Below are 56435 nucleotides of genomic sequence, written 5' to 3'. Positions count from 1 at the left end.
AGGCCCTCGAGGCGTGGGGATCTCAGCCCCCGAACCGCTCCTTCAGCGCGGCGGCCACCGCCGGGGGGACGAAGTCGGAGACGTCGCCGCCGTTGCTGGCCGCCGACCGGATGATCGTGGAGCTGATCGTCCCGAACTCCCGGCCGGCCGGCAGCAGCACCGTCTCGATCCCGCTCATCGCCTTGTTGACGTGGGCCATCTGCAGCTCGTAGTCGAAGTCCCCGCCGAATCGCAGGCCCCGGACGATGGCCTCGGCGCCCTGGGCGGTGCAGAAGTCGACGAGCAGTCCCTCCACGGGGGCGACCTCCACGCCCGGGACGTGGGCGACGGCGTCCCGCACGAAGGCGACTCTCTCGTCCATCGAGAAGATGCCGTTCTTCGCCGAGTTGACCGCGACCCCGACCACCACCACGTCGAAGAGCCTGACAGCGCGGGTGATGATGTCGACGTGTCCACGGGTGATGGGGTCGAAGGATCCCGAGATGACGGCCTTCACGAGTGCTCCCTGGTGGGTTGTGCGAGGTGGACGACGGTCTCACCGTAGCGGTTGGTCCAGCTGTCCAGACCCTCGGGCATCACCGGCGCCCGGCCCCTGGCCGACCTCTCCACCGCGATCAGGCCGTCGGGGGCCAGGAAGGCTCCGACCGCCTCGGCGATCAGCGCGTCGAGCTGGTCGGCGTCGGCCGCGTAGGGCGGGTCGAACCAGATGACGTCGAAGGGGTCTGTCTGGAGCCCGCCGGCCAGGTACCGTTCGGCGCCGGCGGCCACCGCGGTGAGACGGTCGGCCAGGCCGCAGGTCCTCGCGTTGGTCCGGATGAGGGCCGCGGTCCGGGGGTTCTTATCCACCGCGACCACCCGGGCGGCGCCGCGGCTGGCGGCCTCCAGCCCCACCGCCCCGGATCCGGCGAACAGGTCGAGCACGGACTGGCCCTCCAGCTGGGTGTCGGCGGGCTGGTCGGAGGTGCCGTTCCAGGCCGCCAGGCTCGAGAAGAAGGCCTCGCGGACGCGGTCGGAGGTCGGTCGGGTGGAGTCCCCGTCGGGGGTGCGCAGCCGGCGCCCACCGGCTCGTCCCGCGATGATCCTGGTCACCGGTTCAGGGTATCGAAGTCGCCGCGCGATACCCTCGCGAGCAGATCTCGCCCCCGCGCCCGCCGAGGGTCGGCCGCGCTCGCCCGGTGATCTGCCTGGTGCCTGCGCCAGTCCCACCGGGCTGGTAGAAATAGTCCATGAGCAATGAGGAGAGCCCGATGTCCGTTGTCGAGGAGGACTCCTGCTGGGGTTACCTCGACACCGCCCTGGTCGGCCGGCTGGCCACCAGCATCGATGACCAGCCCCAGATCTTCCCGGTCAACTATGTCGTTGACGGGCTGTCGATCGTCTTCCGCACCGCCCCGGGCAGCAAGCTCGACGAGATCGTCCGCAACAGCGCGGTGGCCTTCGAGGCCGACGGCTGGTCGGAGGACGGCGGGTGGAGTGTGGTGCTGCGCGGACGCGCAGAGCTCATCACCGATCCCGACGAGCTGGCGCTGTGCGAGAAGATGCCGCTGCGGCCGTGGGTGCCCACGGTCAAGAAGAACTGGGTGCGCATCCAGCCCGGCCAGATCAGCGGGCGGACCTTCGCCTTCGGCCCCGAGCCGACCGACAAGTAGTCGGGCAGTATCCGGCCCGCAGCGCATGCTGACGGCGTGATGGACGGGGCTGCGTCCCGGGGCCGCGGAAGGCGGGTGCGGCGGGGGCGCAGCGCTCCCGTCAGCCCTGCTCCATGAGGTCGCCCTCGGCGATCCGCTCGGTCGAGGCGACCAGGTCGCGCAGTCGGGGGTCGTCGGGATCCTTGTCGATCCAGCGCTCCGCAAGGGTGCGGGCGGCGCTGACGATCTCGGCGTGGTCCAGGACCTTGAGCAGCCTCAGCGGGCTGCGGCGTCCGGCCTGGGAGGAGCCCAGGACGTTGCCCTCACGGCGCTGGGCCAGATCCAGCTCGGCCAGCTCGAATCCGTCGCGGGTCGCCGCCACGGCGTCGATCCGGGCGCGGGTGTCGGTTCCGGGTTCGGCGCCGGTGACCAGCAGGCACAGCCCGGGCAGCGTGCCGCGTCCGATTCGACCGCGCAGCTGGTGGAGCTGGGAGACGCCGAACCGGTCGGCGTCCATGATGACCATCATGGTGGCGTTGGGGACGTCGACGCCGACCTCGACCACGGTGGTGGAGACCAGCACCTGGCAGGCTCCCCGGGCGAACCGGTCCATCACCTGCTGTTTGTCGGCAGGGTCCATCCGGGAGTGAAGGGCCTCGACGTGCAGGCCCCTCAGCGGTCCGCCGGACAGTGCCGGGGCGAGCTCCTCGACGGTGGCGGAGGGGGGCCGATGGTCCTCGGCCGGGCCTGCCCCGTCGGGCCTCTCGTCGGGTTCGTGGGCGTCGATGCGCGGGCAGACGACGAACACCTGGTGCCCCTTCTCGACCTCCTCGCGGGCCCGCTGCCAGGCCCGGTCCAGCCAGCCGCGGTGCTGCTGCACGTCGACCACGGTGGTCTGGACGTCGGCCCGTCCGGCGGGCAGCTCGCGCAGGCTGGAGACCTCCAGGTCGCCGAAGACCGTCATCGCCACGGTGCGGGGAATGGGGGTGGCGGTGAGCACCAGTTCATGGGGGTGACGCCGGGAGGAGGAGGTCAGCACTCCGCGCTGCTCCACCCCGAAGCGGTGCTGCTCGTCGACGACCACCAGCCCCAGATCGGCGTACTCGACCGTGCCGGTGAGCAGGGCGTGGGTGCCGATGACGATTCCGGCCGACCCATCGGCGATCCGGGACAGCGCATCGCGGCGCTGGGCGGCGTTCATCGAGCCGGTGAGCAGGGCGACGCCGGTGGCGTTCTCGGGTGCCCCCAGCACCCGACCGGCCCCGAGATCTCCCAGCAGCCCGGTGATCGTGGCGTGGTGCTGCTGGGCGAGCACCTCGGTGGGTGCCAGCAGGACGGCCTGGTGGCCGGCGTCGACGACCTGGAGCATCGCCCGCAGCGCGACGAGGGTCTTGCCCGATCCGACCTCCCCCTGGAGCAGCCGCTGCATCGGGGCGGTGCCGGCCAGCTCACCGGAGATCCGCTGTCCGACCTCCTGCTGACCGGCGGTGAGGGTGAAGGGCATCACGGCGTCGAAGGCCGCCAGGATCCCGTCGGGTCGCGGCGGGCAGGCCGGGGCCTCCCGGCCGGCGGCCGTCCGGCGTCTGGAGGCCATCGTCGCCTGGGTGGCGATGGCCTCCTCCCAGATGAGGCGTTCGGCGGCCTGCTCGGCGCTGTGTAGGTCGTGGGGGTGATGGACCTCCTCGAAGGCGTCCCAGATCCGGGGCAGGTCGGCCTCCTCGCGCAGCCAGTCGGGCAGGGTGTCCTGCTGCCGGCCCACCTGGGCCAGCACCAGGGTCGCGCACTCGGCGATCGTCCAGGTGGGCAGTTTCGCGGTGGCCGGGTAGAGGCCGACCAGGCCGTGGCGCATCACCTGGGTGGCCATCGTCTTCTTGTCGGCCTTGCCGACAATCCGGCCGTTCGCGTCGAACATCACGAAGTCGGGATGGGTGATCTGGGGCCGGTCCCGGAAGGTGCCGACCTTGCCCACGAAGATCCCGTGGGTGCTGGCGGTGAACTGCTTCTGCCAGTACTTGACCAGCCAGTCCTTGCCGAAGAAGGTGATCGGCAGGGTGGCCCTGCCGTCGGTCAGGCCGACCTCCAGCCGCTGGCGGTGGCCGGGGCCGGCGATGTTGTGCACCTCCACGGATGCCACATCGGCGACCAGGGCGACCTCGGAGCCGGGCACCAGCTGGGACAGATCGGTGGTCTCGGTGCCGGTGAGGTACCGCCTGGGCACGTGGGAGAGCAGTTCGCCGACCGTGGAGATGTGCAGGGCGGTGAAGGCCTTGGCGGTCCTGGTGCCCAGCACCTCCGCCAGCGGGCGGTGCAGTTCCTGCTGGGCTCCGGTCAACCACGGTGAGACGACGTCATCCACTCTGGCGAGGCTACCGGAGTGCACCGACAGGTCTGTGCACCGGAACGCAGAAGGGCCGACCCTCCACATGGAGGGTCGGCCCTTTCCTGGCCTGCGGGCAGACGCCCGCGCAGTCTCAGCGCTCGACGCGCCCGGCCTTGAGGCAGGACGTGCACACGTTCATCCGCTTGTGGGTGCCGTTCACGACGGCACGAACGCGCTGGATATTGGGATTCCACCGCCGGTTGGTCCGCTTCTTCGACCAGGGGACGTTGTGTCCGAAACCGGGGCGCTTGGCACAGATGTCACACACAGCAGCCACTGGGAGTTCTCCTGTTCAACAGCCGGCGCCATGCGCGCCGACACACTCGTAATTCTGCAAGGGGGTTCCAGGCAGGAACTTGTTCAGACTACATGCCCTGATCCGACGACTCCAAATCGCCGGCCATCAGTCAGACCGCGATGACGACCGGAACGATCATCGGACGGCGACGGTAGGTCTTGGAGACCCATCGGCCGATGGTGCGACGCACCACCTGCTGGAGACGGTGGGGGTCATCGACGCCGTCGTTCATCGCCTTCTCGAGCTCGCTGACGATCTGCTTGCGGATCTTGTCGTAGGACTCCTCGCCCTCGGCGAATCCGCGGGCCTGGATGGCGGGTCCCGAGATGACCGAGGACTCGCGGGTGTTGACCCCGGCGACCACCGAGATGAACCCCTCCTCGCCGAGTCTCTTGCGGTCGGTGAGGGAGTCCTCGGTGACCTCGCCGACACCGGCGCCGTCGACGAAGATGTAGGAGGCGTCGACCTTGCCGACCAGGTGCGGGACGCCGTCGTCCAGATCGACCACCCCGCCGTCCTCGGTGACGATGACGTTCTCCTCGGCCACCCCGGTGGACCTGGCCAGGGCGGCGTTGGCGATCAGGTGACGGATCTCGCCGTGGATCGGCATCACGGCGCGGGGCCGGACGATGTTGTAGGCGAACAGCAGCTCGCCGGCGGCGGCGTGACCCGAGACGTGGACCAGGGCGTTGCCCTTGTGGACCACCACGGCGCCCAGCCGGGTGAGGCCGTTGATGACCCGGTAGACGGCGTTCTCGTTGCCGGGGATCAGCGAGGAGGCCAGCAGGACGGTGTCCCCCTCGCCGACCGAGATGTCACGGTGCTCGCGGTTGGCGATCCGGGCCAGCGCCGACAGCGGCTCCCCCTGGGACCCGGTGGAGACGATGACCACCTGGGAGTCGGAGTACTTGTCCAGCTCGCGCAGTTCGATGAGCGTGTTGCCGGGCACGTGGAGGTAGCCAAGATCGCGGGCCACCGACATGTTGCGGATCATCGACCGACCGACGAAACACACCTTGCGGTGATGCTTGACGGCCATGTTGAGGACCTGCTGGACACGGTGCACGTGGGAGGAGAAGCAGGCCACGATGAGCTTCTTCTGGGCCTTCTCGAAGACCCTCTCGATGGCCGGCTCGATCTCGGTCTCGGACTTGATGAAGCCCGGCACCTCGGCATTGGTGGAGTCGACCATGAACAGGTCGACGCCCTCCTCGCCGAGCCGGCCGAACCCGCGCAGGTCGGTGATCCGGTGGTCCAGGGGGAGCTGGTCCATCTTGAAGTCACCGGTGTTGAGCACGGTGCCGGCGTCGGTGCGCACGCACACCGCCAGGGCGTCGGGGATCGAGTGGTTGACGGCCAGGAACTCCAGGTCGAACTGCTCGCCGATCTCGGCGTTGTCCCCCTCGCGCACCACGTGGAGCTGGTAGCCCTTGATGCGGTGCTCCTTGAGCTTGGCCTCCAGCAGGGCCAGGGTCAGCCGGGAGCCGTACACCGGGATGTCGGGCCGACGCTTGAGCAAGTAGGGCACCGCGCCGATGTGGTCCTCGTGACCATGGGTCAGCGCGAGGGCCTGGATCATGTCCAGCTTGTCGTCGAGGTAGTCGAGGCCCGGGAGCAGGAGATCGACGCCAGGCTGGTCGTCCTCGGGAAAGAGCACTCCACAGTCGATGAGGAGCATCTCGCCGTTGATCTCGTAGCAGGACATGTTGCGTCCCACATCTCCCAGACCGCCGAGCGGGATGACCCGCAGCACGTCAGGTTTGAGGGCAGGGGGGTTCTTCAGTCCATTCTTCGCCACAACGACCAGCTTATCTGTTGACGCCGGTAGATGCAGTTCCGCCGCTCCCGGGACGGGTCGGCACCGCGGGGACCAGCCCCGGCACGGGCTGCTTCGGGCGAACCTCCGCGCAGCCCCTCGGATCGTCCGGCGGCGTCTCCACATAGGGTGTGAGCATGTCCGGGACCACCGCAGGAACCCCTTCCGTCAGGCTCGCCCTGCCCGCCGAGGCCGGCGCCATCGCCGCTCTGCAGCGCCGGGTCTGGCAGGCCGACCCGGATCTGCACGGGCTGCTGGAGTCGATGAGCGTCGAGGAGATGACGCAGACCTGGTGGCGCGCGATCGCCACTCCACCGCTCGCCGAGCTGAGGGTCCTGGTCGCCCTGGATCCCGGGGAGGAGGGGCCCCGGGTGCGCGCCTTCGCCACCATCGGCCCCAGCGAGGACCAGGACGCCGAGCCCACCGATGCGCTGGTCGCCGAGTTCGTCGTCGATCTGGACCATCGGGGCCGGGGGCACGGGTCGCGACTGCTCAATGCCGTCGTCGACACCCTGCGGGCCGACCGGTTCACCCGGGCCACCTGGTGGTTGCGCACCACCGACGACACCCTGCGCTCCTTCCTCAGCGCAGCCGGCTGGCAGGCCGACGGCGCCCACCGCCAGACCGGCACCGAGGACGGCACGGTGCAGATCAGGGAGGTCCGCCTGCACACCTGGATCGGTGAGTAGCAGATCTCCCTGATCTGAGTACCGCCCCCCGGAGCGGCTGTCGTCGGTTCAGCGACGAGGGATGTTGCGCATGTTCGAGGTGGCCATCGACATGATCTCGCCGGCTCCGCGGTTGAGCACCACCTTGCTCATGGCGGTTGCGAAACCGATGAGCATCTCACCCTTGATCTCGGGGGGAAGGGACAGCGCGTTCGGGTCGGTGAGGAACTCCACCAGGGCCGGACCGTCGGCGTCCAGGGCGTCGGTCAGGGCCCGCCGGACATCCTTGGGGTCGTCGACCCGCTCGGCGTGGAATCCCATCGCGGTGGCCACCCCGGCGTAGTTGACGTCGTGGACATCGGTGCCGAAGTCGGGCAGACCGTTGACCAGCTGCTCGAGCTTGACCATGCCCAGGGTGGAGTTGTTGAACACGATGACCTTGATCGGCAGGTTGTGCATCCGCGCGGTCACCAGCTCCCCGAGGAGCATCGACAGTCCGCCGTCGCCGGAGACCGAGATGACCTGGCGGCCGGGATGGGAGGCCTGGGCCCCCAGGGCCATCGGCAGGGCGTCGGCCATCGAGCCGTGCAGGAAGGAGCCGATCAGCCGGCGGGTGCCCAGCGGGTCGATGTAGCGGGCGGTCCACACATTGCACATGCCGGTGTCGGCGGTGAAGATGGCGTCCTTGGCCGCAACCTCGTTGAGGGTGTGGGCGACGAACTCCGGGTGGATCGGCTTGAGGTGCTCGACATTGCGGGTGTACGAGCCGACCGGTGCCTTCATGATCTTGGCGTGACGCTTGATCGTGGCCTTGAGGAACTTGTCGTCGTGCTGCTTCACCAGCGGGGTGAGGGCCTCGGCGAGGGCCTTGACATCGGCCTGGACCGGGAAGGAGACGTCGGTGCGGCGTCCCAGCTTCTCCGCGTGGGTGTCCACCTGGACGGTGAGGGTGTCGGGCAGGAACTGGTTGTACGGGAAGTCGGTACCCAGCAGCAGCAGGACGTCGGCGTCGTTCATCCCCTCGGCGGCCGCGCCGTAGCCCAGCAGGCCGGTCATGCCGACATCGAAGGGGTTGTCGTACTGGATGAAGTCCTTGCCGCGCAGGCTGTGGCCGATCGGGGCCTGGAGCTTGTCGGCCAGCGCGATGACCTCGTCGTGGTCTCCCTCGACGCCGGCGCCGGCGAAGATCGCCACCTTGCGGGAGTCGTTGAGCAGGGTGACCAGCTGCTTGACGTCCTCGGGGTTGGGGGCGAGCACCGGGCGACGGCTCGGCACGTAGACCGGGGTGGGGGCGGTGGCCTTCTGGTCGGAGATGTCACCGGGCAGGGTGATCACCGAGACGCTCTGCATGGCCACCGCGTGGCGGATCGCCGAGTTCACGACCCGGGGCGCCTGATCGGGGCTGGAGACCATCTCGCAGTAGGAGGAGCACTCCACGAAGAGACGGTCGGGGTGGGTCTCCTGGAAGTAGCTGGAGCCGATCTGGACGCTGGGGATGTGCGAGGCCAGGGCCAGCACCGGCGCCTGGGAGCGGTAGGCGTCGTAGAGGCCGTTGATGAGGTGGAGGTTGCCCGGCCCGCAGGATCCGGCGCAGACGGCCAGTTCACCGGTCAACTGGGCCTCGGCGGCGGCGGCGAAGGCGGCGGCCTCCTCGTGGCGCACGTGCACCCAGTCGATCCCGCCCTTGGCGGACCCGCCGGACTTGCGCACGGCGTCGACGATCGGGTTGAGGGAGTCCCCCACGATCCCGTAGATGCGCCGCACCCCCGCGTCCACTAGTTGCTGGACGAGTTGCTCGGCGACATTCATGGGTGACCTCCGGATCGGGGACAAAGAGAACAAAGACAGTGGTCAGGCTGCCTGACCATGGGTACCCTAACTCCGCACCGGAGGAGGGTCTTCGCGACTTCGCGATGGGCTGACATCGGGACCGACGGATCAGCTCGCGAGCAGATCCTTCAACTCGACCTGGCTGCCGGCCATCGAGACCTTCGCCCCCCGGGAGTCCACGGTCAGGGACTGGTACCTCATCGAGCCCAGATCGGGCAGCACCATCTTCTTCGAGATGGACGACATCGCCGGGCCCAGCAGCGAGGCGGGAATGGTGATCCCGTCCACGCTGGCCTTGGGATCGCTGAAGGTGACGGTGCGATCGGCGGGGTTGATGCCCGGGACCGCCGAGACCTGGACGTCGACCTGCGCCCCGAGGACGTCGACCTTCCGCACCACCTGGACCCGCGAGTTCCCGGCCGAGGTGATGGTGGCGCCGCTGAGTTGGGAGAGCTGCGCCCAGTCGAGGCGTGCACTGGCCTCGGCCTGGTCGATGATGCCCCGGTCGAGATGGCGGGCGTTGCGGACTCCGCTGGCGTGAACCGCCACATCGCGGAAGGTCACCCTGCGGTCCTGCCGGGTGACGGTGGCGACGGGGATCGACAGGTCCACCGAGGACAGCCGGTCGGTGGCCAGCACCGCGAGGAAGGGCCAGCCGCCGATGGTGACGTCGACGTCCTCCTGGCGGGTGTCGAGCTGGGTGGCGATCTGCTGGGCGACATGCTGCTCGGTGCGCTGCCGGGCGACGGCGTCGGCCAGCACGGCGGCCACGATCAGCAGGACGACCAGCAGCACGGTGGCCAGTCTGCGGATCACCCTGCGTGCTCCCCCGCCCGATCCCGAGGCGCCGGCCGGGTCCCTGCGTCCCCGGGACCGGGTGGGGACGCCGTCGGGATCGACGAGGGTCCGCGGGTCGGTGGGGTCAAGCGGGTCGGGCGAGCCGAGCGGGTCCGGGAGGACCCGGGTCGGCTCGTCCATCCCGGGCCGGCGGTACGGATCGGCACCGGGACCCTCGGGCTGACTGGTCATCGGGTCCTCACTGGAGCCCGAGGAGACCCTCGATGCCCACGGTCAGACCGGGCCGCGAACCGATCGACCGCACCCCGGCGAGCACCCCGGCCATGAAGGAGGCCCGGTCGAAGGAGTCGTGCTTGATGGTGAGGGTCTCCCCCAGGGAGCCGAGCATCACCTGCTGATGGGCGACCAGGCCGGGCAGTCGGACGCTGTGGACATGGATGCCGTCGACGGTGGCCCCGCGGGCGCCGGCCATCTCCTGGGTGGTGGCGTCCGGCACGGCGGGCAGACCCGCCGCACTGCGCGCAGCGGCGATCTTCTCCGCGGTGGCGACGGCGGTTCCGGAAGGGGCATCGGCCTTGTGTGCGTGGTGCAGCTCGATGATCTCGACCGACTCGAAGAAGCGGGCGGCCTGCTCGGCGAAGTGCATCATGAGCACCGCGCCGATGCCGAAGTTCGGGGCCACCAGGCAGCCGGTGGTGGGGTGGTCGGCCAGCTGGGCGCGCAGCGCGTCGTACTTCTCGGCGGTGAACCCGGAGGTGCCGACCACGGTGTCGATGTCGTGGTCGATGGCCCAGGCCAGGTTGTCCATCACGGCGTCCGGTTGGGTGAAGTCGACGATGACGTCGGCGCCCTCGAGGGCGGAGCGGTCCTGGCCGGGGCCGATCCCGCCGACCAGTTCGAGGTCCTCGGCGGCCTCGACCACCCGGCACACCTCACTGCCCATCCGACCCTTCGCGCCGAACACACCGACCTTGATCATCCTTCGTCCTTCCGTGGGGGCAACTCGGCTCCCACCCTACAGACGACACGGTGGATCGAGAGACTCCCTCGCCCGGCCCGGCTCGCCACCGGCGCGGCCCGCCTGCAAGGAGTCCCCGGGATCAGCCGGCGAGCCAGTCGAGAGCCGCCAGGACGCGCTGGTTGTCGTGGGCGGCGGACTCGATGCCGAGCTTGGCGAAGATGGAGCGCAGGTGGGCGTCGACGGTGCGCCGGGAGATCACCAGGGCGTCGGCGATCCCGGCGTTGCTGCGGCCCGAGGCCACCAGCCGCAGCACCTGCGCCTCGCGATCGGTGAGTCGGCCGACCCGTCCTCGACCGCGACTGAGGTAGTCGTCGACGACCGTCTGGTCGAAGACCGTGCCACCGGCGGCGACCGTCTCGAGCTGGTCGAGGAAGACCTCGGTGTCGAGCACCCGGTCCTTGAGGAGGTAGCCGAAGGACCGCGGGGCCCCATCCCTCATCTGGTCCACCAGCTCCTGGTCGACGACCTGGGAGAGCATCATCACCGCCAGCTGCGGCCAGGCCCGCCGCAGGGTGCTCACGGCTCGCACCCCCTCGTCGGTGTAGCTCGGCGGCATCCGGATGTCGGCCATCACCAGGTCGGGACGGTTCAGGTTGACCTGGCTGATGAGCGCCCGGGCGTCACCGACCGGGGCGACCGCCAGGTGGCCGGCACTCTCCAGCAGCCGTGCGAGTCCGTCCCGCAGCAGCACCTGGTCCTCGGCGATGACTACCCGCATGGCAGGCTCGCCTCCACCACCGTGCCGCGCGGTCGCGCCTCGCGGACCACCAGCAGGCCGCCGAAGGCCGCCACCCGCTCGGTGATGCCGCGCAGTCCGGTTCCCAGCCGGAGATCCGCCCCGCCCACCCCGTCGTCGGTGACGATGACGGTCAGGACACTGCCGGTCTCCTCGACGGCGATCTCGATGTGGTCGGCGCCGGCGTGCTTCACCGCATTGGCGATCGCCTCGCTGGCGACGAAGAAGGCGGTCTCCTCAACCTCCGCGGAGTGTCTGCGCTCGGGCAGCCGGGTCTGGGTGACGACGTCGAGGGGCCGGACGAGGTGCGCCAGGGCCGCCCCCAGCCCATCGGTCACCAGCACCGTGGGCGCACCGCCCTCGGCCAGGGCGCGCACCTGGCTGACGGCGTCCCTCAGCCCCACCACGGTCTCCTCGACGAGCAGCCGGGCGCCGGGCTCCTCCAGACCCCGGCCCGACAGTTGGAGGTTCAGCGCGATGCCGAGAAGGTGGGCCTGGACACCGTCGTGCAGGTCGCGGCTGATCCTGCTGCGCTCCGCGGCGGCCGCCCGGTCCGCCCGGGCCGCCTCCTGCTCGACAACGGCCTCCATCACGGCCGGGTCCAGCAGACTGCCCCAGTCGCCCACCCGGGCGATCCGACCCGACAGCTCCGGCCGCGAACAGATCACCAGTGCGTCCCCGCCGGCCCTGCCGAGGGGCACGGCGTCGGCGGGCGGGGAGATCGGGTTGCCGTCCGCGTCGACCCAGGTGTCGTCGGCGCGCACCGCCAGGCTCAGCGACGGGTCCCCGGTCACCTTGCGCAGCACCTGTTGGAGGGCCATCCGGCGGTGGCCGGAGACCTCCCCCAGGCCGGCCAGCTCCGTCTCGATCTCCGCCGTGGGGTCGATCAGCCGCCCGGCCCAGTGGTGGAGGCGCACCGACACCAGGCCGACCGCCCCGGTGAGGAGCACCCCGACCAGCATGGCGACCGGGGCCCTCACGAACGCCGATGCCACCAGCACCCCGCCGGCTGCGAGGATGAGGGTGACGACGGCCAGCACCCCGGCGAGCATCCACAGGATCGCCGACCGGCGCATCAGCCAGGTCGGTCGCTGCCGGGTGGCCCCCAGGTGAGGCCGGCGATGGCGACGGCGCAGCCGGTCAGACCGAGCATCAGCACCGGCACCACCGAGGCCATCCCGCACACGATGGCCCGCCGTCTCATGTCGGCGGCGGTGTTCCTGACCAGCGGCCAGGTCGCCGCGATCGGCAGCACGAATCCGGACATCCGGACGACAGAGGCCAGCACGATCAGGACCCGGACACCGGTGATGTCGACGACCGTGGTCACCGCGGTCACCAGGAGAATCGCCGCGATCCAGCCCCGGTGACTCCTGGCGGTGACCACGGAGACGGCCAGCACCGGAGTCACACTGACCATGGTCAGCGGGATCAGGTGGCCCGCGAATGCGGCGCCCGCCACCAGCGGACCGCCCCGTGAGGCGGCCGACATCGCCAGCAGGCAGGGGTAGCCCAGCAGGGTCAGGCCGAGGATCGCCATGGTGGCACGCAGCCCGGCCGAGCTCTGGCCCCCGGCCAGCAGCAGAATTCCCGCTCCCGACAGGGCCATCACCGCCAGGACCGGAACGGGAAGGACGAACCCCAGGTCGCTGTCGGCCGGCCAGGGCAGCGCGATCGCCCAGATGGCGGCGGGAGTCACCACCGCCGCGACGCACCAGATGGCAGTCCGCCATGACCTGTTCGACATGCTCAATGGTCTCCCGAGCGGGGTCGAGAGGAAATAGGTCAGATCGCCGATGTGTGACGCCCGGGCCCGATCGTAGGGTCGAGCCACCTCAAGCCCACAGAGGAGGAGCCATGACATCCCTGTCAGCACCCCGGACGGTGGCACCCACCGGCACTGCCACCTCCGGAACCGGTCCGAGAACGGCCGCGCTGGCCGCCGTCCTCATCGTCTCTGCCGCTCTGCCCTTCATCTTCCTGCCCATGGAGCAGAGTTGGGGCCACCTGGCCTTCCACCTGGTGGGAGCCCCCGTCTGCGTCGTAGCCATCATCCTGCTGGCCGGGATCCGGCGCATCTCCACATCGAAGGCGGTTCGCGTCCTCACCTGGATCCCCACGGTGACCTTCGCCGGATGGTGCATCGGCCATCTGGGCGAGATGGCGGTGGTCCTCAGCCACGGCGGCGCGCACGCCGACGAGCACGTCTTCGAGCACCCGGTCCACTCCTTCTTCGCCACCATCGCGATCCCGTCGTGGCTCGGGTCCGTGGCCACCACCCTGGTGCTGCTCGTCACCATCGGGATCCTCGCCCTGGTCCGGGCGCGGGTCCGGGCGTGGGCCCGGCGCTGACCGTCGATCCGTGAGGTCCTGGGAGGGGCACGCAGCGGCCCCCGGGTCCGGAAGATCTTCCGGACCCGGGGGCCGCTGTGAACTGTGCTCGGGGAGGTCCTCCCTGGTGCGCTCAGTGCTGAGGGACGACGTCCCCGGTGCACTCAGTGCTGAGGGACGACGTCCCCCAGTGAGTCAGTCCTCGTCATCCTTGTCGTCGGAGGCCAGGATCAGGGACAGCTTGCCGCGGTCGTCGATCTCGGCGATCTCGACCTGGATTGTCTGTCCCACGCTGAGGACGTCCTCGACCGCCTCGACGCGCTTGCCGTCGTTGAGGTCGCGCATCTTGGAGATGTGCAGCAGTCCGTCCTTGCCGGGCAGCAGGGAGACGAAGGCGCCGAAGCTCGTGGTCTTCACCACGGTGCCCAGGAACCGCTCCCCCACCTCGGGCATCTGCGGGTTGGCGATGGCATTGACCAGGTCGCGGGCGGCCTCGGCAGATGCGCCGTCGGCGGCACCGATGAAGATCGTGCCGTCGTCCTGCACCGAGATGTTGGCCCCGGTGTCCTCCTGCATCTGGTTGATCATCTTGCCCTTCGGCCCGATGACCTCGCCGATCTTGTCGACCGGAATGTGCACGGTGAGGATGCGCGGCGCGGTCGGAGCCATCTCGTCGGGCTCGTCGATGGCGTCGTTCATCACCTCGAGGATCGCGGTGCGAGCCTCCTTGGCCTGGGTCAGCGCGGCAGCCAGCACATCGGCGGGGATGCCGTCGAGCTTGGTGTCGAGCTGCAGGGCGGTGACGAACTCGCTGGTGCCGGCGACCTTGAAGTCCATGTCGCCCAGGGCGTCCTCGGCTCCCAGGATGTCGGTGAGGGCCAGGTACTTGGTCGAGCCGTCGTCATTGGGCTCGCTCATCAGGCCCATGGCGATGCCTGCCACCGAGGCGCGCAGCGGCACACCGGCGTTGAGCAGGGCCATCGTCGAGGCGCACACCGAACCCATCGAGGTGGACCCGTTCGAGCCGATCGCCTCGGAGACCTGGCGGATGGCGTAGGGGAACTCGTCACGATCCGGCAGCACCGGGATGAGGGCGCGCTCGGCAAGGTTGCCGTGGCCGACCTCGCGGCGCTTCGGGGAGCCGACCCGGCCGGTCTCACCGGTGGAGTAGGGCGGCATGTTGTAGTTGTGCATGTAGCGCCGGGTCTTGTCCGGGGACAAGGTGTCCAGCTTCTGCTCCATGTCGAGCATGTTGAGGGTGGTGACTCCCAGGATCTGGGTCTCACCGCGCTGGAACAGGGCCGAGCCGTGCACCCGGGGGATGATGCCGACCTCGGCCGACAGGGTCCGGATGTCGCGGGGACCGCGACCGTCGATGCGGACTCCCTCGTCGAGCACGCGCTTGCGCACGATCTTCTTCATCATGGCCTTGAAGGCGCCGGACACCTCGGCCTCACGGCCGGGGAACTGGGCGGCCAGGTCGGCCTTGATGCGGCTCTTGAGGTCGGACTCGGCGTCCTGACGCTCCAGCTTCGCGGCGATCTGCTCGATCCGCGAGAGCTCGTCGTGGCCCTTGGCCTCGACGGCGTCGTAGACGTCCTGCTCGTAGTCCTTGAAGACCGGGAAGTCGTAGGTCTCCTTGGGCAGCTTGGCGGCCAGCGCCACCTGGGCGTCGCACAGCACCTTGATGAAGGGCTTGGCGGCCTCCAGACCGGTGGCGACGACCTCCTCGGTGGGGGCGGTGCGTCCGGAGCGGACCAGGTTCCAGGTGGCGGGGGTCGACTCGGCCTCCACCATCATGATGGCGACGTCGCCGTCGGCCAGCACGCGGCCGGCGACCACCATGTCGAAGGTCGACTCCTTGCGCTGCTCGACGTCGGGGAAGCACACCCACTGGTCGTCGATGAGGGCCATCCGGACTCCGCCGATGGGCCCGGAGAAGGGCAGCCCGGCGAGCTGGGTGGACATCGAGGCCGCGTTGATGGCGACGACGTCGTAGTAGACGGACGGGTTGAGGGCCGGCACGGTCACCACGACCTGGACCTCGTTGCGCAGACCCTTGACGAAGGTCGGACGCAGCGGGCGGTCGATGAGCCGGCAGGCCAGGATGGCGTTCTCCGAGGGGCGGCCCTCGCGGCGGAAGAAGGAGCCGGGGATCCGCCCGGCGGCGTACATGCGCTCCTCGACATCGACCGTCAGCGGGAAGAAGTCGATGGAGTCGCGGGGGGTCTTGGCGGCGGTGGTGGTGGACAGCAGCATGGTGTCGCCGTCCAGGTAGACGGCCGACGAGCCGTCCGCCTGCTGGGCCAGCAGGCCCGCCTCGAACCGGACGACATGCTTGCCGAACGATCCGTTGTCGATGACTGCCTCGGTGAATTCGAGACCGGGTCCCTCCATATGGGGATTCCTTTCATGTGAGGCCGCCGCCTCCGCGGGCGCTCTTCTGCGCCTCCGGCACTCGCGCCGGTCTTCGATCGAAGCCATCGGGGGAGTTCTCACCCGCTGGCCACTACCGAGGACCGAGACGTGCACTCCGGACCAGGCGGCGGTCTGCTTCTCTAGATATTCGCAATAGTTGCCCTTCGATCCTATGTCAGGGCACCTTGTTTTCCCGAAATCTCGCTGTGAGCAGGGATGACCCGGCAATTCCCCGGGGTTGGGACCGGCTCAGTCCCTGCGCCGCAGCACCGGGGAGACGGCGGGGACGAGGACCCGCACGGCCGCCGCGACGATCACCGGGACACCGAGGACCAGCGCCGCCAGGTAGCCCCACGGGACTCCCCAGGACCCGGCGGGTCCCTGCGCCCACATGGCTAGCGCGATCGGCCCGACTCCGACCAGGGCTCCCGCCACCCCGCCGATCCCCACCGTGACCAGGGACTGCACGGCGGTGATGCGTTTGAGGTCGCGACGGGAGGCGCCCACCGCGGCCACGCTCTGGCGGGCCGTCCTGGAGTCCGACAGGGACAGCGCCAGGACGACCACCGCGACGGCCACCAGCAGCACGGCGGCGACCAGCGTCCCCCACCGGAGCACCGCGCGGTAGCTGTGCGCGGGTCCCGACTCATGCTCGAAGGCCTGCTGGACGGTGGTCCGGCGGGCGATGGCGGCATTGATCCGGTCGATCTGGGAGGAGGTGGGTGCCACCGGCAGACGCAGCCAGGTGTCCCCCGGGACGAGTGGCAGCTTCTCCGGTGGCATGCCGGCCAGCCGGGCGGCCATCGCCCTGGTGGTGAGAGCCGGGACCCGGTTCCCGCCGACGGTCGCGGCGGCGGTGAACACCGCAACCCTCCTGTCGATGGGGTCCTCCCCCTGGTTCCGGGTGATCTCCGCGGTGGCACGGCCGCCGGTGGCCAGGGCCGGATTGAGAATGACGACACCGCGGTCCATCGCCCTGAGCACCTCCGGGGTGGCCCGATGACCGGTCAGCAGGTGGTAGAGGGATCCGTCATCGACCACCACCTCGGCCCGCAGGGTGTAGCTGCGGTGACCGTCCGGATCCTGGATGACGCCCTGGTCCGGGGAGACCCGGGTGGCGGTCGTGCTGACGACCGAGACCATCGCGGAGCACCAGGTCAGTCCGGAATCGGAGAGGTCGGTGTCACAGGTCCTCAGCTGCTGGGACCGGACCCGTTGCGGGACCGGGCCCAGCTCTGCCTCGACGGCGGCAATCTGGTCGGCTGCCCTCTCGGCGGTCAGGGGCTTGCCCTGGGCGTCGGTCGATGCCAGCACCGCCGTGCCGGGGGGAAGCTGCGGCAGGTATCTGCGGGTCTCGGCGATGTCCTGCGACCCGGCCACTGTCAGGATGCTGGCCATCAGTGCCATCACCGCCATCGAGGCGGCCACGCAGGCCGCACCGCGTCCCCTGTTGCGGGCCAGGTCGCGCAGCGCGAAGCGCACCCCGAGGGGGCCGCCCCTGCCGCGGGCGGCCCGATCGACGCACCAGGACAGACTGGCCACCATTCCGATGAAGATCACCACCTGGCCGACGATCACGGGGATGAACAGCGTCTGGGTGTGCTCCTGGGCATCCGTCGCCGAGGAGCCGAGATGGAATATCACCGCCGCGGCCACCACGAGGACGACTCCGCTCAGCACCAGTCCCAGACCGAGTCTGGGGAGACGGGCGGGACCTGACGGCGTCTCGGCATGGCGCACCCCGGCCAGGACGTCCTGCCTGGCCACCGCGCGAGCCGGCACCCAGGCCGCGACCAGGGCCGAGACCACGCCGACCACCAGCGCCGCGGCGGTGATTCCCACCGAGATCTGGGCGGACGGCGGGTAGTAGGGGTTGTGGGCGCCGATCCAGGCGAGGTAACCGTTCCCACCGGCGAGCCCCAGGCCGGCCCCCAGCACCGATCCGACCACACCGAGGACCAGCCCCTGCCGCGTGACGAGCTGCTGCATGACTCGACGGTCGGCACCGGTGGCCCCGAGAAGGGCCAGGGTGCGGCGCTGCTGGCGGGCCCCGATGGCGAAGGCGGCGCCGGCCACGGTGGCCGTCACCAGTGCCGCCAGCACCCCCACCGACAGAGTCAGCATGGTGACCGTCGCGCCGTCGCCGGCCGGTCCATCCGACTGGAGGTCGAGGTAGGCCTGCCGGTCCATCACTGCCAACCCGTGGGAGTTGAGCAGATCGGCCTGGGCCCGGCTGACCGGAGCACCGGTCCCGAACCAGCTGAGTTCGCCCGTGGCCACCAGAGGGTGACCGGGGCCGACCCACACCGATGGTCCGGACAGCGGTTCGACCCGGGTGAGACCGGTGACCCGGTAGCTCGCCGTGCCGATCTGCATGGTGTGGCCGACCGTCCAGCCGTACCGCTCGGCGGTGTCCTTGCCGACCCAGACCTCGCCGGGTCCGGGCATCGTGGTGGCGCCGGCGGGAAGCCTCACCTTGGCGGTGCGCAACCGGATCTGATCGGCGCCGACGACGGTCACCGCGACGTCCAGTCCCTGCCAGTCCGCTGTGACATGGGCGGTCCGGACCGGGATCACGGGATGCCCGGGCAGCAGCGGGCTGGTCGACGTCGTGCTCGCCGCCGAGTCTCCGATCGAGCGCAGAGCCTGCTGCTGACGGGAGAGGTTGCTCGCCGAGACGGTGTCGACCGAACCGGCGCCGCAGGCCGTGTCGGCGAGGCTCTCCTGGGTGCACCGACCGCTCCAGCCGGCCATCGCCTCGATGATGAGATCGGCGTCGCCGAAGGCGCTCAGGGCATGGTCCTGGGGACCCGGGACCTCGTAGCGCTGCAGCACACCCAGGCCGCAGAGCATTGCCACCGGCAGGGCGATCAGCACCGCGATGAGGGCCGCCCGGGCCTTGTGGCGGGCCAACTCACGTCCTGCCAGCCGGGCGATGAGGCGACCCGAGGGCCGGCCCTGGCCACCCCTTCGGACCCGGTCGCCGGGTGTCTGCGGTGCGCCCGGGTCACCGGCGGGGACCGGTCGGGTCGGCCGGCCGCCGTGCGGCGGGACGTGGCGGTGCATCACCAGTCCCCCCGTCGGGGCCCGTCGGCCAGCAGCGCCATCGGGTCGCCGACCACCGACGACTCATCGACCAGGGTGCCGTCGCGCAGGAAGACCACCCGGTCTGCCCAGGCGGCGTGACGGGCCTCGTGGGTGACCAGCACCACCGCCACGCCGTCATCGGCGAGCTGGCGGATCAGGGCCATCACCTCGTCACCGGTGGCCGAGTCGAGGGCTCCGGTGGGCTCGTCGGCCAGCAGCAGACGGCGATCGCCCACGATCGCCCGGCCGATCACGACGCGCTGCTGCTGGCCGCCGGACATCTCCTCGATGAAGCGGTCCCCCAGGCCCGACAGACCGATCCTCTCCAGAGCCTCGCAGGCCGCGGCCCGGGCCGCCCTGGCGCCCACCCCGTCCAGTTCCAGGGGGAGGGCGACGTTCTCCAGGGCGGTCAGCGTGGAGACCAGGTTGAAGTCCTGGAAGACGAAGCCGAGCTGACGGCGTCGCACCCGTGCCAGGTCGTCGCGGGACATCCCGCTGAGCGGCTGACCGCAGACCGACACGGTGCCCTCGGTGGGCTGGTCGAGTCCGCCGGCCAGGCCGAGCAGAGTCGACTTGCCGGATCCCGAGGGGCCCATCACGGAGACGAAGTGGCCGGTCTGGACGTCGAGGGTGACGTCGCGCAGGGCATGGACGGCCTGCTCGCCGCAGCCGTAGACCCGGCTGACATGGTCCAGTCCCAGAACGGTGCGCGAGGCGGGGACGGCGGGGGCGTCGATGGCGCGTCCGGGGGCACTCATCGCGGGCTCCTGGCCGAGGATGCCGACCGGGTCTCGGGGGTGGGCCCGGCCGCCCGGCGGTCCGGTGATGCAGAGCCCGGCGGGGTGTGCGGGCCGGTACTTCCCCGGCTCGCGTTGCGGGAGGCTCGCAGGACCGCGGACTCGCAGTTGTCCAGCCACCTGATCTGGGCCTCGGCGGCGAAGACGAAGCTGTCCAGCACGAGCTGTCCGGCCAGGTCGTCCTCGTCGACTCCGCGCCGGGCGCGCCGATGGTCCTGCAGCAGGTGCATGGTTTCGCGTCGCTGGATCTGGATCATCGCCTCGACGTCGAGACCCGGCGTGGTGGCCGCGAAGGCGATCTTGATCGCCAGTTCGTCGCGTTGCGGGGAGGCCGCCACTGGGGTGGTGAACCACGACCTCACACGCTCGCGGCCGAGGCCGGTGATGGAGTAGGCGACGCGGCCCTCGGCGTCCTCGTCCCCCCGCAGCACCAGCTGATCGCGCTCCAGCCGGTCCAGGGTGGTGTACACCTGTCCGACGTTGAGTGGCCAGGTGGAATTGGTCCTCCGGTCGAACTCCGACTTCAGCTCGTACCCGTGACGCGGCCTCTCGGCGAGCATCGCCAGTATCGCGAACTTGATGGACATCGTTGTGCCTCCCTGAGCCGATCCCCGACGGTGCACCCCAGATGTGGCATGCACTCCCGCCCACCGATAAATACTCGGTATGCGTCACCCTGACATACTGAGTATGCCTTGGTCAAGATCAGGATTCCCGGAGCCCGGGGTCATACGGGCCAGAGTCCGAACAGACGACATCGGGGCCGCTCCCCGATGGGAGCGGCCCCGATGGACTCAGGTCGTGGAGTTACAGCCTCACCGGCGCAAGCCGAGGCGCGCGATCAGCTCGCGGTAGTGCTCGATGTCGCTCTTGGCGACGTAGTTGAGCAGACGGCGACGCTGGCCGACCATGAGCATCAGGCCACGACGAGAGTGGTGATCACCCTTGTGGACCTTGAGGTGCTCGGTGAGGTCGGCGATCCGAGCGCTCAGCAGCGCGATCTGGACATCGGGGGAACCGGTGTCACCGGGATGGGTTGCGTAATCCTCGACGATCTTCTTCTTCTCTGCAGCATCCATGTGGTGCTCCTCCCTGTCCGTTGCGCGGCGCCTCCGGTGCCCCTACTGGCTGGAAGCTCTTACAAGGCCGCGGCCGATCTGACGGCAACTTGTGAAGGATATCAGGGACTGCCCCGGCTCGACGAATCCCGTTCCAGGGCCGGACGGACGGCTAATCGCCGTCGGCCAGATCGAGCACCCGGCGAGTGGCCTCGACGTCAGTGCTCATCTGGGCGATGAGCGGATCGATGCCGGAGAACTTCACCTGACCGCGCAGCCGGTCGACGAATTCGACGGTGATGTCGACTCCGTACAGGTCCAGGTCGGTGCGATCCAGGACATAGGTCTCGACCCGCTGCTCGACCCCGTCGAAGGTGGGGTTGCTGCCCACCGAGATCGCGGCGGGCAGGTGCCGGCCGGCCTCCGGCCCGGTGGCCGGGACGAGCCATCCGGCGTAGACCCCGTCGGCGGGAACGGCGTAGGCGGCCGTCAGCACGAGGTTGGCGGTGGGGAACCCGAGCTCGCGGCCGCGCTGGTCCCCCATCACCACCACACCCTGGACCTCGAAGTTGCGGCCCAGGTGCCGGGCGGCCTGGCGGACCTTCCCCTCGGCGACGGCGGCGCGGATCAGGGTGGAGGAGGTGGAGCTGCCCTCCACGTGCACCAGATCCAGGGAGTTGACGTCGAACCGTCCGGCGCCGATCTGGGCGAGGGTCTGGGGGGTGCCGGCGGCGCGGTGGCCGAAGCGGAAGTTCCGCCCCACCACGACGTGGCGCGGATTGAGCGGGTTGAGCACCCTCTCCACGAAGAGTTCGGGACTCCACCCGGCAAGATCCCGGGTGAACCGCACCACTCTCACCTGGCTGGCACCGGCCTGCTCCAGAAGCTCGATGCGCCGCTCCAGGGAGCACAGCAGAAGGGGCTCACGGCCAGGGGTGAGAACCGAGACGGGGTGCGGCCAGAAGGTCACCACCACCAGCGGAAGATCGGGATCCAGCGCCCGGGCTCTCTCCAGAACGGCTCGATGCCCTCGATGGACGCCGTCGAAGTTGCCGATGACGACCGTCGACTGGACAGGGTTCGGGGCAGGGTTGCGCATCGGTGACACGGGGGGATTCTAGGCTCCCGGGAGCTGAGGGCCCGAATCAGACGAGTACCGCGAGGGCGCGCGACCACCCGGGACGCTCCGGATCGGGCCGGTAGAGGGCCAGCAGATCACCTGAGCCGCCGGAGATCATCGCCGTCGGATCGGCCGGCACCACCATCTCCAACCGGCGCCCGACCCTGAGGTCCGCCTCCTGCGCGGCATCGAGCTCGACCACCGGGAAACTGAGCCGGGCAGCCTGCGCCATCGTCATCATCTCTGGCCGGGGCGCCTCATCGGACAGGTCGACCGCGACATCCGGCAGCCGGTAGGGGCCGATCCGGGTGCGACGCAGGGCCGTGAGATGGCCACCGACCCCCAGCGCCGCCCCGAGATCGCGGGCCAGGGCCCGCACATAGGTGCCGGTGGAGCAGCTGACCTCGGCGTCCAGATCGACGACAGTGCCCTCCTGCCCGACAGTGCGCCGCAGCGCCGTGCACTCGAACCGCGAGACGGTGACCGGCCGTGCCGCCAGCTCGACCTGCTCCCCGGCGCGCACCCGGGCGTAGGACCGTCTGCCGTTGACCTTGATCGCGCTGACCGCCGTCGGCACCTGCATGATGTCGCCGCGCAGTGGGCCCATCGCCGCCTCGATCTGCCCATCGGTCAGCGCGGAGGCGTCGGCGGTCGAGACGATCTCGCCCTCAGCGTCATCGGTGAGAGTGGCAACCCCGAGCCGGATGGTCGCCGTGTAGTCCTTGTCGTGGTGGGCGAGATGGCCCAGCAGCCGGGTGGCCCGGCCGACTCCCACCACCAGCACTCCGGTGGCCATCGGGTCGAGGGTGCCGGCATGGCCGACCTTCCGGGTGCCCATCAACCGGCGCACCCTGCCCACCACCTGGTGGGAGGTCCATCCCGAGGGCTTGTCGATGATCAGCAGACCGGAGTCCATGGCGACCTCTCTGCCGGACTCGCGGTCCCGGCTGTCACTGCTCAGTCCCGCTCGTCGGCCTCATCGGGCTCGTCGGGATCCTCCTCGTCACGGCGCCGGTAGGGATCGGGTTCGCCGGCATGGGCGGCGCCGGTGGCCAGTTTGGCCACCTCGGCGTCGGAGGCCGCGGCACGGGCCAGCAGATTCTCGATCGACTTGGCGGTCTCGAAACTGGCGTCGCGGACGAAGGTGAGGGTCGGCGCGTAGCGCAGCCCCAGTCGCTTGCCCACCGTGGAGCGCAGCAGTCCCTTGGCAGACTCGAGTGCGGCCGCGGTGGCGTCCTGCTCCTGGTCGGTGCCCAGCACCGTGTAGAACAGGGTGGCGTCGCGGGAGTCCCCGGTGAGACGGACCTCGGTGATCGTGACGAATCCCAGCCGGGGGTCCTTGATCCTGCGTTCCAGCATGCCGGCGACGACCACCTTGATCTGGTCCGCCAGCTTGGCCACACGTGGATTGGTCATAGCGCTCTCCTCGCTCCTCCATGCGCACGGTTCCCGAGGATCCCTCGGATCGGCGCTCCCGACAGCAGATGTCCCGACCGCTCGGGCATCGGCGCTTCAGACTACCCCGGTTTCCCGGGAGCCGACCCTCCACGCGGCTCGCCGAGGCGGCCGCCACGGGCCCCCGTCAGCAGGGACACAAGACCATGGAACCGAGAACGCCAGAGCCAACACCGCCACAGATGAGACCGCGAGAACCGAGACCGCCCCGTCCTCCGATCGGAGGACGGGGCGGTCTGGTGGTTCAGCCGGCGATCACTCGCGCGGCTTCTCGACCATCTCGTAGCACTGCAGCTCGTCGCCGATGCGGACGTCGGAGTAGTTCGTGAGTGTGAGGCCACACTCGAACCCCTCGCGCACCTCGGTGACCGAGTCCTTCTCCCTCTGCAGGGTGTTGATCTCGGTCTCGGTGACCACCACTCCGTCGCGGACCAGACGGGTCTTGGCGTGCCGACGGATGGTTCCGTTGGTGACCATGCAACCCGCGATGGTGCCGACCTTGGAGGAGCGGAAGATCTGACGGATCTCCGCGCTGCCCAGAGCCTTCTCCTCGTAGATCGGCTTGAGCATCCCCTTCAGTGCCGCCTCGATGTCGTCGATCGCGTCGTAGATCACCGAGTAGTAGCGGATGTCGACATTCTCCTCGTCGGCCATCTTGGCGGCGTGCGCGGTCGGGCGCACGTTGAAGCCGAGGATGACCGCGTTGGAGGCCGATGCCAGGTCGACGTTGGTCTCGGTGATGGCACCGACACCGCGGTCGATGACCCGCAGATCCACCTCGTCGCCGACGTCAATCTTGGCCAGGGCATCCTCCATGGCCTCCACCGAACCGGCGCCGTCGCCCTTGAGGATGAGCAGCAGTTCCTGCGTCTCGCCCTTCTCCAGCTGATCGAACAGCTCGTCGAGGGTCTTGCGACGCGACGACTTCGCCTGGCGGGCGGCGCGCATCCGCGCCTCTCGCTTGGAGGCGATCTGCCGGGCCATCCGGTCGTCCTCGACAACCAGGAAGTTGTCTCCTGCACCGGGCACGGAGGTGAGTCCGAGCACCTGCACCGGATCCGAGGGCAGCGCCTTCTCGACGGTCTCGCCCTTGTCGTTGATGAGGGCACGGACACGGCCGTAGGCCGAACCGGCCACGATCGAGTCGCCGATGTTGAGCGTTCCGCGCTGGATGAGGGCGGTGGCCACGGGGCCACGACCCTTGTCCAGGTGAGCCTCGATGGCCACACCCTGGGCGGGCATGTCCGGGTTGGCGCGCAGATCCAGGGCGGCGTCGGCGGTCAGGATGATCGCCTCGAGCAGCTTGTCCAGGCCCTCGCCGGTCTTGGCGGAGACGTTGACGAACATCGTGTCGCCGCCGTACTCCTCGGTGACCAGCCCGTACTCGGTGAGCTGACCGCGCACCTTCTCGGGATCGGCTCCCGGCTTGTCGATCTTGTTGACCGCCACCACGATCGGCACACCGGCCGCCTTGGCGTGGTTCAACGCCTCGACGGTCTGAGGCATCACGCCGTCATCGGCCGCAACGACCAGCACCGCGATATCGGTGGACTGGGCGCCACGGGCACGCATGGCGGTGAAGGCCTCGTGACCGGGGGTGTCGATGAAGGTGATCTTGCGATCATGTCCGTCGACATCGGTCTCGACCTGGTAGGCGCCGATCGCCTGGGTGATGCCACCGGCCTCGCCCTCCACCACATGGGAGTGGCGCAGGGTGTCCAGCAGCTTGGTCTTGCCGTGATCGACATGGCCCATCACGGTGACGACCGGGGGACGCGGAGCAAGATCGTCCTCGTCTCCCTCGTTCTCGCCGAACTCCAGGTCGAAGGACTCCAGCAGCTCGCGGTCCTCGTCCTCCGGGGACACGACCTGGATCTTGTAGTCCAGCTCGGTACCCAGGATCTCCAGGGTCTCGTCGGAGACCGACTGGGTGGCGGTGACCATCTCACCGAGGTTGAACAACACCTGCACCAGCTGAGCCGGCTCGACATTGATCTTCTCGGCCAGATCGGTCAGCGAGGCACCACGGCGAAGCCGCAGGGTCTGCCCGTTGCCCTTGTGGACGCGCACGCCGCCGACCAGCGGCGCCTGCATCTCGTCGAACTCTTGCCTGCGCTGCTTACGCGACTTGCGTCCCCGACGACCGCCGGACCCGCCGCGCCCGAAGGCTCCCTGGGTGCCACGACCGCCACGGCCACCACGGCCGCCGCCGACCGGTCCGCGAGGACCGCCGCCGAAACCGCCACGACTCTGGCCGCCACGACCACCGCCGCGGCCACCACGACCACCTCGACCGCCACCGGAGGTGTGGCCGATCTGGTTCGACTGGTGCTTGGGCATCATCGCGGGATTCGGATGCGGGATTCCCGAGGTGCCGCCCGGACGGGGCATCCGCTCGCCACCGGGACGCGAGGCGCCCTCATGACGCTGGCCGGGACGGCCACCGCCCTGCTCGGAGCGACGTCGATTCTGACCCATTCCCTGGCTGGACGCGAAGGGGTTGTTGCCCGGGCGGGGCCCGGAGCTGCGACGGGCACCGGGCTTGGGGCCCGGACGACCGGAGGTGGGGAGACCGCCGGTGCCACCGGCTCGCGAACCACCGGGACGCGGTCCCGGATGCGGGTGCGGGGCACCCTTGAGCGGCGCGGTGCGCGGGGTCGGATGAGTTCCCGAGGAGGGGGTCCTGCGACCGGATCCGGGACGCGGCGCCTCCGAACCGGAGTGCGCACCCCCCTGACCGTGGTGGCCGGCCTCCTTGGCGGAGGGCCGCCCCTGGGAGGTGCCGCCGTGAGCGGCCTCACCCTGGTGACTCTGCGAGTGCGGACCGGGCTTGATGAGGCCGGGACGCGGGGTGACGCTGGTGCGCGCCGCAGACGAACCGCCGGGAGCGGTGTTGAACCCGCCGCGCGGTGTGGGGTGCGGGACCGGATGGGGCCCCACGTGGTGCTTCTCGGCAGAACCGTGCGACTCGCCACCGGCGTCCTTGTCGGACGTGCCGTGCTCGTCATGCCCCTGCTCGGCGACATGCTTGCGCCCGGGGCCGGGCTTGACGCCGGAGCGGGGGCGAGGGGTCTGCTTGTTCTCACCGGCGTCGCCGCCGTGTGAGCCGTTCTTGAACTGGTCGCGCACGCGTCGCACGACCGGCGCCTCAATCGTTGAGGAAGCAGACCGGACGAACTCTCCCATATCGCCCAGCTTCCCCAGAAGCTGTTTACTTGTCAGTCCGAGCTCTTTCGCGAGCTCATAGACACGGACCTTGGCCACTACTCTCCTTCGGACCCGGCCGTGTTGGCTCGGGCCAACTAGATGGTGCGATTGCTCATTGATGCGTACTCATCGAGTCGTCATGAGCGTCTGCTCACTTTCTTGTCAGTCCTTCCCCGTCAGGGGCAGGGCATAGTTCGGTGAGGTCGCCGGCGGTTTCCGGCAGACGCGCGTGGTCGAGTGTACCGAAAACCCAAGCGGGGGCCAATTCCCACCCGGGACGGCCCCCGCTCCGGCGGAGGCCGCCGTCGGCCCGCAGCCGGGGTGCCCCGGTGTCGCGCGCCGGCTGCGGGCCGGTGCTCAGTCGCCGGCCGCCCAGGGGCGGTCCGGGGCCTCAACCCTCACTCTGCGGCGGAATGACCGTGCGAAGCCTCCCCGAGCCGCCGCCTGCCAGCACCCCCGGTCCGGGTGCAGATGGGCACCCCGGCCCGGGGCTGCGGAGGTCGGGTCCAGGCGGACCAGCCACCCGGTGCCGGCGTCTCCGCTGAGAACGAACCTCACCATCGTCGCCGGGTCGCCGGTGAGCCGGCACCCCACGCAGGTGCGCTGCGTCGGGCGGCCCCCCGACCGACTCACTGCTGGGCGGGGGCGGTGGTGGCCGGTCCGGCGGTGTCGACGGGATTGTCCGGCACGATGTCGATCCGCCAGCCCGTCAGCCGGTTGGCAAGCCGGGCGTTCTGGCCCTCCCGCCCGATCGCCAGGGAGAGCTGGTAGTCGGGCACCACGACGCGGGTGGCGCGGGTGGCCGGGTCGACCACCGTGACGCTCTTGACCTTGGCCGGGGACAGCGCGGCCCCGACGAAGGTGGCCGGATCCTCCGACCAGTCGATGATGTCGATCTTCTCGTCGTCCAGTTCGTGCATCACCGCGCGGACCCGCTGGCCCATCGGCCCGATGCAGGCCCCCTTGGCCGAGACATCGGGATTGTGCGAGGTGACCGCGATCTTCGAGCGGTGGCCGGCCTCCCGGGCCAGGGCCTTGATCTCGACGACCCCCTGCTCGATCTCGGGGACCTCCAGGGCGAAGAGCTTGCGCACCAAGTTCGGGTGGGTCCGGGAGACGACCACCTGGGGGCCGCGCAGCTCCTTGCGGACCGCGACCACGTAGACCCGCAGGCGGCGCCCGTGGGTGTACTTCTCGCCGGGCACCTGCTCGGCGGGCGGCATGATGGCCTCGATGGCGCCCAGGTCGACGTGCACCGTGCGGGTGTCGCGGAAGGACTGCTGGACGACGCCGGTGACGACGTCCCCCTCGACGGCCTGGAACTGTCCGTACTTCTGCTCGTCCTCGGCCTCGCGCAGACGCTGGAAGATCACCTGCCGGGCGGTGGATGCCGCCACCCTGCCGAAGTCGGAGGGGGTGCCGTCGTACCAGCCGACGATCTCCTCCTCCTCATTGCGCTCGGGGACCATCACCGCGACGTTGCCGGTCTTGCGGTCGAGCTCGACACGGGCGTCCTTGACGGGGTGCTCGGTCTTCGCGTAGGCGTTGAGCAGGGCGTCCTCGAGAGTCTCGACGAGGTAGTCGAGCGGGATCTCCTTCTCGCGTTCGATCATGCGCAACGCGGCCAGATCGATGTCCATCTCAGTTCTCCTCAGCATTCTCTGACTTGCGGTTGAGCTCGACCTGGACGACAGCGCGCCGGATCTGGTCGAGCGGGATCTCACGACTGACGGTGAGTGGCTTGTGCGGCTTGGAGCCGGGGGCCGGCACCTCGAGGGTGACGGTGGTCCCGGTGGCGGCGGTGATCCGTCCGGTGATCTTCTCGGGCCTGGCGCCCTCGGCCGCGTCGAGGGTGACCGCCAGCAGCCGGCCGATGTTGCGGCGGTAGTGCCTGGGCAGGGTCAGCGGGGTCCCGACCCCCCGGGAGGTGACCTCCAGGGTGTACGGAGCCTCCCCCGGCACCTCGGAGGCGTCGAGCGCCTTCGACAGGGCCGAGGTGGCCTCTCCGATGTCGTCGAGGCCGGGTCCGTGTCCGTCGGCACCGTCCCCGTCGACGGTCACCCGGACCAGACGGCGTCTCCCGGCGGCGACGACATCCAGCTTGTCCAGCTCCATCCCGAACTGTGCGAGCAACGGCTCGATGAGCTCACTGAGCTGATTCGCGTTCATCCCTGGCCTCGTTCTGTTGTCCCTGCTGTTGTGGGGGCCAGTCTACGAGACGACCGATACCCTTGTGCCCATGAGTTCGGCCACCCCCAGCAGACGCACCGTGATGATGGCGACTCTCGGACTGGCTGCGGCCTCCCTGTCGGGCTGCTACCGGGTCTCGCCGCTGGTCGGCAGCGGTGAGGACCGACGCGCCTCGGCCACGCCGCCGGTGACCGCCGAACGGCGCTCCGCGGTGTCCACCGAAGCGACCCTGGCGCAACTGGCCCGGGCCGCCGGACAGGCCGGGATCGCCGCCGTGCACACCGGCCACGCCACCGTGCTGGCACAGATCGACCCACTGGCCGGACGCAGTGCCGACACCACCCCGGTCATCCCGGTGACCCCCTCGAGCCCCGCCTCCCCCTCGACCGTGTCCCCGCAGCTGCAGCTGATCACGGCCGAGCGTGTCGCCGGCCGAGACTATCTGGAGATCGCAGGCCGGTCCGATGACCCGTCCTGGACGCTCATCTGGGCGAGCCTGACCGTCTTCTCCAACTCGGTCAGGTTCACCGGCCCGGCCCCCGAACTCGGTGACGCCTACCCGGTGACGGTCCCCTCCGAACCGCTGACAGCGGCGCGGCAGGTGCTGCTGAGCCGACTCAACGCCCTGTCCACCGGACTGGAGTGGGGAGTCGGAAGGCTCTCCTCGACCGATCCGCTGCACGCCACGGGTGTGGACCGGCTGCAGCGCGTCGAGCATCAGAAGACCTCCCTCCGGGCCTCCCTGCGGGCCGCCTCGGCCTCCCCCACCCCCCTTCAGCCCGGCTACCCGATGCCGGCCACCCCCTCGGACGCGGCCTCCACCCGGACCCTGTGGAGCGGCCTGGAGCGCGGCGTGCTGGCCGGCTGGGGACGGGTGACGGCCGCCGCCGACGGCGCCGACCGACGGGCCGCGATGCTCGCGATGACCGAGTCGATGAGCTTCCTCACCCACTACGGGGTGCCGCTGCCGGGCTGGCCGGGCTGGGTCTGAGCGGACCCTCAGCGGAACTGGGCGACGGTGTCCCAGGCCAGCTTCACCGCAAGTCCCGCCACCGTCACCAGGAAGACCTTGCGGACGAAACGGCTGCCGTGGCGGACCGCCATCCGGGCTCCGATCCAGCCACCGGTGAGATTGGCCGCGGCCATCACCAGACCGACCCGCCACCAGATGACGCCGTGGATCCAGAACACCGCGATGGCTGCCGCATTGGTGGTGAGATTCGCCAGTTTCGCCAGCGCGCTGGCCTCCAGGAAGCCGTACCCGATCAGTGAGACCAGGGCGATCACGAAGAAGGTTCCGGTCCCCGGCCCGACCGCCCCGTCGTAGCAGCCGATCAGCAGGCCGATGAGGAGAAGTCTCAGGTGGAGGGCCCGGCCCTGGTGGCGGACCCGGTTCTCCACCCCCAGGGCGGGACGGCGCAGGGTGAACACCCCCACCCCCACCAGCACCACCAGGACGATCGGAGTGAACCACTGGCGGGGCAGGAACTGCACCAGGCGGGCTCCACCGGCAGAACCCGCGCAGGCCCCGGTCATGATGGCCAGGGCCTGTTGCCAGTGCACCCGCACCGAGCGCAGGTAGGCGGTCGCGGCGGTCAGCGTGCCGGCGAAGGAGGAGACCTTGTTGGTCCCGGCGATGGTGGCCACCGGGGTGTCGGAGGGCAGCCCCAGCAGCAGGCTGGGAAGCTGGATCAGCCCTCCCCCGCCCACCACGGCGTCCACCCAGCCGGCGACCAGGGCCGCCACCACCAGCAGGGCCAGGATCTCCAGAGGGACGGTCACGACCTCAGCCGCGCACCTCGGTGAGCACCTCGGCGACGGCGTCGGCCACCGGCACCTCGCGGGCCGCACCGGAGCGGCGGTCGCGGATCTCCACGACGCCGTTCTTCAGTCCGCGTCCGACCACCACGGAGGTCGGCATGCCGAGCACCTCGGAGTCGGCGAACTTGACCCCCGGGGAGGCCTTCCGGTCGTCCAGCAGGACGTCGAGCCCGGCGTCCTCCAGCTCGCGGACGATCCTGGTGGCCTCGTCGAGGATCTCGGATCCCTTGCCGGTGGCCAGCACGTGGACGTCGTAGGGAGCCAGTTCGCGCGGCCAGGCCAGCCCGCGGTCGTCGCAGGTGTACTCGGCGACGGCGCCCACCGCACGGGAGACCCCGATGCCGTAGGAGCCCATCGTCACGGTGACGAGCTTGCCGTTGTGGTCGAGGACCTTCAGGCCCAGGGCGTCGGCGTACTTGCGACCGAGCTGGAAGATGTGGCCCATCTCGATGCCGCGGGTGAGGGTGAGGGGACCCGAGCCGTCGGGGGCGGGATCTCCCTCCCGCACCTCGGCGACGTCGATCGTGCCGTCCGGGGTGAAGTCGCGGCCGGCCACCAGGTTGAAGACGTGGTGACCGTCCTGGTCGGCCCCGGTGATCCAGCTGGTGCCGGTGACCACCCGGGGGTCGACGAGGTAGCGGACCTTCGAGGAGTTCTTCTCGCCCAGTGCGCGGGGCCCGATGTATCCCTTGACCAAGGTCGGGTTGGCGGCGAAGTCCTCCTCGCCGAAGGGCTCGGCGACCGAGGGCTCCAGGGCGGCGGCCAGCCGGTTCTCGTCGACATCGCGGTCTCCGGGCAGGCCGATCGCCAGGGGGGCGCGGGTGCCGTCGGGGTCGGTGACCATGAAGACGACGTTCTTGAGGGTGTCGGCACCGGTCCACGGCCGGTCGGCGCGGGGCTTCACCTCGTTGGCCATCGCGACCAGGGTGTCGATGGTCGGCACGTCGGGGGTGTCGACGACCTCGGGGGCCGGCACCTGGGAGTAGTCGACCGGGTCGGGGGCCGGGACGGTGACCGCCTCGACATTGGCGGCGTATCCGCCCGGGGAGCGCACGAAGGTGTCCTCGCCGTTCTCGGAGACGGCCAGGAACTCCTCGGAGCGCGACCCTCCCATCGGCCCCGACATCGCCTTGACGATGGCGTAGTCGAATCCCAGCCGGTCGAAGATCCTGATGTAGGCCTCGCGGTGCCGGTTGTAGGCGACGTCCAGTCCGGCGTCGTCGACGTCGAAGGAGTAGGAGTCCTTCATCACGAACTCGCGGCCGCGCAGGATCCCGGCGCGCGGACGGGCCTCGTCGCGGTACTTGTTCTGGATCTGGTAGAGGACCAGCGGAAGGTCCTTGTAGGAGGAGTAGAGGTCCTTGACCAGGAGGGTGAACATCTCCTCGTGGGTCGGCCCCAGCAGCATCTCGACATTCTTGCGGTCGGTCAGCCGGAACAGGTTGTCGCCGTACTCGACCCAGCGGTTGGTCTGCTTGTAGGGGTCGGCAGGCAGCAGCCCCGGGAAGAGGACCTCCTGGGCGCCCATCGCGTCCATCTCCTCGCGGACGACTCCCTCGACCTTGCGCAGCACCTTCAGGCCCAGCGGCAGCCAGGTGTAGATGCCGGGGGCGGCCCGCCGGATGTACCCGGCGCGGACCAGCCAGCGATGGCTGGGGACCTCGGCATCGGCCGGGTCCTCCCGAAGGGTTCGGACGAACAGCTGTGACATGCGCGTCAACACGTGGTGACCTTTCTGTGCGTGCTGAGCCCTCCGCCGCCCATCGGCGTGACCAGGCACGATCCGGGCAGATCCTACCGAAGAACCGCCCGAGGGGGTTCACCGCGCAGGCTGGTGCGACGGCCGGGCGGGATCAGGCGAGCTTCCTGATGATGACGGCGGCCTCATAGGTGGTGGTGACCCCCGGTCCGCTGAAGACTCCCTTGAAGGGGGCGACGTCGGCGTACTCGCGTCCGATCCCGACCCGGGCGTGGCTCTCCCCGGAGTCGATCATGTTGGTGGGGTCGAATCCGGTCCAGGCGCCGTCCCACCACTGGACCCAGGCGTGGGTCTGGCCGTCGACGGGTTCCCCGAGACCTGCGTCGGTGGTCGGCAGCATGTACCCCGAGACGTAACGGGTCGGGACGCCGAGGCTGCGCATGCAGCCGATCACCAGGTGGGCGATGTCCTGACAGACCCCGGAGCGGGCCTCCCAGGCCTGTTGGGCGGTGGTGTCGACCCGGGTGGAGCCGGGCACGTAGTGCACCTCGTCGTGGATCATCTCGGAGACGGCATGGCCCAGCTGGTTGACGGTCATGGAGTCATGGAGCAGCTCCCGGGTGCGCTCCCGCAGCTCGTCACCGGGATCGGTGACCGCCGAGGTGACGACGTACTCGTACCAGCGGTCGTGCCCGGCGACGACCTCGGGAAGGGTCATCCCCGAGTCGACGTGTGGAAGCTTGACGATGTCCAGGGTGGTGTCCGCATTGACCGTGAGGCGGTCGTGGGGCTCGTGCAGCTCGAAGGAGGTCACCTGGGTGCCCCAGTAGTCGACGTAGGAGAACTGCCAGGGGTGGGGCAGGATGCTGATCGAGGTGCTCCTGATCAGCTGGGAGTCGGAGTACAGCGGGGTCATCCGGACCTCGTCGAAGCTCTGGATCACCGGCCCGTCGTAGTGGACATCGGTGCGGTGCTGGATACGCAGTGTGGAGGTCATGGCTCATCCCTCGTGCCACTGGGACGCGTCGGCCCCCTGGAAGTAGTGGGCCGACAGGGCATCGGTGGCTCTGTGGCAGGTGCGGCTCAGCCCTGCCATCTGGTCGGGAAGTCCGACCAGCAGGGCCTCGTCGGAGCGGTACTCGATCTCGGCGCGGACCCGGCCCAGCAGTCGCTGGGCGTCGGACTGGAATCCGGTCCGCCTCCCGACGTCCAGGCGCTCCAGGCAGGCGTCGGCCTCTGCCAGGCAGTGCACCACCGATCGGGGGCACAACCGATCGCGCAGCAGGAAGTCGATGATCGCCCCCCGGCTGCGGTCCCCACCGCGACTGATGAGGAAGGCGTGGTCGGCCCCGCAGGCCCGCAGGGTCGCGATCTGTCTCTCGGTCTCGGTGACCGGGGCCACCGAGATGAGTCTGGCGGTCACATCGATCCTCTCGATGGAGCGGCCGAGATGGTGAAACTCCCACCCCTCGTCGTGGCTCATCGTCGAGTAGATGATCCCCGAGATGGCGTAGCAGTGGTCCAGGACGGTGCGCAGCGCCAGCTGCTGGTAGGTGCTCCGGAGCTGGCCCTGGGCGACCGCCCGCCAGGCCCGGTTGATCTCCTCCCAGGTGCCCAGGGAGAGCACCTCGCGGGCCCTCCGGGCGGCCTGCCGGCAGCTGGAGAGGGCCGAGACGATCGAGATCGTCGAGTCCGGGTCGTGGCCGAGCACCCGCCACACCTCCGAGGGGCCGGCCTGCTCGGACTGCTCGGCGCCGAGGCTGGCCAGCAGGGCGCGGGAGTCGGTGCTGCGCTGGCGCCCGGTCTCCTCGGCGGTGATCTCGAGGTGGACCTGGAGGATCCGGGCGACATCCTCGGCTCTCTCCAGGTAGCGCCCGATCCAGAACATCGACTCCGCCATCCGACTCAGCATGGCTTCACCACCTCATCTGCGGACTCGTCGTGACCGCCACGGACCTGGCGGGTCTGTTGCTGCTGGCCCTGCTGGGCCTCCCAGACCGACCGGTCGGGCTTCTCCATCGGCTCGGTGCCGACCAGGGGAGACATCGGCACCTCGGGGGAGACGGTCTGGAGCTGGATCGCCGGCACGCTGTCGTGCTCGGCGGCGCCGCGGTCGGCGAGCACCCAGGTGTCCTTGGAGCCGCCTCCCTGGGAGGAGTTGACGATGAACTGTCCCTCCCTCAGGGCGACCCGGGTCAGGCCCCCGGGAAGGACCCAGATGGCATCCCCGTCGTTGATGGCGAAGGGGCGCAGGTCGACCCGCCGGGGCTGCAGCCGGTCGCCGACGAAGGTCGGTACGGTGGACAGCTGGATGAGCGGCTGGGCGATCCAGCCGCGCGGGTCGCAGCGCAGTTTGACCCGGGCGGCGTCCAGCTCCTCGCGGGTGCACTCGGGGCCCATGATGATTCCCTTGCCGCCGGACCCGTCGACGGGCTTGACCACCAGCTCGTCGAGCCGGTCCAGGACCTCCTCCAGGGCGCCGGGCTCCTCCAGCCGCCAGGAGTCCACATTGGGCAGCACCGGCTCCTCCCCGCAGTAGTAGCGGATGAGGTCGGGCAGGTAGGTGTAGATGAGCTTGTCGTCGGCGACGCCGTTGCCGATCCCGTTGGCGATCGTGACCGTCCCGTTGGCCATCGCCGAGACCAGGCCGGCGGCCCCCAGCACCGTGTCGCCGCGGAAGTGCACGGGGTCGAGGAACTCGTCGTCGACCCGTCGGTAGATGACGTCGACCCGGTTGAGGCCCTGGGTGGTGCGCACGTAGACGCGGCCCTGCTGACAGACCAGGTCGGGGCCCTCGACCAGCGGGACGCCCATCGTGCGGGCCAGCAGGGAGTGCTCGTAGTAGGCGGAGTTGTACATCCCGGGGGTGAGGACGACGACATTGGGCTCGCTCACCCCGGCCGGAGCGGCCGCCTCCAGGGCGGCGCGCAGTCGGGAGGGGTAGATGTCGACGGGCTCGACGTCGTACTGGCGCATCACATCGGGCATCGCCCCGGCCATCGCGGCACGGTTGGTGAGGACGTAGGAGACCCCCGAGGGGATCCGGACGTTGTCCTCGAGCACCCTCATGGTGCCCTCCCCGTCACGGATCAGGTCGATGCCGGCGACATGGATGCGGACCCCGTTGGCCGGGGTGATGCCGGCCACCTCGCGGGCGAAGTTCGGAGAGGTGACGATGAGCCGTCGCGGCACCACGCCGTCGTCGAAGACCTTGCCGGTGCCGTAGATGTCACCGAGGAAGCGTTCCAGGGCGTAGACCCGCTGGGCGACGCCGGTGCTGATGGTGCTCCACTCGGGGGCCGTGATGATCCGCGGCATGATGTCGAGGGGGAAGGGCTTCTCGGTGCCGCCCAGGTCGAAGGTGACGCCGGAGTCGACATATCGGGAGGCCAGATAGGCGGCCCGGGAGCGCACCTCGTCGACCCCGAGCCGGTCGAACTCGCTCGCCAACCTCTCGCACGGAGGTCGGACCGCGTCCGCTCCGAGCAACTCGTCGTGGATCGACGGCGAGATGGGATATCCGTCCAGCAACGACTCCATGCCGGGCATGCTGCCCTCACCGTGTTACGGGTCGTCGCGACCCCATTACAACGATGTTTCAGTACAAGACCGTGGCCATCTCGCCGACCTGCGTGAAACCCACCCGTCGGTACATCTTCAGCGCGGGGGTGTTGAAGTCGTTGACGTACAGCGAGACCGTCGGATAGCGCCTCCGGCACAGCTCCACGACCCCCGCCATCGCCGCGGCCGCGGAGCCGTGGTGACGCCAGGCGGGATCCATCCAGACTCCCTGGATCTGGCAGACGTCGCGCCAGGCCACCCCGATGTCGGACTTGAACCGCACCACCCCGTCGTCGACGATCCCGAAGCAGTTGTGCAGATCCACCAGAGCGGACATGTGACGCCGGTAGCCGTTGCTGGAGTCCAACGGGGTGACGCCGACCTCCTCGGTGTACATCGCCACCGCGGCCTCGAAGTAGGAGTTGAAGTGGCGCCCGGTCACCAGCGTCACCCGCGGGTCCGCCGCAACCACGGGGTGAGGGCCCATCACCATCAGCGGCTGGTGCGCCCTGATCTCCCGGGCCTGGGCCCACGGCCGACCCCATCGGCGGGCCAGTTCGGTGTGCAGGGCGATCACCAGGTCGGCGCGTCCCATGATGGAGGTGGCATGGCGCCAGGGACCCACATGGGCGGCCAGCCGCCCCAGTACCCCGGGCTCGGTGCACACCGGCACCAGATTGGCTCCGGCGTGCAGCACGCCGACCAGCCGCTCACCGGACCAGGCGCCGAAGACGTAGCAGCCGAGCCGGTGGCGCTCCAGACCGAACTGTCCGAATCTCGACAGCAGGAAGATATTGCCGACCGGGTCCGTCGACAACAGCTCCATGACGTCGGCCAGGTCGGCGTCGTCGAGGGTGCGAACCCGGGTGGCCACCTCAGGAGACCGAGACCACAGGGTCACCGGTGTCACTCATCTCTGCTGCCATTCGGTTGGCCTCATCGACCAGGGTGGCCACGATCTCGTGCTCGGGAACGGTGCGGATCACCTCGCCGTGCATGAAGATCTTGCCCTTGCCGTTGCCGGCGGCCACTCCCAGGTCGGCCTCCCGGCCCTCCCCCAGTCCGTTGACCACGCATCCCATCACCGCCACCCGGAGCGGGGCGGTGATCCCCTCCAGGGCGTCTGTCACCTCGTTTGCCAAGGTGAGGACGTCGACCTGGCAGCGTCCGCAGGAGGGACAGGAGACGATCTCCAGCCCTCGCGGCCGCAGGTTGAGCGACTCCAGGATCTTGATGCCGACCTTGACCTCCTCGACCGGGTCGGCCGACAGCGAGACGCGAATGGTGTCGCCGATCCCCTCGGAGAGCAGGTGCCCGAAGGCCACCGCCGACTTGATGGTGCCCTGGAAGGCCGGTCCGGCCTCGGTGACTCCCAGGTGGAGGGGGTAGTCGCACTGCTCGGAGAGCTGCTCGTAGGCCCTGATCATCACGACCGGGTCGTGGTGCTTCACCGAGATCTTGAAGTCGTGGAAGCCGACCTGCTCGAACAGGCTGGCCTCCCACAGCGCCGACTCGACGAGCGCCTCGGCGGTGGGGGCGCCGTACCTGGCCAGCAGCCGGGGGTCCAGGGATCCGGCGTTGACGCCGATCCTCAGGCTCACCTGGTGCTCGGCGGCACTGGCGCAGATGGCGGCGATCTGGTCGTCGAACTTGCGGATGTTTCCGGGGTTGACGCGCACCGCCCCGCAGCCGGCCTCGATGGCCGCGAAGACGTACTTCGGCTGGAAGTGGATGTCGGCGATCACCGGGATCTGGGACTGCCGGGCGATCACGGGCAGCGACTCGGCGTCCTTGTCGGTCGGGCAGGCCACCCGCACGATGTCGCAGCCGGCGGCGGTGAGGGCGGCGATCTGCTGGAGAGTGGCGCCGATGTCATGGGTCTTGGTGGTGGTCATGGACTGCACGGAGATCGGGGCGTCACCGCCCACCAGGACATCTCCCACCCGGATCTGCCGGGTCCTGCGGCGGGGCGCGAGGGTGGGGGCCGGTGGAGTGGGCATTCCCAGGTTCACGGTCATCGCGGTGTTGCTCCTGTGTCGACGCTATCCATCTACCAGTATCTGTCAGCCAGATCCACCAGCCAGTGTGTCACTGCCCGGCGAAGGCCGCCCGCGGCTCAGAGGATCTTCACCGGGGAGACGATGTCGGCGATGATGAGTACCGCCCCCATCACCACCATGACGGCCCCGATCGCCCAGGCCACCGGGATCATCATCGCGGTGTCGACGGGTCCGGGATCTCCCTTGCCGCGCAACCTCCAGATGCCCCGCTTGCAGGCCTCGTAGAGAGCCCCGGCGATGTGACCGCCGTCCATCGGCAGCAGCGGGACGACGTTGAGCCAGAACAGGAACAGGTTGAGCGAGCCGAGCAGACTGCCGCCCATCGCCAGCTTGTCGCCGGTGCTCAGCCGCGTGTCGCCGGCCACATCGCCGGCGACCCGAGAGGCGCCGACGATGCTCATCGGGCTCGACAGGCTGCGGGCCTGCCCGGTGACCATGTCGACGCCGACATTCCAGGTGAGCACCGGCAGGCGCACCAGGGCGTAGAGGGACTGCTTGGACATCGTCCACATCTGGGCGACGGTGTCGGCGGGCCCGGAGTGGATGATCTCGGTGGCCGGCGCGAATCCCAGGAAGCCGGCCTCCACGGTGCTCCCCGGGTCCAACCGGTTGACTACCTGGTTGAGCACGGTGTGGGTGGCGGGCAGCCTCACGGTGGACCCGGCGCGCTCCACCACCACGGTGGCGGCACCGTCCCGGTTGGCCCGGATCAGCTCGGAGAGCTGGGACCAGGAGCCGATCGCGGTGCCGTTGAAGGAGACGATGCGGTCCCCGGCGCGCAGCCCGATGGCATGGGCGGGGGTCTCGGCGTCGCCCGGCTGGCAGGTCGTTGCCGAGCGCGATGCGGGGATCATGCACTCGGAGACCGTGGCGACGGTGGTGGTCTCACCGGTGCGTCCGTAGATCCCGAAGACCGCCCAGAAGATGAGGAAGGCCAGCAGCAGGTTGGTGAGGATCCCACCGCTCATCACGATCAGCCGCTGCCAGATCGGCTTCTGGGAGAACAGTCGACCGTTGTCGGCGGGGGTCCAGTCGTCACGCTCGGCCTCGTGGGCCTCGTCGGCCAGCCGGGTGAGCCAGTTGGGGTGACGCCGCGTCACCTGCGGGGGGAACATCCCGACGAGTTTGACGTAGCCGCCCGCCGGTATCCATTTGAGGCCGTACTCGGTCTCGCCGCGACGCCGCGACCAGATCCTCGGCCCGAAGCCGGCGAAGAACTCGGTGACCTTGATCCCGAAGATCTTGGCGGGGATGAAGTGACCGGCCTCGTGCAGGCAGACCGACACAATGATGAGTGCGAAGAACAGCAGCGCACCCAGGATCTCCAACAGGACAGTCACGGGGCCCAGTGTGGCACGTCGGCTCAGTCATCCGGCCCCGGCCGCCCTCCGCGGGGCCGCGGGAGCCGGCCGTCGTGCGATGGCGGGTTCCCCGTGGTGGTTTGCGGCGATTTGCCCGGCACGGGACAATACGACCAATGTCGAAGACTGCACCTCAATCCGCACGTTCTCTTCTGCCCCGATGGACGACATGGGCGCCGGCCGTGGGTCTGGTCACCCTCGCACTGACCTGGCATCGGGACCTCCCGGTCGTCATCTCGGTGGTGGTGGCCATCATTCTCGCCGCATCGGTGCTGTCGGCCGTCGAACATGCCGAGGTGGTCGCAGCCCGGGTGGGTGAACCCTTCGGCTCGCTCATCCTCGCCGTCGCGGTCACGGTGATCGAGGTGGGCCTCATCATCATGCTGATGACCTCCTCCTCCGGATCAGAGACCCAGAGTCTGGCCCGGGACACGGTGTTCTCGGCCGTGATGATCACCTGCAACGGCATCCTCGGGCTGTCCATCCTGGCCGGCACCGGCAGGCGCAAGGGGGAGAGCGGACGGATCAACGAGGAGGGTTCGGCCGCCGCACTGGCGACCGTGGTCGTGCTGGCCGCGCTCACCTTGGTGGTGCCCCGGTTCACCACCTCCGCCAACGGGGCGTTCCTCACCGGCAGCCAGCTCGCCTTCGAGGCGGTCGCGTCGATCGTGGTGTACGTCACCTTCGTGATGACCCAGTCGGTCCAGCACCGCGACTTCTTCCTGCCGCTCAACCGCAAGGGCAACATCATCACGGCCTCGGCCCATGCCGATCCGCCGCCCACCAAGGTGGCCATGATGAGCGTCGGGCTGCTGGTGTGCGCGCTCATCGCGGTGGTCGGGCTGGCCAAGGTGGAGTCCCCCGCCATCGAGGCCGGGGTGGCCGCGGCCAACCTGCCGCAGACCTTCGTCGGGGTGATCATCGCCCTGCTGGTGCTGGCCCCCGAGACCATCGCCGCGTACAACGCGGGCAAGCGCGGACACCTCCAGGTGGGGATCAACCTGGCCTTCGGCTCGGCGATCGCCAGCATCGGACTCACCGTGCCCACCCTGGCGGCTCTCAGCCCGCTGCTGGACGTGCAGCTCGAGCTGGGCCTGGGGAACCTTCAGATCGTGCTGCTCATCACCACGATGGCGGTGGGCATGCTGACGGTCTCCGGCCAGCGGGTCACCCGCCTCCACGGTGCCCTGCACCTGGTCGTGCTGGCAGCCTTCCTCTTCATGTCGATCGTTCCCTGACCGATCGCCACGCCGGTCGCCCCGGCCACGAGACCGGACGCCGGTCCCCCGGCCCGAGACCGGGACCGGGTGTCCGATCGAGCACCCGTACCGAGGACGGGCCCCTCAGGCGCCCATCCCCTCGGCGCGGCCCCTGGCCGCCAGCTGTCCGCACGCCCCGTCGATCTCCGACCCGCGGGTGTCGCGGACGGTCACCGGGATCTTCCAGCGTTCCAGGGTGGTGACGAAGGCGTCCTGGTCCTCGGGCCGTGACGCCGTCCACCGGGAGCCGGGGGTGGGGTTGAGCGGGATGAGGTTCACGTGGGCCCAGGTCCAGTCGCCACGACGACGGATCTGACGTGCCAGGGCGGCGGCCCGGTCCGCCTGGTCGTTGATGTCGCGCATCAGGGCGTACTCGATGGAGACCCGCCGCCCGGTGCGGTGGGCGTACTCCCAGGCGGCGTCCAGCAGCTCGTCGACCTTCCACCGCCGGTTGGCGGGGATGAGCTCGTCGCGCAGCTCGTCGTCGGGGGCGTGCAGGGAGACCGCCAGGGTGGCCGGGATGCCCTCCTCGGTGAAGGCCTTGATCCTGGGCACCAGACCGACCGTTGACACCGTGATGCCACGGGCGCTCATGCCGATGCCGTTGGGCGCCGGGGCGATGAAGGTGCGCACCGCTGCCATCACGGACCGATAGTTGGCCATCGGCTCGCCCATCCCCATGAAGACGATGTTGGAGACCCGCTCGGCCCCCGGCACCTGTCCCGAGGCGAGCAGCTGGTCGGCGGCCAGCACCTGGGCGACGATCTCGGCGGTCGACATGTTGCGCTGGATACCGCCCTGGCCGGTGGCGCAGAACGGACAGGCCATCCCGCACCCGGCCTGGGAGGAGATGCACAGGGTGGTGCGCGCCGAGGAGTGCCGGGTGGCCCGGTAGTGCATCAGCACCGACTCGACCAGGGACCCGCCGTGCAGTCGCCACAGGGTCTTGACGGTGGTGCCGTTGTCGCAGGACTGCCGGGACACCTCGGTGAGGAGCTCGGGGAACCAGGTCTCGGCGATCGGTGTGCGGGCCGCCTTCGGCAGATCCGTCCACTGCTGGGGATCCAGTTCGTGTCGGACGAAGACATGGTCGGAGATCTGGCGGGCGCGGAAGCCCGGAAGACCCATCTCCTTGACCGCCTCGACGCGGTCGTCGACAGACAGGTCGATCCAGTGGCGGGGCGGCTTTGTGCGACTCGGGCTGCGCAGCACCACCGGCATCTCCGTGCCGGGTTCCGCCAGCGGGGTGATCGGCAGCACCAGTCCCGATGGGGACACGGCTGGACGCGGCTCGGTGGACATCACACACTCCTCGATGGACAGTCAGCGGCGCTCTGCGTCCGTGGCCCTCCCCGGTCCACCTGCAGGCGCTCGGGCCCTACAGGCACAGGGAGAGCACAGCCCACGCGAACGGGGCGGACAGCAGCATGGAGTCGAGCCGATCCATCACACCGCCGTGGCCGGGAAGGAAGTGGGACATGTCCTTCAACCCGGCGTCGCGCTTGATCATCGACTCGACAAGATCTCCGCAGGTAGCGGCTACCGAGAGTACTCCGCCCAGGAGCACACCGACCCAGGCCGGCGCTCCCAGACCCCACACCGCGCAGCCGGCACCGACCAGCATCGCGGTCACGACCGACCCGGCCATTCCCTCCCAGCTCTTCTTCGGGCTGATTCTGGGGGCCATCGGGTGCCGGCCGAGGAGGACGCCGACGGTGTATCCGCCGGTGTCCGAGGCGATCACGCAGAGCATCCAGGCGATGATCCGCCGGTCCCCGAGGGTGTCGGCCATCATCAGCGGGATGAAGCATCCCATCAGCGGCAGGTAGGCGATGGTGAACAGGCTGGCGGCGGCGTCGGCCACGAACCCCTTCGGCCCGCCCGGCAGCCGCCACAGCATGGAGACCGCCGAGGTGAGTCCCAGACCGGCGACCAGCAGGGTGTTGGCGCCGATCGGCAGGTCGTAGGCGGCGGCCGCGAAGGCGCCGAGCAGCATCAGGACCGTGCCCACCACGATCGGGACCACCGCCGAGTGCATCCCGAGCCGGCCCATCGCCCGGTGCAGTTCCACCGCCCCGATGCTCAGCGCCAGGGCCACGAAGATGACGAATCCCCAGTGCCACCACAGCACGGTGCCGACCACGATGACGACCAGGACGACCCCGGTCACGATCGCAGCGGGCAGATCTCGCCCGGCCCTGGGAGTCCGCTCGTGGGCGGGAGCGGACTGGGGTGTCGGTGGTGTGGTCACGGTCGGTGGGGAGGAGTGCTCAGACCTCGAGCAGCTCGGACTCCTTGGCCTTGAGCAGGGCGTCGATCTGGTCGACGTGCTTCTTGGTCACCTGGTCCAGCTCCTTCTCGGAACGGGTCAGCTGGTCCTCGGTGATCTCCTTGTCCTTCTCCTGCTTCTTCAGCACGTCGTTGGAGGAGCGTCGGATGCTGCGCACCGCGATGCGTCCCTCCTCGGCCTTCGCCTTGGCCAGCTTGATGTACTCCTTGCGGCGGTCCTCGGTGAGGGCCGGCAGCACGCAGCGCACGATGTTGCCGTCGCTGGACGGGTTGACGCCCAGGTCAGAGTCGCGCACGGCCTTCTCGACCTCGTTCACCGAGCTCTTGTCATAGGGGGCGATGAGCACGGTGCGGGCCTCGGGAACCTGGAAGGTGGCCAGCTGCTGGAGGGGGGTCATGGCGCCGTAGTAGTCCACCATGATGTGGTTGAACATCGCAGGGTTCGCACGACCGGTGCGGATCGCCGCGAACTCCTCACGTGCGTGGTCGACGGCGGTGGCCATCTTGGCGCCGGCGTCCTTGATGATGTCTGAACTCACTGCTGATCCTTCGTGCTTGATGTCTGGTAGAGGTGCGGTCGGGTGGCTCAACGGTGAACGGTGGTGCCAATCGGCTCCCCGGCAATGACCTTGGCGATATTTCCGCGCTTCTCGAGGTTGAAGAAGATCATCGTGAGATCGTTGTCGCGGGCCATCGCCACCGCGGTGGCATCGGCCACCTTGAGATCGCGGGCCAGGAACTCATCGTAGGTCAACTCGTCGAACTTCTTGGCCTCCGGGTGGGTCTGCGGGTCGCAGTCGTAGACCCCGTCGGTGCCCTGCTTGCCCATCAGGAGGGCGTCGGCGCCGATCTCCAGGGCGCGCTGGGCGGCAACCGTGTCGGTGGAGAAGTAGGGCATCCCCGACCCGGCACCGAAGATCACCACCCGTCCCTTCTCGAGATGGCGCTCGGCCTTGCGCGGGATGTAGGGCTCGGCGACCTGGCCCATCGCGATGGCGGTCTGGACCCGGGTGGCCACCCCCTCCTTCTCGCAGAAGTCCTGGAGGGCCAGGCAGTTCATCACGGTTCCGAGCATGCCCATGTAGTCCGCGCGGTCGCGGTCCATTCCGCGCTGCTGGAGCTCGGCGCCGCGGAAGAAGTTTCCTCCCCCGACCACGATCGCCACCTGGACCCCGGCGTTGACGACATCGGCGATCTCGCGGGCCTTGGCTGCCACGACGTCGGGATCGACGCCGATCCCGCCTCCTCCGAAGACCTCTCCGGAGAGCTTGAGCAGAACACGGTGGTACGGAGTGGGCATCGTCTCTCCTGGATCGGGGCTGTTGCGTCGCCTCAGCTTACCGACTCTGCCGGGTTCGGCGCTCCCGGACCCGGATGCGGCAGGGGCCCCGCCTGATGGCGGGGCCCCTGCCGGGTGCCGGGTTCGGGCGGCCCGGGGGTCCGGACCGTCTGCGGGGAGGTCAGTCCCCGGCGGAGAACCGCACGAACCGGGTGACCGTGACTCCGGCCTCCTTGAGGATCTTCTCCACGGTCTTCTTGTCGTCGGAGACGGCAGCCTGCTCGAGCAGGCAGTTCTCCTTGAAGAAGCCGTTCAGGCGACCATCGATGATCCGGTCGAGGATCTTCTCGGGCTTGCCCTCCTCGACGGCGATCTCGCGGGCGACGGTGCGCTCGTGGTCGACGATCTCGGCGGGAACCTGCTCGCGCGACAGCCAGCGGGGGCTCATCGCGGCGATCTGGAGGCAGATGCCGTGGATCGCGGCGGCGTCGTCACCCTTGTACTCGACCATCACGCCGACCTGCGGGGGCAGGTCCTGGGAGCGACGGTGCAGGTAGACCTCGACGGTGCCGTCGAAGTACGCGGCGTCGGCCAGCTCGATCTTCTCGCCGATCTTGGCGGCCAGCGCCCCCAGGGTCTGGGCGACCGTGGTCCCGTCGGGCAGGGCGGCCGCACCGGCGGCGTCCTTCCCGTCGGCCTTGGCGTCCTCGACGGCCTGGGCGATCTGGTCGGCGGTGGCCATGAACTCGGCGTTCTTGGCCACGAAGTCGGTCTCGGAGCCGATGTGGACCAGGGCGTGCCCGGCCGCGGCGACCAGGCCGTTGCTGGCCTCACGGTCGGAGCGCTTGGCGGCCTTGGCAGCTCCGGCGACGCGCAGCAGGTCGACGGCCTTGTCGAAGTCTCCCTCGGCCTCGGTCAGCGCCTTCTTCGCGTCCATCATTCCGGCGCCGGTGGCGTCGCGGAGCTTCTTGACATCAGCAGCTTTGATTGCCATCTGTGATTGATTCCTGTCGTGGTGTGGGTTGACGGCTCAGTTGTTCTCCGCGGGGGCCTCGGCAACCGGGGCGGCGGGCTTGGCCGGAGCGGCCGGCTTGGCGGCAGCAGCAGCCTCGACCTCGGCGGTGAGCTGCTCGGCCTGGGCGTCGCTCTTCTCGGCGGTCTCGGCGTCCTCGACCTTGGCCTGCTCGGCAGGCTTCTCGGCGCCCTTGTCAGCCGGCTTGTCGGAACCCTCGAGGAGCTCGCGCTCCCAGTCGGGCATCGGCTCGGCCTCGGAACCCTTCTCGGCGGACTCGTTGCCCTTGGAGCGCTGCACCAGGCCCTCGGCGACGGCGTCGGCGATGATCCGGGTGAGCAGGGAGACGGAGCGAATGGCGTCGTCGTTGCCCGGAATGGCGTAGTCGACCTCGTCGGGGTCGCAGTTGGTGTCGAGGATGGCGACCACCGGGATGTGCAGCTTGCGCGCCTCATCGACGGCCAGGTGCTCCTTCTTGGTGTCGACGATCCAGACGGCCTGCGGGGTCTTGGGCATGTCGCGGATGCCGCCCAGGTCCTTGGCCAGCTTGTCCTTCTCACGAGAGAGCATCAGCAGCTCCTTCTTCGTGCGTCCGGAGCCGGCCACGGTCTCCAGATCCATCGCCTCGAGCTCCTTGAGCCGGGCGATCCGCTTGGAGATGGTCTGGAAGTTGGTGAGCATGCCACCGAGCCAGCGCTGGTTGACGAAGGGCATGTCGACGCGGGCGGCCTGCTCGGCGATGGCCTCCTGGGCCTGCTTCTTGGTGCCCACGAAAAGAACCTGGCCACCATTGGCGACGGTCTTCTTGATGAAGGCGTAGGCCTTGTCGATGTAGCTCAGCGACTGGTGGAGGTCGATGATGTAGATGCCGTTGCGCTCGGTGAAGATGAAGCGCTTCATCTTCGGGTTCCAACGACGAGTCTGGTGTCCGAAGTGGACGCCGCTCTCGAGAAGCTGGCGGGTGGTGACGACGGCCATGGGGCTCGTCCTTTCATCAGGGCGCGCCACAGCGCGCCGGCGGTTGTTCGGTGACGTGGTGCGCCACCGCCTGATGCGTCGCCGGGAGCTGCCCGTCGGGACGGGACCGTTGTTCCGGCCTCCCACAGGGGAGTCGAACGCATGCGAAGTCAGTCCGGGACAGCCCGGACTGCGGGCCAAGTGTATGCCGCGGGCACGGTGGGCGCCACTTCGATCCGGGGCCCGACGGGTCTGGGGGTGGTGGTTCCGCGAGTTGTCCCCAGAGCCGGAGTCCCGGCGACTCGCAGCGACGAGTTGTCCACAGATTCTGCCCGGTGCGGCAGATCCGGGCCCGCGCCACGAGACGTTCAGTATGAGACACCCCTTCACCACCTCGGCTCGACGCACGGCGCTCACCCTCGGTTCGGCGCTGCTGGCGGTCCCACTGACCATGCTGCTCACCTCGACCACCGCGGCCCGGGCGCTGGCCGATGTCGCGATGTCGCCCGTCTCCTCGGCGGGTGCCGCACCGCGTCCCGGAGCTCCTCCAGCCGACTCACCACCGGTCGACGGCGAGGTGCTGCACGGCTTTGATCCTCCGGCCCGGGACTGGCTGCCCGGCCACCGAGGGGTTGATATCGCCGCACCGGTCGGCGCCCCGGTGACAGCGGTGCGAGCGGGGGTGGTGACGGTGGCCGGCATGGTGGCGGGCCGCCCGGTCGTGGTGGTGCAGATGGCAGACGGCCGCCGCATCAGCCACCTGCCGGTCAGCCCCTCGGTGCGGGTCGGCCAACCGGTCGTGGTCGGCCAGATCATCGGGACCCTGGCCGAGTTCAGGCACTGCTCCCGGCCGTGCCTGCACTGGGGGCTGATCAACGGCAGGAGCTACCAGGATCCGATGTCTCTGCTGGGTTCCGGTGATCCCGGCGCGACGGTGCGCCTGTACCCCGAGGGTCACCGGCCCCGTCGGCCTCCCCCGCCGCCCCGGTCGGTCCCCGATCAGGGGATCGGCATGCCGCTGGCCACCGGAGCCGGTCAGCCAGGCTCCTTCCTCAGGCCCGTCCCGGGCCCGGTCTCCTCGGTCTTCGGGATGCGTCACCACCCCGTCCGGGGAGTGTGGAAGCTCCACGACGGGGTGGATCTCGCCTCCCCCTGCGGCACCCCGATCCGTGCCGCGGCCACCGGACGGGTGTCCTACTCCGGGTACCACCCGGCCTGGGGGTACCGGGTGGTCGTCGACCACGGGACGGTGTCGGGATCGCGTCTGGCGACCACCTACAACCATCTGTCGGGTCCGGGCACCGCGGCCGGAGCGGTGGTGCTGCGCGGCCAGCCCATCGGCCGGGTGGGCAGCACCGGCTTCTCGACCGGCTGCCACCTCCACCTGGGGATGGAGCGCAACGGTACCCCGGTCGACCCGCTGCCGCACCTGTCGCGTTGAGCGACCCGCTCAAGCCCTCGGATGGGCCTGGTTGAAGGCGCGTCTGAGCCGCTCGGTCGAGACGTGGGTGTAGATCTGCGTGGTCGCCAGGGACTCGTGGCCGAGGATCTCCTGGACGGTGCGCAGGTCCGCTCCCCCCTCCAGCAGGTGGGTCGCCATCGCGTGACGCAGCCCGTGAGGGCCCAGATCGGGGAAACCGGGTTCGGACCGCAGATGCTGGTGCACCATCCGGCGCACCACCCGGGGATCGATCCTGGCTCCGCGGGCGCCCAGGAAGAGGGCCTGGCCGGAGGACGCCGTCTGCCACTCGGACCGCCTGGACAGCCAGCCGTCGATCGCCCGCCAGCCGGGATCGCCGAGCGGGACGGTGCGCTCCTTCGACCCCTTGCCGAGCACCCGGAGGGTGTCGCGTGCCCGGTCCAGGGAGCTCAGGTCCAGTCCGCACAACTCCCCCACCCGGATGCCGGACCCGTAGAGCACCTCGAGAATCGCCGCATCCCTGGCCCCCTGCGGTGAGTCGTCGGTGCTCGCCGATGCCACCGCGTCGTCGAGGAGGCGTCGCGCCTGGTCGACGCCCAGGGTGCGAGGCAGCCGGCGGGGAACCTTGGCCGCCTTGAGCCGGGCGGCCGGATCGACACCGATCAGCCCCTCGGCGCAGGCCCAGCGGAAGAACACTCTGGCACTGGCCCAGTGCCGCTGAAGGGTCGCCGGTGCCTCTGCGGCACCGCGACCGTCGGCCAGCCAGGACCGCAGGGCCGAGACGTCGATCTCCGCCAGCCGGGTCACGCCGTTGTCGGCGGCGTGGTCGAACAGAGACTCCAGGTCGGTGCGGTAGGCGGTGACGGTGCGCGGGGAGCGGCGCAGATCCGCTCTGAGGTGGACGCAGAAGTCCTCCAGCGGGACGGTCAGCGCGGCGGGGAGTGTCATCGCCTCCACTGTGGCCCGCGGCTCGAGCGGCCCGCCGGTGGACACGCTGGAGGTCGTAGTCTTCGGCCATGACCATGCTGCGCACCCCCGTCCTGGCCAGCGGCTACAGCACTGCGGCCGGGCCCGGCGGACTCTCCAGCTGGGAGGTCGAGGCCCCGTGCGACGACCACGGCCTGCCAGATCCCCGTGCCGAGCTCACTGCCACCGCCACCGGCCAGGTGGCCCTCGGCGACGCCTCCTGGATCGTGCCGCTGGGCAGCATGCTGGCGGTGATCGGGGAGCGCGACTCCCGGCTGTGGCTGGTGCGGTCGGGCGACCTGTCGGTCGCCGCCGAGCTGGATCTGGGCGGAGGGCTCCCATGCCACGCCGCGGCCGACCCGACCGGACGTCTCCTGGCGGTGGCCCACTACGGCTCCGGGGAGGTCAGTGTCATCGAGCTCGACTCCTGGCGGTCCGGTCCCCGGCAGGTGGCGCGCCTGCAGTTCACCGGTCATGGGCCGGTCGCCTCCCGCCAGGAGGCTCCGCACGCCCACCAGGTGACCTGGTTGGACCGTGGGCACCTGGCCGTCACCGATCTCGGCACCGACCAGATCCGGATCCTCAAGTACGGTCCCGCCGGGCTGGAGCAGATCGGCAGCATCGAGACTCCGGCCGGATTCGGACCGCGTCACCTGGTCCTCACCACCGCGGGGCGCCTCCAGGTCCTCACGGTCTGCGGGGAGCTGTCGGGCAGCCTGCTCACCTGGACCCGCCGCGCCGGGGACGACGTCTGGGCCAAGGACTGGCATCCCCACGAACCCGTGGCGGCCTCCCTGCGCGGCCGTTCCCAGCCGTCGGGCCTGGTGGCCCGCTCCGACGGCACCCTGCTGGTCGCCAACCGGCTGGTCGGCACCGTCTCGGTGATCACCGGGGCGCGGTCCCTCACGACCTGGTCGGGGCAGCTGGGGGTGGCCGAGGAGTTCGACTGCGGCGGCATCGCACCGCGCGATCTCACCCTCGACGGTGACCGCGTCTGGGTGGCCCAGCAGGACGCCGGAACGGTCTCCTGCTTCACCCGAGGGCCCCAGGGCTGGCGGCAGCGGCTGTCCCTCGATCTTCCCGAGGCCACCCACGTCCTGGTCGGCGTCACTGTCTAGAAAATGTGTGGAGAGGGGCACTGGTGGCAGAATCGGGCGGGCGAATCGGAACAGCCTGAGGAGTTTTCATGCGCGAGCACACCCCGACCGACGATCCCAGGTGGGCAGAACTGTTCACCGGCGGGACACTGCGACGGGTGACCCGGTGGAGCGAACCGGTGCTGCACGCCAGCACCCAGCCGGTCACCGACTTCGACGATGACCTCCACGAGCTGATCCGCGACATGTTCGTCACCAACGCGGCCGCCGACGGCGTCGGCCTGGCCGCCACCCAGGTCGGGCTGAGTCTGTCCCTGTTCATCTACAACTGCCCCGACGACGACGGGGTGGTCCACAAGGGCGCGATCTGCAACCCGCAGGTCACCCTGCCCACCGGCCGTGACCGCAATCTCGTCTCGGTCGACGAGGGCTGCCTGTCCTGGCCGGGCGGGTTCCAGCCGCTGGCCCGCCCCGATCTGGCGACCTGCACCGGTCAGGACCCCTGGGGCACCCCGCTGTCGGTCACCGGAGCCGGCTACTTCGCCCGGTGTCTCCAGCACGAGACCGACCACTGCAACGGGATCGTCTTCGGCGACCGGCTCTCCAAGCGCTCCCGGCGCAAGCTCGACGAGCAGCACGAGAACCTCGACCACCTCTTCCCCGAGGACTGGCCGGTCCACCCCAAGGGCTGAGGCCCCGGTCCTCTCGGGCCGGATCCCTCCGGGAGGACGTCTGCTGCTAGTGCACGGGGCCGAGTGCGTAGCAGGCCACCGCGGCGGCCGCCGCCACATTGAGGGAGTCGACGCCGTGGTGCATCGGGATGCGCACCACGACATCGGCCTGGTTCACCCAGTGGGAGGACAGCCCGGCCCCCTCGGTCCCCATCAGCAGGGCCACCTTGCGGGGCCGGGAGCGCAGCTGTGCGGCGAACTCGTCGAGACTCACCGAGTCATCGCTGAGCGCCATCGCGGCGATCGTGAAACCGTGCTCCTTGAGGTGGCCCAGGCCCTGACGCCAGTCCGACAGGCGGGCCCAGGGAAGCGCGAAGACCGTCCCCATCGACGTCTTGATGGCCCTGCGGTACAGCGGATCGGCGGCCCTGGGGGCCAGCAGGACGCCGTCCCAGCCCAGTCCGGCGGCGCACCGGATGATCGCCCCCACATTGGTGTGGTCGACGATGTCCTCGCAGACCACCAGACGGTCGGCCGACATCAGATCGGCCTCCGACCAGCGGGTCACCCGCTCCATCGACGCCAGCGCACCCCGGTGGACGTGGAACCCGGTGACCTTCTCGGCCAGTTCCTCGGTCACGACGTAGACCGGCACGTCGACGGCGTCCAGAAGATCCCGCAGCCCGTCGATCCACCGCGGCGCCAGCAGGTAGGAGCGCGGACGGTAGCCCGCCTCGGCGCCACGCCGGATGATCTTGGCCCCCTCGGCGATGAACAGTCCCTCGGCGGCCTCCAGACTCCGGCGGAGGTTGACGTCGCGCAGACTCACGTAGTCGGCGAGCCGGGGGTCCTGGGAGTCGTCAATCGTCACGAATCGAGCCACCCCGACAGCCTAGAGCCCTCTGCGCCCTGGTCTGGGGAGACGGACCTCCCGGAGGGCCGGTCGGGAACCGGGCCCGCGAGAATAGGGTGTGCGGGTGACCCAGACTCCCGGCCGGCACCATCAGATCAACTGGTTCCTGGTGGGCATCGTCGCCTCCGCCCTCATCGCCAGTGTCCTGCCGGCCCGCGGGGCGGGAGTCCCGGTGGTCGACGGACTGGTCAACGTGCTGGTCTTCTGGCTCTTCCTGCTCTACGGCGCCCGCCTGCAACCCAGCGAGACGCTGGCCGGGCTCACCCACTGGCGACTGCACCTGACGATCCTGGGGTGCACCTTCATCGTCTTCCCGCTGATCGGCATCCTCCTGCAGCTCCTGGTGCCGTGGGCCATCTCGCCGCTGCTCTACCTGGGGCTGCTGTGGGTGTGTCTGGTCCCCTCGACGGTCCAGTCCTCGATCAACTTCACCTCGATCGCCCACGGCAACGTCCCCGGGGCCATCGTCTCGGCGACCACCTCCAACCTGCTGGGGACCTTCATCACCCCGGTGCTGGCATTCCTGCTGGTCTCCTCGCACTCCGGGGTCACCATCTCCGCCTCGTCGATTCTCGACGTCGCCCTGCAGATCCTGCTGCCCTTCGTCCTCGGGCAGCTCTCACGCCCGCTGACCGCCCGCTTCGTCACCGAGCACCGCAAGCCCCTCAAGTTCGTCGACAACGGCGTCATCCTCGTGGTGGTCTACTCCGCCTTCTCCTCGGGGATGCGCGAGCACATCTGGTCGATCACCAGCGGCCCGCAGCTGGCCTTGACGGTCCTCATCTGCCTGGTCCTGCTGGCGGTGATGCTGTGGCTCACCTGGGCGCTGAGCGGATGGCTGCACTTCCCCCGGGCCGACCGGGTGGCGATCCAGTTCTGCGGGACCAAGAAGTCGCTGGCCACCGGCCTGCCGATGGCCACCGTGCTGTTCACCGGCCAGCCGGTCGGACTCATCGTGCTGCCGCTGATGATCTTCCACATGGCCCAGCTCATCGCCTGCGGCTGGATCGCCGAACGCTACCGACAGCAGTGGGACGCGCAGCACCCCGGGGGCTGAGCCCCCGGGGTGCATCTGAACGCGCTGTGACGAGTGCTCCTGCGAGCGGTCCGGGGCGACCCCGATCCCGCCCGCGACCTCAGCCCTGGTCGCCGCCACGAGGGTTGAAGGGCTGCTGGGGAGGCTGACCCTGGTCCGGCTGCGGGCCCTGGGGGGCCTGGGGGGCCTGGGGGGCCTGCGGGGCCTGCGGGCGCTGGGGAGGCGGGGTCGGCTGGCTCTGCGGGGTGCCCCAGCCGGTCTGGTAGAGACCACCCATCGGCCCCTGGGCCTGCTGATCGGCCGGCGTGTGGCCGCCCTTGGACGATCCGGGCAGCGCGGTCGAGGGTCCACGACCGACCGACGGCGCGGTCTTGGGCCCGGTGCTCAGGCCGGGGTTCTCCAGCTTCGCGGCCTCCTCGATGGCCTGCTGGACGGTGGCGTCGGACTGCGCCCGCTCGTCCTCCTTCTGCTGGGCGATCTCCGCCATCACGTCGACCTTCTTCGGCTGGTCGAAGGAGGAGGGGTCGGCGGTCTGGTAGGTCGGCTTGCGGTTGTCGCCGTCACCGACCATCTGACCGAGTCCGCGCAGGGCGTCGTTCAGCTCGCTCGGGACGATCCACACCTTGTTGGCGTCCCCACGCGCCAGGGTGGGCAGCATCTGCATGTACTGATAGGCCAGCAGCCCCTGATCGGGCTGACCGGCGTGGATCGCGTTGAACACGGTGGTGATGGCCTGGGCCTCGCCTTCCGACCTCAGCATCTGGGCCTGACGGTCGGCCTGGGCGCGCAGCACCTGAGCCTCCCGGTCGCCCTGGGCCCTCAGGATCGCCGACTCCCGGTCGCCGCCGGCGGCCAGGATCTGGGACTGACGCTGGCCCTCGGCCAGCAGGATCGCGGCCCGCTTGTCGCGTTCGGCGCGAGCCCCCTTCTCCATCGCGTCACGGATGGTGGGCGGCGGCTCGATGGCCCTCAGCTCGACACGGTTGACCTTGATGCCCCACTTGCCGGTGGCCTCGTCGAGGACCGACCGCAGCTTCTGGTTGATCTCCTCGCGCGAGGTGAGCGCGGCCTCCATGTCCATCCCGCCGATGATGTTGCGCAGGGTGGTCATGGTGAGCTGCTCGATGGCGGTCCGGTAGGACTGCGCCTCGTAGGCGGCACGCTCGGGATCGACGATCTGGAAGTAGATCACCGAGTCGATGTTGACCATCAGGTTGTCCTCGGTGATGACACCCTGGGGCGGGAAGGGCTGGACCTGCTCTCGCATGTCCAGGTTGTACTGGACCTTGTCGATGACGGGGACCACGAGATGCGGTCCCGGATTGAGACGCCGGTGGAACTTCCCCAGACGCTCCACCAGTCCGATCTTCTGTTGGTGAATGATCTTCACCGACGATCCAAGGGCAACCACCACCAGAACGATGATGATGATCGCGACGATGAACTCGGTCATCAGGCCTCCTCAGCGAGTGCGACAGTCATTTCCTCCATCCTGCCATCCGCTGCGCCGCCATCCGGTGCCGCGCGCCGGACGGGCCTCAGGTTCGGGCCCCTCCCGACCATCCGAGGCCCTGACTGGCCGGGTAGACGATGAGGGTGGTGGCATCGACCTGGTAGACCTCGATCGACTCGCCGGCGTCGATCGTGACGCCGGGGCTCATCGTGCGGGCCTCCCAGATCTCCCCGCGGACCTTGACCTCCCCGGTCTCCGAGGTGACCTGCCGGGTGGCGGTGCCCTCCGAACCCACCAACTGGTCCAGCAGGGACCGGTAACCCGGGGCGTCCCTCACCCGCTTGAGCAGGGTGGGCCGCAGCACGGCGAGCATCACGCCGCCCACCGCGACGGCGACCAGCACCTGGATCAGCCAGGCACCGGGCAGGAAGACGGCGGTGACACCACCGGCCAGGGCCCCGGAGGCCAGCATCAGCAGGGTGAAGTCGAGGGTGAGCATCTCGGCGCAGGCGAGCACCGCCGAGGCTCCCAGCCAGCCCACCCAGCCGTGCTCGGCGACCCACCTCCAGAACTCTGCCATCGGGGCCTCACTCTCTCGCTGCCACGGCGCTCCAGCGACCGTTGCTGGTGGTGACCTCCAAGGGTAGCCCGAAGGCCTCGGAGAGGATCTCGGACGTCAGCACCTGGTCGACCGGACCGCTGGCCGCCACCCTGCCGCCGTCCAGCACCAGGGCGTGGGTGATACCGGCCGGAATCTCCTCCAGATGGTGGGTGACCAGCACGGTGGCCGGGGCACTCGGATCGGCGCAGATCTGCGACATCACGGCGACCAGCTGTTCGCGGCCGGCCAGGTCCAGGCCGGCGGCCGGTTCGTCCATCAGCAGCAGCTCCGGGTCGGTCATCAGCGCCCGGGCGATCTCCACCCGCTTGCGCTCCCCCTCGCTGAGGGTCCCGTAGGTGCGCTCGGCCATTCCGGCCAGCCCCATCTGGGCGATGAGCTCGTCGGCGCGGGCCAGGTCCATCGGGTCGTAGGACTCCCGCCAGCGCCCGATCACCGCCCAGGCGGCCGAGACGACGATGTTGCGCACCGTCTCGGAGGCCGGGATCCGGTGGGCCAGAGCCGAGGAGCAGACCCCGATCCGTGGTCTCAGCTCGAAGACGTCGACGGCCCCGATGATCTCGTCGAGGATCTCCACCAGCCCGGTGGTGGGGTGCAGCTGGGCGCCCAGAATCTGCAGGATCGTGGTCTTCCCGGCGCCGTTCGGTCCGACCAGCACCCAGCGCTGACCCTCGTCGACCTCCCAGTCGACATCCTCGAGGATCTGGGTGGTCCCGCGCCGCACACCGACCCCGGCCAACTGCACCACTGCATTCATGGGCACGAACCTACCAACGATCGCGAGGGGCCGAGCCGCTACCGCCGTGCGGCGATGTCCTCATCGGCGCGACGACGCGCCCACTGCTCGGCGCCGGCCAGGCTGTCGAGGGTGAGCTCGGCGGGCGGCTGGTGGGCCTCCACGACCCGCTGGATCGTCTCGACAATCCCCGGGAAGGACAGCCGACCGGCGTGGAAGGCCTCCACGGCCTGTTCGTTGGCCGCGTTGTAGACCGCCGGGTAGGTTCCCCCGGCCCGTCCCACCTGTCGGGCCAGGGCCACCGCGGGGAAGGTCTGCTCGTCGAGGGGTTCGAAGGTCCAGCTGGTGACCTGGTGCCAGTCGAGCGGCCGGCCGACCCCGGGGACGCGATCGGGCCAGCCCAGGCCCAGCGAGATTGGCAGCCGCATGTCGGGCGGGGAGGCCTGGGCGATCGTCGACCCGTCGACGAACTCGACCATCGAGTGGACGACCGACTGGGGGTGGACGACCACCTCGATGTTGTCGTAGTCGACGTCGAAGAGCAGGTGGGCCTCGATGACCTCCAGCCCCTTGTTGACCATGGTTGCGGAGTTGGTGGTGACGACCCGGCCCATCCGCCAGGTCGGGTGGGCCAGCGCCTGGGCGGGGGTGACCTCCTCCAGCTCGGAGTGGGTCCAGCCGCGGAACGGGCCGCCGGAGGCCGTCACCACCAACCTCGCGACCTCGGTGGGAGCGCCGGCGCGCAGGGCCTGGGCGATGGCCGAGTGCTCGGAGTCGACGGGGACCAGCTGGCCGGGGGCCGCCGCCCTCCTCACCAGTGCCCCGCCCACGATGAGTGACTCCTTGTTGGCCAGCGCCAGGCACCTGCCAGCCTTCAGGGTGGCCAGGGTCGGGCCGAGCCCGACCGACCCGGTGATGCCGTTGAGGACGACGTCGGCCTCGACATCGGCAACCAGTTGACAGGACTCCTCGGCGCCCAGTGCCAGATGCTCGACGCCGAACTCCCGTGCCTGGTCGGCGAGCATCTCCCGGTTGCTGCCTGCCGACAGGCCCACCACCTGGAACCGTTGAGGATTGGCCCTCACCACATCGAGAGCCTGGGTGCCGATGGATCCGGTGGAACCGAGAAGGATCACGCGTCGCATGCCCACAGACTGTCACATGCACACGGGCCATGGTCCGCCCCGCCCCGTATCCTTCCTGAGGTGCGTGAGACCTGTCTGCAGCTGACATCCCTGCTCAACGACCTGTGCGCAGGCCGGATCAGCGCGCCGATGGCCGAGGACCGACTCGGACCGATGCACCAGGTCCACGACCCCGACGGCCTGCTGCAGCTGTCCGAGCAGGATCCGCTGGCCTCGGTGCCGGTCCGCCGGGCCCTCACCCGG

General features: G+C 69.7%; 53 protein-coding genes (1 of these 53 running past the window's edge). 10 read left to right on the top strand and 43 right to left on the bottom strand.

What is annotated here, in order from left to right; all coding sequences use genetic code 11:
* Positions 1-22: 22 nt before the first annotated feature.
* The gene (gene coaD / locus H590_RS0102895; RefSeq protein ID WP_028702377.1) at positions 23-496 is read right to left on the bottom strand and encodes a pantetheine-phosphate adenylyltransferase; all 474 of its coding nucleotides are present in this window, start codon (positions 494-496) and stop codon (positions 23-25) included.
* Positions 493-1089, bottom strand: coding sequence for a 16S rRNA (guanine(966)-N(2))-methyltransferase RsmD (gene rsmD / locus H590_RS0102890; protein ID WP_028702376.1), 597 nt, complete (start codon positions 1087-1089; stop codon positions 493-495). Before rsmD ends, coaD begins: the two co-directional genes overlap by 4 nt.
* A 137-nt stretch (positions 1090-1226) precedes the next feature.
* Between rsmD and H590_RS0102885 the strand changes: the two genes are divergently transcribed.
* On the top strand, positions 1227-1649 hold the full coding sequence (locus H590_RS0102885) for a pyridoxamine 5'-phosphate oxidase family protein (RefSeq protein ID WP_028702375.1): 423 nt from the start codon (positions 1227-1229) through the stop codon (positions 1647-1649).
* Between the two features lie 100 nt (positions 1650-1749).
* On the opposite strand, the gene H590_RS0102880 is transcribed toward H590_RS0102885, so the two are convergent.
* The 3 genes from H590_RS0102880 to H590_RS0102870 all read right to left on the bottom strand — a co-directional run bounded on the left by H590_RS0102880 (position 1750) and on the right by H590_RS0102870 (position 6104).
* Positions 1750-4053, bottom strand: coding sequence for an ATP-dependent DNA helicase RecG (locus H590_RS0102880; RefSeq protein WP_051238107.1), 2304 nt, complete (start codon positions 4051-4053; stop codon positions 1750-1752).
* A 46-nt stretch (positions 4054-4099) separates the two neighbouring features.
* Positions 4100-4285, bottom strand: coding sequence for a 50S ribosomal protein L28 (rpmB, locus tag H590_RS0102875; RefSeq protein ID WP_028702373.1), 186 nt, complete (start codon positions 4283-4285; stop codon positions 4100-4102).
* Between the two features lie 130 nt (positions 4286-4415).
* On the bottom strand, positions 4416-6104 hold the full coding sequence (locus tag H590_RS0102870; protein WP_028702372.1) for a ribonuclease J: 1689 nt from the start codon (positions 6102-6104) through the stop codon (positions 4416-4418).
* A gap of 155 nt (positions 6105-6259) precedes the next feature.
* On the opposite strand from H590_RS0102870, the gene H590_RS0102865 reads away from it, so the two are divergent.
* Positions 6260-6811 carry a GNAT family N-acetyltransferase gene (locus H590_RS0102865; RefSeq protein WP_028702371.1) on the top strand — a complete coding sequence of 184 codons (552 nt, stop codon included), beginning with the start codon at positions 6260-6262 and terminating at the stop codon, positions 6809-6811.
* Positions 6812-6859: 48 nt separating this feature from the next.
* Here the strand turns inward: H590_RS0102865 and H590_RS0102860 are convergent, their stop codons facing one another.
* From H590_RS0102860 to H590_RS18605, 6 genes are all read right to left on the bottom strand, one after another.
* Positions 6860-8599 carry a pyruvate dehydrogenase gene (locus H590_RS0102860; protein WP_036980755.1) on the bottom strand — a complete coding sequence of 580 codons (1740 nt, stop codon included), beginning with the start codon at positions 8597-8599 and terminating at the stop codon, positions 6860-6862.
* A gap of 129 nt (positions 8600-8728) precedes the next feature.
* Complete coding sequence (locus H590_RS14560; RefSeq protein ID WP_051238106.1) at positions 8729-9649, bottom strand: LmeA family phospholipid-binding protein; 921 nt, start codon at positions 9647-9649, stop codon at positions 8729-8731.
* Positions 9650-9656: 7 nt separating this feature from the next.
* The gene (dapB, locus tag H590_RS0102850) at positions 9657-10397 is read right to left on the bottom strand and encodes a 4-hydroxy-tetrahydrodipicolinate reductase (RefSeq protein ID WP_028702369.1); all 741 of its coding nucleotides are present in this window, start codon (positions 10395-10397) and stop codon (positions 9657-9659) included.
* A 121-nt stretch (positions 10398-10518) separates the two neighbouring features.
* Complete coding sequence (locus tag H590_RS0102845) at positions 10519-11157, bottom strand: response regulator transcription factor (protein WP_028702368.1); 639 nt, start codon at positions 11155-11157, stop codon at positions 10519-10521.
* The gene (locus H590_RS18610) at positions 11148-12251 is read right to left on the bottom strand and encodes a sensor histidine kinase (RefSeq protein WP_051238105.1); all 1104 of its coding nucleotides are present in this window, start codon (positions 12249-12251) and stop codon (positions 11148-11150) included. The genes H590_RS0102845 and H590_RS18610 overlap by 10 nt, the downstream gene beginning before the upstream one ends.
* Positions 12251-12922 carry a hypothetical protein gene (locus H590_RS18605; protein ID WP_028702367.1) on the bottom strand — a complete coding sequence of 224 codons (672 nt, stop codon included), beginning with the start codon at positions 12920-12922 and terminating at the stop codon, positions 12251-12253. Before H590_RS18605 ends, H590_RS18610 begins: the two co-directional genes overlap by 1 nt.
* Positions 12923-13032: 110 nt before the next feature.
* Between H590_RS18605 and H590_RS0102830 the strand changes: the two genes are divergently transcribed.
* Positions 13033-13527, top strand: coding sequence for a hypothetical protein (locus H590_RS0102830; protein ID WP_028702366.1), 495 nt, complete (start codon positions 13033-13035; stop codon positions 13525-13527).
* Positions 13528-13701: 174 nt separating this feature from the next.
* Here H590_RS0102830 and H590_RS0102825 read toward each other — a convergent pair whose 3' ends face one another.
* From H590_RS0102825 to rimP, 12 genes are all read right to left on the bottom strand, one after another.
* A complete protein-coding gene (locus H590_RS0102825; protein ID WP_028702365.1) occupies positions 13702-15903 on the bottom strand; it encodes a polyribonucleotide nucleotidyltransferase in 2202 nt (733 codons plus the stop codon).
* 270 nt (positions 15904-16173) lie between these two features.
* A complete protein-coding gene (locus H590_RS0102820; RefSeq protein WP_028702364.1) occupies positions 16174-18837 on the bottom strand; it encodes an FtsX-like permease family protein in 2664 nt (887 codons plus the stop codon).
* 152 nt (positions 18838-18989) lie between these two features.
* Positions 18990-19769: an ABC transporter ATP-binding protein gene (locus H590_RS0102815; protein WP_036980749.1), complete on the bottom strand. Its 780-nt coding sequence runs from the start codon at positions 19767-19769 to the stop codon at positions 18990-18992.
* Positions 19766-20395 (bottom strand): PadR family transcriptional regulator, encoded by a 630-nt coding sequence (locus H590_RS14550; RefSeq protein WP_071161689.1) that lies wholly within the window; start codon positions 20393-20395, stop codon positions 19766-19768. The genes H590_RS0102815 and H590_RS14550 overlap by 4 nt, the downstream gene beginning before the upstream one ends.
* A 228-nt stretch (positions 20396-20623) precedes the next feature.
* Positions 20624-20887, bottom strand: coding sequence for a 30S ribosomal protein S15 (gene rpsO, locus H590_RS0102805; protein ID WP_028702362.1), 264 nt, complete (start codon positions 20885-20887; stop codon positions 20624-20626).
* A 151-nt stretch (positions 20888-21038) separates the two neighbouring features.
* Positions 21039-21965, bottom strand: coding sequence for a bifunctional riboflavin kinase/FAD synthetase (locus H590_RS0102800; protein WP_028702361.1), 927 nt, complete (start codon positions 21963-21965; stop codon positions 21039-21041).
* A 46-nt stretch (positions 21966-22011) separates the two neighbouring features.
* Complete coding sequence (gene truB, locus H590_RS0102795; RefSeq protein ID WP_028702360.1) at positions 22012-22902, bottom strand: tRNA pseudouridine(55) synthase TruB; 891 nt, start codon at positions 22900-22902, stop codon at positions 22012-22014.
* Positions 22903-22943: 41 nt separating this feature from the next.
* The gene (gene rbfA / locus H590_RS0102790) at positions 22944-23402 is read right to left on the bottom strand and encodes a 30S ribosome-binding factor RbfA (RefSeq protein WP_028702359.1); all 459 of its coding nucleotides are present in this window, start codon (positions 23400-23402) and stop codon (positions 22944-22946) included.
* 294 nt (positions 23403-23696) lie between these two features.
* A complete protein-coding gene (gene infB, locus H590_RS17780) occupies positions 23697-26705 on the bottom strand; it encodes a translation initiation factor IF-2 (RefSeq protein ID WP_084149223.1) in 3009 nt (1002 codons plus the stop codon).
* A gap of 300 nt (positions 26706-27005) precedes the next feature.
* A complete protein-coding gene (locus H590_RS17775; RefSeq protein ID WP_269471500.1) occupies positions 27006-27242 on the bottom strand; it encodes a YlxR family protein in 237 nt (78 codons plus the stop codon).
* Positions 27243-27277: 35 nt separating this feature from the next.
* The gene (nusA, locus tag H590_RS14545) at positions 27278-28288 is read right to left on the bottom strand and encodes a transcription termination factor NusA (protein ID WP_051238104.1); all 1011 of its coding nucleotides are present in this window, start codon (positions 28286-28288) and stop codon (positions 27278-27280) included.
* A 1-nt stretch (position 28289) separates the two neighbouring features.
* Positions 28290-28817 carry a ribosome maturation factor RimP gene (gene rimP / locus H590_RS0102770; protein WP_028702356.1) on the bottom strand — a complete coding sequence of 176 codons (528 nt, stop codon included), beginning with the start codon at positions 28815-28817 and terminating at the stop codon, positions 28290-28292.
* Between the two features lie 70 nt (positions 28818-28887).
* Between rimP and H590_RS0102765 the strand changes: the two genes are divergently transcribed.
* Positions 28888-29829: a DUF4439 domain-containing protein gene (locus tag H590_RS0102765; RefSeq protein ID WP_036980744.1), complete on the top strand. Its 942-nt coding sequence runs from the start codon at positions 28888-28890 to the stop codon at positions 29827-29829.
* Positions 29830-29837: 8 nt separating this feature from the next.
* Here H590_RS0102765 and H590_RS0102760 read toward each other — a convergent pair whose 3' ends face one another.
* The 8 genes from H590_RS0102760 to H590_RS0102725 all read right to left on the bottom strand — a co-directional run bounded on the left by H590_RS0102760 (position 29838) and on the right by H590_RS0102725 (position 39319).
* On the bottom strand, positions 29838-30620 hold the full coding sequence (locus H590_RS0102760) for a sulfite exporter TauE/SafE family protein (protein WP_028702354.1): 783 nt from the start codon (positions 30618-30620) through the stop codon (positions 29838-29840).
* Between the two features lie 4 nt (positions 30621-30624).
* Positions 30625-32370, bottom strand: coding sequence for a proline--tRNA ligase (locus tag H590_RS0102755; protein ID WP_028702353.1), 1746 nt, complete (start codon positions 32368-32370; stop codon positions 30625-30627).
* Between the two features lie 142 nt (positions 32371-32512).
* On the bottom strand, positions 32513-33355 hold the full coding sequence (locus H590_RS0102750; RefSeq protein ID WP_028702352.1) for a transglutaminase family protein: 843 nt from the start codon (positions 33353-33355) through the stop codon (positions 32513-32515).
* A gap of 3 nt (positions 33356-33358) precedes the next feature.
* Complete coding sequence (locus H590_RS0102745) at positions 33359-34270, bottom strand: alpha-E domain-containing protein (protein ID WP_028702351.1); 912 nt, start codon at positions 34268-34270, stop codon at positions 33359-33361.
* Positions 34264-35898, bottom strand: coding sequence for a circularly permuted type 2 ATP-grasp protein (locus H590_RS14540; RefSeq protein WP_051238114.1), 1635 nt, complete (start codon positions 35896-35898; stop codon positions 34264-34266). Before H590_RS14540 ends, H590_RS0102745 begins: the two co-directional genes overlap by 7 nt.
* Before the next feature lie 58 nt (positions 35899-35956).
* On the bottom strand, positions 35957-36793 hold the full coding sequence (locus H590_RS0102735; RefSeq protein WP_028702350.1) for a GNAT family N-acetyltransferase: 837 nt from the start codon (positions 36791-36793) through the stop codon (positions 35957-35959).
* 1 nt (position 36794) lies between these two features.
* On the bottom strand, positions 36795-37937 hold the full coding sequence (ispG, locus tag H590_RS0102730) for a flavodoxin-dependent (E)-4-hydroxy-3-methylbut-2-enyl-diphosphate synthase (RefSeq protein ID WP_028702349.1): 1143 nt from the start codon (positions 37935-37937) through the stop codon (positions 36795-36797).
* A 98-nt stretch (positions 37938-38035) separates the two neighbouring features.
* Entirely contained in the window at positions 38036-39319 is a 1284-nt protein-coding gene (locus tag H590_RS0102725; protein WP_028702348.1) for a M50 family metallopeptidase, read from the bottom strand.
* Positions 39320-39522: 203 nt separating this feature from the next.
* Here H590_RS0102725 and H590_RS0102720 point away from each other — a divergent pair, with 203 nt between their 5' ends.
* Positions 39523-40578, top strand: coding sequence for a calcium:cation antiporter (locus H590_RS0102720; protein WP_232020931.1), 1056 nt, complete (start codon positions 39523-39525; stop codon positions 40576-40578).
* Between the two features lie 105 nt (positions 40579-40683).
* Here the strand turns inward: H590_RS0102720 and rlmN are convergent, their stop codons facing one another.
* From rlmN to rpsB, 6 genes are all read right to left on the bottom strand, one after another.
* Positions 40684-41901 carry a dual-specificity RNA methyltransferase RlmN gene (rlmN, locus tag H590_RS0102715; protein ID WP_028702346.1) on the bottom strand — a complete coding sequence of 406 codons (1218 nt, stop codon included), beginning with the start codon at positions 41899-41901 and terminating at the stop codon, positions 40684-40686.
* Positions 41902-41977: 76 nt separating this feature from the next.
* Positions 41978-42850 (bottom strand): phosphatidate cytidylyltransferase, encoded by an 873-nt coding sequence (locus H590_RS0102710; protein ID WP_028702345.1) that lies wholly within the window; start codon positions 42848-42850, stop codon positions 41978-41980.
* Positions 42851-42869: 19 nt separating this feature from the next.
* Positions 42870-43391, bottom strand: coding sequence for a ribosome recycling factor (gene frr, locus H590_RS0102705; RefSeq protein ID WP_051238113.1), 522 nt, complete (start codon positions 43389-43391; stop codon positions 42870-42872).
* An 83-nt stretch (positions 43392-43474) separates the two neighbouring features.
* The gene (pyrH, locus tag H590_RS0102700; RefSeq protein ID WP_028702343.1) at positions 43475-44188 is read right to left on the bottom strand and encodes a UMP kinase; all 714 of its coding nucleotides are present in this window, start codon (positions 44186-44188) and stop codon (positions 43475-43477) included.
* A gap of 160 nt (positions 44189-44348) precedes the next feature.
* Entirely contained in the window at positions 44349-45161 is an 813-nt protein-coding gene (gene tsf / locus H590_RS0102695) for a translation elongation factor Ts (protein WP_028702342.1), read from the bottom strand.
* 36 nt (positions 45162-45197) lie between these two features.
* A complete protein-coding gene (gene rpsB / locus H590_RS0102690) occupies positions 45198-46157 on the bottom strand; it encodes a 30S ribosomal protein S2 (protein WP_028702341.1) in 960 nt (319 codons plus the stop codon).
* Positions 46158-46509: 352 nt separating this feature from the next.
* Here rpsB and H590_RS17115 point away from each other — a divergent pair, with 352 nt between their 5' ends.
* The gene (locus tag H590_RS17115; protein WP_051238102.1) at positions 46510-47577 is read left to right on the top strand and encodes a M23 family metallopeptidase; all 1068 of its coding nucleotides are present in this window, start codon (positions 46510-46512) and stop codon (positions 47575-47577) included.
* 9 nt (positions 47578-47586) lie between these two features.
* Here the strand turns inward: H590_RS17115 and H590_RS0102680 are convergent, their stop codons facing one another.
* Positions 47587-48504, bottom strand: coding sequence for a tyrosine recombinase XerC (locus H590_RS0102680; RefSeq protein ID WP_028702340.1), 918 nt, complete (start codon positions 48502-48504; stop codon positions 47587-47589).
* Positions 48505-48572: 68 nt separating this feature from the next.
* Between H590_RS0102680 and H590_RS0102675 the strand changes: the two genes are divergently transcribed.
* Positions 48573-49640, top strand: a complete 1068-nt coding sequence (locus H590_RS0102675) for a lactonase family protein (RefSeq protein WP_051238101.1) — start codon at positions 48573-48575, stop codon at positions 49638-49640.
* A 68-nt stretch (positions 49641-49708) separates the two neighbouring features.
* Entirely contained in the window at positions 49709-50311 is a 603-nt protein-coding gene (gene def, locus H590_RS0102670) for a peptide deformylase (protein ID WP_028702338.1), read from the top strand.
* Between the two features lie 46 nt (positions 50312-50357).
* On the opposite strand, the gene H590_RS0102665 is transcribed toward def, so the two are convergent.
* Complete coding sequence (locus H590_RS0102665; RefSeq protein WP_028702337.1) at positions 50358-51173, bottom strand: TrmH family RNA methyltransferase; 816 nt, start codon at positions 51171-51173, stop codon at positions 50358-50360.
* Positions 51174-51267: 94 nt separating this feature from the next.
* On the opposite strand from H590_RS0102665, the gene H590_RS0102660 reads away from it, so the two are divergent.
* A complete protein-coding gene (locus H590_RS0102660; protein ID WP_028702336.1) occupies positions 51268-52260 on the top strand; it encodes a bile acid:sodium symporter family protein in 993 nt (330 codons plus the stop codon).
* A gap of 79 nt (positions 52261-52339) precedes the next feature.
* Here the strand turns inward: H590_RS0102660 and H590_RS0102655 are convergent, their stop codons facing one another.
* From H590_RS0102655 to dxr, 4 genes are all read right to left on the bottom strand, one after another.
* Entirely contained in the window at positions 52340-53692 is a 1353-nt protein-coding gene (locus H590_RS0102655; protein WP_028702335.1) for an SPFH domain-containing protein, read from the bottom strand.
* Between the two features lie 85 nt (positions 53693-53777).
* On the bottom strand, positions 53778-54272 hold the full coding sequence (locus H590_RS0102650) for an NfeD family protein (RefSeq protein WP_028702334.1): 495 nt from the start codon (positions 54270-54272) through the stop codon (positions 53778-53780).
* Between the two features lie 7 nt (positions 54273-54279).
* Complete coding sequence (locus H590_RS0102645) at positions 54280-55068, bottom strand: ABC transporter ATP-binding protein (protein ID WP_028702333.1); 789 nt, start codon at positions 55066-55068, stop codon at positions 54280-54282.
* 38 nt (positions 55069-55106) lie between these two features.
* A complete protein-coding gene (gene dxr, locus H590_RS0102640; RefSeq protein WP_028702332.1) occupies positions 55107-56192 on the bottom strand; it encodes a 1-deoxy-D-xylulose-5-phosphate reductoisomerase in 1086 nt (361 codons plus the stop codon).
* Positions 56193-56252: 60 nt separating this feature from the next.
* On the opposite strand from dxr, the gene H590_RS0102635 reads away from it, so the two are divergent.
* A protein-coding gene (locus H590_RS0102635) for a hypothetical protein (RefSeq protein ID WP_028702331.1) crosses the window boundary here: on the top strand, positions 56253-56435 show its start. 576 nt of this gene lie beyond the right edge of the window; only the first 183 of its 759 coding nucleotides appear in the window; the start codon lies at positions 56253-56255; its stop codon lies beyond the right edge, outside the window.

The sequence above is a fragment of the Acidipropionibacterium jensenii DSM 20535 genome (assembly GCF_000425285.1).
GTDB classification, from domain to species: domain Bacteria; phylum Actinomycetota; class Actinomycetes; order Propionibacteriales; family Propionibacteriaceae; genus Acidipropionibacterium; species Acidipropionibacterium jensenii.
This window is presented reverse-complemented; position numbering and strand designations above follow the sequence as displayed.

Excerpts from the sequence above, each read along its gene's own strand:
- H590_RS0102845 (WP_028702368.1), bottom strand. The coding sequence starts at position 11,157 with ATGCGGGTAGTCATCGCCGAGGACCAGGTGCTGCTGCGGGACGGACTC.
- rimP (WP_028702356.1), bottom strand. The coding sequence starts at position 28,817 with ATGAACGCGAATCAGCTCAGTGAGCTCATCGAGCCGTTGCTCGCACAG.
- H590_RS14540 (WP_051238114.1), bottom strand. The coding sequence starts at position 35,898 with ATGGAGTCGTTGCTGGACGGATATCCCATCTCGCCGTCGATCCACGAC.
- tsf (WP_028702342.1), bottom strand. The coding sequence starts at position 45,161 with ATGGCAATCAAAGCTGCTGATGTCAAGAAGCTCCGCGACGCCACCGGC.
- rlmN (WP_028702346.1), bottom strand. The coding sequence starts at position 41,901 with ATGTCCACCGAGCCGCGTCCAGCCGTGTCCCCATCGGGACTGGTGCTG.
- H590_RS0102645 (WP_028702333.1), bottom strand. The coding sequence starts at position 55,068 with ATGAATGCAGTGGTGCAGTTGGCCGGGGTCGGTGTGCGGCGCGGGACC.
- frr (WP_051238113.1), bottom strand. The coding sequence starts at position 43,391 with ATGGCCACCGCCGTCGACCACGCACGTGAGGAGTTCGCGGCGATCCGC.
- H590_RS0102860 (WP_036980755.1), bottom strand. The coding sequence starts at position 8,599 with ATGAATGTCGCCGAGCAACTCGTCCAGCAACTAGTGGACGCGGGGGTG.
- def (WP_028702338.1), top strand. The coding sequence starts at position 49,709 with ATGCGCGAGCACACCCCGACCGACGATCCCAGGTGGGCAGAACTGTTC.
- rpsO (WP_028702362.1), bottom strand. The coding sequence starts at position 20,887 with ATGGATGCTGCAGAGAAGAAGAAGATCGTCGAGGATTACGCAACCCAT.
- H590_RS0102750 (WP_028702352.1), bottom strand. The coding sequence starts at position 33,355 with ATGACCTCCACACTGCGTATCCAGCACCGCACCGATGTCCACTACGAC.
- ispG (WP_028702349.1), bottom strand. The coding sequence starts at position 37,937 with ATGACCGTGAACCTGGGAATGCCCACTCCACCGGCCCCCACCCTCGCG.
- rbfA (WP_028702359.1), bottom strand. The coding sequence starts at position 23,402 with ATGACCAATCCACGTGTGGCCAAGCTGGCGGACCAGATCAAGGTGGTC.
- truB (WP_028702360.1), bottom strand. The coding sequence starts at position 22,902 with ATGGACTCCGGTCTGCTGATCATCGACAAGCCCTCGGGATGGACCTCC.
- H590_RS14560 (WP_051238106.1), bottom strand. The coding sequence starts at position 9,649 with ATGACCAGTCAGCCCGAGGGTCCCGGTGCCGATCCGTACCGCCGGCCC.
- H590_RS0102865 (WP_028702371.1), top strand. The coding sequence starts at position 6,260 with ATGTCCGGGACCACCGCAGGAACCCCTTCCGTCAGGCTCGCCCTGCCC.
- H590_RS0102650 (WP_028702334.1), bottom strand. The coding sequence starts at position 54,272 with ATGGCAGAGTTCTGGAGGTGGGTCGCCGAGCACGGCTGGGTGGGCTGG.
- H590_RS0102815 (WP_036980749.1), bottom strand. The coding sequence starts at position 19,769 with ATGAGTGCCCCCGGACGCGCCATCGACGCCCCCGCCGTCCCCGCCTCG.
- H590_RS0102765 (WP_036980744.1), top strand. The coding sequence starts at position 28,888 with ATGAGTTCGGCCACCCCCAGCAGACGCACCGTGATGATGGCGACTCTC.
- H590_RS17115 (WP_051238102.1), top strand. The coding sequence starts at position 46,510 with ATGAGACACCCCTTCACCACCTCGGCTCGACGCACGGCGCTCACCCTC.
- H590_RS0102885 (WP_028702375.1), top strand. The coding sequence starts at position 1,227 with ATGAGCAATGAGGAGAGCCCGATGTCCGTTGTCGAGGAGGACTCCTGC.
- H590_RS0102880 (WP_051238107.1), bottom strand. The coding sequence starts at position 4,053 with ATGTGGAGGGTCGGCCCTTCTGCGTTCCGGTGCACAGACCTGTCGGTG.
- H590_RS0102825 (WP_028702365.1), bottom strand. The coding sequence starts at position 15,903 with ATGGAGGGACCCGGTCTCGAATTCACCGAGGCAGTCATCGACAACGGA.
- H590_RS14550 (WP_071161689.1), bottom strand. The coding sequence starts at position 20,395 with ATGTCCATCAAGTTCGCGATACTGGCGATGCTCGCCGAGAGGCCGCGT.
- rpsB (WP_028702341.1), bottom strand. The coding sequence starts at position 46,157 with ATGGCCGTCGTCACCACCCGCCAGCTTCTCGAGAGCGGCGTCCACTTC.
- H590_RS18605 (WP_028702367.1), bottom strand. The coding sequence starts at position 12,922 with ATGTCGAACAGGTCATGGCGGACTGCCATCTGGTGCGTCGCGGCGGTG.
- dxr (WP_028702332.1), bottom strand. The coding sequence starts at position 56,192 with ATGCGACGCGTGATCCTTCTCGGTTCCACCGGATCCATCGGCACCCAG.
- H590_RS0102755 (WP_028702353.1), bottom strand. The coding sequence starts at position 32,370 with ATGTCACAGCTGTTCGTCCGAACCCTTCGGGAGGACCCGGCCGATGCC.
- H590_RS0102800 (WP_028702361.1), bottom strand. The coding sequence starts at position 21,965 with ATGCGCAACCCTGCCCCGAACCCTGTCCAGTCGACGGTCGTCATCGGC.
- H590_RS0102745 (WP_028702351.1), bottom strand. The coding sequence starts at position 34,270 with ATGCTGAGTCGGATGGCGGAGTCGATGTTCTGGATCGGGCGCTACCTG.
- nusA (WP_051238104.1), bottom strand. The coding sequence starts at position 28,288 with ATGGACATCGATCTGGCCGCGTTGCGCATGATCGAACGCGAGAAGGAG.
- dapB (WP_028702369.1), bottom strand. The coding sequence starts at position 10,397 with ATGATCAAGGTCGGTGTGTTCGGCGCGAAGGGTCGGATGGGCAGTGAG.
- H590_RS0102675 (WP_051238101.1), top strand. The coding sequence starts at position 48,573 with ATGACCATGCTGCGCACCCCCGTCCTGGCCAGCGGCTACAGCACTGCG.
- H590_RS0102830 (WP_028702366.1), top strand. The coding sequence starts at position 13,033 with ATGACATCCCTGTCAGCACCCCGGACGGTGGCACCCACCGGCACTGCC.
- H590_RS0102655 (WP_028702335.1), bottom strand. The coding sequence starts at position 53,692 with ATGACCGAGTTCATCGTCGCGATCATCATCATCGTTCTGGTGGTGGTT.
- H590_RS0102680 (WP_028702340.1), bottom strand. The coding sequence starts at position 48,504 with ATGACACTCCCCGCCGCGCTGACCGTCCCGCTGGAGGACTTCTGCGTC.
- pyrH (WP_028702343.1), bottom strand. The coding sequence starts at position 44,188 with ATGCCCACTCCGTACCACCGTGTTCTGCTCAAGCTCTCCGGAGAGGTC.
- H590_RS18610 (WP_051238105.1), bottom strand. The coding sequence starts at position 12,251 with ATGCGCCGGTCGGCGATCCTGTGGATGCTCGCCGGGGTGCTGGCCGTC.